57 protein-coding genes and 2 tRNA genes (1 of these 59 running past the window's edge) are annotated in these 56531 nt (G+C 57.3%); 21 read left to right on the plus strand and 38 right to left on the minus strand.

Annotated elements, in window-relative coordinates; genetic code table 11:
* Positions 1-186, plus strand: a 186-nt coding sequence (locus ACR0BT_RS17930) for a hypothetical protein (RefSeq protein WP_480763758.1), incomplete at its 5' end; no start/stop codon positions are given.
* 100 nt (positions 187-286) lie between these two features.
* On the opposite strand, the gene msrQ is transcribed toward ACR0BT_RS17930, so the two are convergent.
* The 3 genes from msrQ to ACR0BT_RS17945 all read right to left on the minus strand — a co-directional run bounded on the left by msrQ (position 287) and on the right by ACR0BT_RS17945 (position 2476).
* On the minus strand, positions 287-901 hold the full coding sequence (msrQ, locus tag ACR0BT_RS17935; RefSeq protein WP_170398528.1) for a protein-methionine-sulfoxide reductase heme-binding subunit MsrQ: 615 nt from the start codon (positions 899-901) through the stop codon (positions 287-289).
* A gap of 4 nt (positions 902-905) precedes the next feature.
* Positions 906-1805, minus strand: coding sequence for a protein-methionine-sulfoxide reductase catalytic subunit MsrP (msrP, locus tag ACR0BT_RS17940; RefSeq protein WP_480763759.1), 900 nt, complete (start codon positions 1803-1805; stop codon positions 906-908).
* A gap of 131 nt (positions 1806-1936) precedes the next feature.
* The gene (locus ACR0BT_RS17945; protein WP_480763760.1) at positions 1937-2476 is read right to left on the minus strand and encodes a winged helix-turn-helix transcriptional regulator; all 540 of its coding nucleotides are present in this window, start codon (positions 2474-2476) and stop codon (positions 1937-1939) included.
* Positions 2477-2516: 40 nt separating this feature from the next.
* Between ACR0BT_RS17945 and ACR0BT_RS17950 the strand changes: the two genes are divergently transcribed.
* Positions 2517-2894 (plus strand): VOC family protein, encoded by a 378-nt coding sequence (locus ACR0BT_RS17950; protein WP_480763761.1) that lies wholly within the window; start codon positions 2517-2519, stop codon positions 2892-2894.
* Positions 2895-2966: 72 nt separating this feature from the next.
* Here ACR0BT_RS17950 and clpB read toward each other — a convergent pair whose 3' ends face one another.
* Both clpB and ACR0BT_RS17960 read right to left on the minus strand, forming a co-directional pair.
* Positions 2967-5585: an ATP-dependent chaperone ClpB gene (clpB, locus tag ACR0BT_RS17955; RefSeq protein ID WP_170733878.1), complete on the minus strand. Its 2619-nt coding sequence runs from the start codon at positions 5583-5585 to the stop codon at positions 2967-2969.
* Between the two features lie 127 nt (positions 5586-5712).
* Positions 5713-6033 (minus strand): hypothetical protein, encoded by a 321-nt coding sequence (locus ACR0BT_RS17960; RefSeq protein WP_170636920.1) that lies wholly within the window; start codon positions 6031-6033, stop codon positions 5713-5715.
* Positions 6034-6174: 141 nt separating this feature from the next.
* On the opposite strand from ACR0BT_RS17960, the gene pyrF reads away from it, so the two are divergent.
* Positions 6175-6879, plus strand: coding sequence for an orotidine-5'-phosphate decarboxylase (pyrF, locus tag ACR0BT_RS17965; RefSeq protein WP_170636919.1), 705 nt, complete (start codon positions 6175-6177; stop codon positions 6877-6879).
* Between the two features lie 307 nt (positions 6880-7186).
* On the opposite strand, the gene ACR0BT_RS17970 is transcribed toward pyrF, so the two are convergent.
* Entirely contained in the window at positions 7187-7585 is a 399-nt protein-coding gene (locus tag ACR0BT_RS17970; RefSeq protein WP_170636918.1) for an NUDIX hydrolase, read from the minus strand.
* 91 nt (positions 7586-7676) lie between these two features.
* Between ACR0BT_RS17970 and ACR0BT_RS17975 the strand changes: the two genes are divergently transcribed.
* A complete protein-coding gene (locus tag ACR0BT_RS17975; protein ID WP_170819142.1) occupies positions 7677-8930 on the plus strand; it encodes a DNA polymerase IV in 1254 nt (417 codons plus the stop codon).
* Positions 8931-8932: 2 nt separating this feature from the next.
* Here ACR0BT_RS17975 and ACR0BT_RS17980 read toward each other — a convergent pair whose 3' ends face one another.
* Positions 8933-9805, minus strand: a complete 873-nt coding sequence (locus ACR0BT_RS17980; protein WP_480763763.1) for an N-formylglutamate amidohydrolase — start codon at positions 9803-9805, stop codon at positions 8933-8935.
* Positions 9806-9954: 149 nt separating this feature from the next.
* On the opposite strand from ACR0BT_RS17980, the gene ACR0BT_RS17985 reads away from it, so the two are divergent.
* The 8 genes from ACR0BT_RS17985 (at position 9955) to ACR0BT_RS18020 (ending at position 14258) form a co-directional block, all read left to right on the plus strand.
* Positions 9955-10029: transfer RNA gene (locus tag ACR0BT_RS17985), tRNA-Val, on the plus strand.
* Between the two features lie 92 nt (positions 10030-10121).
* The gene (gene ykgO / locus ACR0BT_RS17990) at positions 10122-10247 is read left to right on the plus strand and encodes a type B 50S ribosomal protein L36 (protein WP_005648635.1); all 126 of its coding nucleotides are present in this window, start codon (positions 10122-10124) and stop codon (positions 10245-10247) included.
* A gap of 185 nt (positions 10248-10432) precedes the next feature.
* Positions 10433-10819 (plus strand): hypothetical protein, encoded by a 387-nt coding sequence (locus ACR0BT_RS17995; protein ID WP_170398504.1) that lies wholly within the window; start codon positions 10433-10435, stop codon positions 10817-10819.
* A complete protein-coding gene (locus ACR0BT_RS18000; protein WP_480563069.1) occupies positions 10809-11330 on the plus strand; it encodes a hypothetical protein in 522 nt (173 codons plus the stop codon). Before ACR0BT_RS17995 ends, ACR0BT_RS18000 begins: the two co-directional genes overlap by 11 nt.
* Before the next feature lie 20 nt (positions 11331-11350).
* Positions 11351-11914: a hypothetical protein gene (locus ACR0BT_RS18005; RefSeq protein ID WP_170398500.1), complete on the plus strand. Its 564-nt coding sequence runs from the start codon at positions 11351-11353 to the stop codon at positions 11912-11914.
* Between the two features lie 141 nt (positions 11915-12055).
* Positions 12056-13072 carry a Fe(3+) ABC transporter substrate-binding protein gene (locus ACR0BT_RS18010; protein WP_170398498.1) on the plus strand — a complete coding sequence of 339 codons (1017 nt, stop codon included), beginning with the start codon at positions 12056-12058 and terminating at the stop codon, positions 13070-13072.
* A 116-nt stretch (positions 13073-13188) separates the two neighbouring features.
* Positions 13189-13743, plus strand: a complete 555-nt coding sequence (locus ACR0BT_RS18015; RefSeq protein ID WP_170513838.1) for a helix-turn-helix domain-containing protein — start codon at positions 13189-13191, stop codon at positions 13741-13743.
* Positions 13740-14258, plus strand: coding sequence for a GNAT family N-acetyltransferase (locus ACR0BT_RS18020; RefSeq protein ID WP_170425708.1), 519 nt, complete (start codon positions 13740-13742; stop codon positions 14256-14258). The genes ACR0BT_RS18015 and ACR0BT_RS18020 overlap by 4 nt, the downstream gene beginning before the upstream one ends.
* Before the next feature lie 153 nt (positions 14259-14411).
* Here the strand turns inward: ACR0BT_RS18020 and ACR0BT_RS18025 are convergent, their stop codons facing one another.
* From ACR0BT_RS18025 to ACR0BT_RS18060, 8 genes are all read right to left on the minus strand, one after another.
* Positions 14412-15656, minus strand: coding sequence for a molybdopterin molybdotransferase MoeA (locus ACR0BT_RS18025; protein WP_480763764.1), 1245 nt, complete (start codon positions 15654-15656; stop codon positions 14412-14414).
* Positions 15649-16134 carry a plastocyanin/azurin family copper-binding protein gene (locus ACR0BT_RS18030; RefSeq protein WP_170636912.1) on the minus strand — a complete coding sequence of 162 codons (486 nt, stop codon included), beginning with the start codon at positions 16132-16134 and terminating at the stop codon, positions 15649-15651. Before ACR0BT_RS18030 ends, ACR0BT_RS18025 begins: the two co-directional genes overlap by 8 nt.
* 14 nt (positions 16135-16148) lie before the next feature.
* Positions 16149-18353 (minus strand): HEAT repeat domain-containing protein, encoded by a 2205-nt coding sequence (locus tag ACR0BT_RS18035; RefSeq protein ID WP_480763765.1) that lies wholly within the window; start codon positions 18351-18353, stop codon positions 16149-16151.
* A 144-nt stretch (positions 18354-18497) separates the two neighbouring features.
* A complete protein-coding gene (locus tag ACR0BT_RS18040; RefSeq protein ID WP_480763766.1) occupies positions 18498-21179 on the minus strand; it encodes an arsenate reductase (azurin) large subunit in 2682 nt (893 codons plus the stop codon).
* Positions 21180-21192: 13 nt separating this feature from the next.
* Positions 21193-21762 (minus strand): arsenate reductase (azurin) small subunit, encoded by a 570-nt coding sequence (locus ACR0BT_RS18045; protein ID WP_170425700.1) that lies wholly within the window; start codon positions 21760-21762, stop codon positions 21193-21195.
* Positions 21763-21767: 5 nt separating this feature from the next.
* A complete protein-coding gene (locus ACR0BT_RS18050; protein WP_480763767.1) occupies positions 21768-22952 on the minus strand; it encodes a cytochrome-c peroxidase in 1185 nt (394 codons plus the stop codon).
* A gap of 11 nt (positions 22953-22963) precedes the next feature.
* On the minus strand, positions 22964-24067 hold the full coding sequence (locus ACR0BT_RS18055) for a cytochrome-c peroxidase (RefSeq protein ID WP_170425699.1): 1104 nt from the start codon (positions 24065-24067) through the stop codon (positions 22964-22966).
* Between the two features lie 162 nt (positions 24068-24229).
* Positions 24230-24484, minus strand: a complete 255-nt coding sequence (locus ACR0BT_RS18060; RefSeq protein WP_170425697.1) for a BolA family protein — start codon at positions 24482-24484, stop codon at positions 24230-24232.
* 107 nt (positions 24485-24591) lie between these two features.
* On the opposite strand from ACR0BT_RS18060, the gene ACR0BT_RS18065 reads away from it, so the two are divergent.
* A complete protein-coding gene (locus ACR0BT_RS18065; protein ID WP_170398478.1) occupies positions 24592-25215 on the plus strand; it encodes a DnaJ domain-containing protein in 624 nt (207 codons plus the stop codon).
* Between the two features lie 33 nt (positions 25216-25248).
* Here the strand turns inward: ACR0BT_RS18065 and dld are convergent, their stop codons facing one another.
* The 3 genes from dld to ACR0BT_RS18080 form a co-directional block, all read right to left on the minus strand.
* On the minus strand, positions 25249-26931 hold the full coding sequence (gene dld / locus ACR0BT_RS18070; RefSeq protein ID WP_480563077.1) for a D-lactate dehydrogenase: 1683 nt from the start codon (positions 26929-26931) through the stop codon (positions 25249-25251).
* A gap of 14 nt (positions 26932-26945) precedes the next feature.
* The gene (locus ACR0BT_RS18075) at positions 26946-29012 is read right to left on the minus strand and encodes a TRAP transporter large permease subunit (RefSeq protein WP_480763768.1); all 2067 of its coding nucleotides are present in this window, start codon (positions 29010-29012) and stop codon (positions 26946-26948) included.
* 128 nt (positions 29013-29140) lie between these two features.
* On the minus strand, positions 29141-30193 hold the full coding sequence (locus ACR0BT_RS18080; RefSeq protein ID WP_170513809.1) for a TRAP transporter substrate-binding protein: 1053 nt from the start codon (positions 30191-30193) through the stop codon (positions 29141-29143).
* Between the two features lie 330 nt (positions 30194-30523).
* Between ACR0BT_RS18080 and ACR0BT_RS18085 the strand changes: the two genes are divergently transcribed.
* Positions 30524-31297: a FadR/GntR family transcriptional regulator gene (locus ACR0BT_RS18085; RefSeq protein WP_223117410.1), complete on the plus strand. Its 774-nt coding sequence runs from the start codon at positions 30524-30526 to the stop codon at positions 31295-31297.
* A gap of 56 nt (positions 31298-31353) precedes the next feature.
* Here the strand turns inward: ACR0BT_RS18085 and ACR0BT_RS18090 are convergent, their stop codons facing one another.
* The 10 genes from ACR0BT_RS18090 to ACR0BT_RS18135 all read right to left on the minus strand — a co-directional run bounded on the left by ACR0BT_RS18090 (position 31354) and on the right by ACR0BT_RS18135 (position 38064).
* On the minus strand, positions 31354-32115 hold the full coding sequence (locus tag ACR0BT_RS18090; RefSeq protein ID WP_170513804.1) for a hypothetical protein: 762 nt from the start codon (positions 32113-32115) through the stop codon (positions 31354-31356).
* A gap of 144 nt (positions 32116-32259) precedes the next feature.
* Positions 32260-32853 (minus strand): GNAT family N-acetyltransferase, encoded by a 594-nt coding sequence (locus ACR0BT_RS18095; RefSeq protein ID WP_170648417.1) that lies wholly within the window; start codon positions 32851-32853, stop codon positions 32260-32262.
* Positions 32846-33244 carry a ketosteroid isomerase-related protein gene (locus tag ACR0BT_RS18100; protein WP_170398462.1) on the minus strand — a complete coding sequence of 133 codons (399 nt, stop codon included), beginning with the start codon at positions 33242-33244 and terminating at the stop codon, positions 32846-32848. The genes ACR0BT_RS18095 and ACR0BT_RS18100 overlap by 8 nt, the downstream gene beginning before the upstream one ends.
* A gap of 2 nt (positions 33245-33246) precedes the next feature.
* Complete coding sequence (locus ACR0BT_RS18105; protein ID WP_170398460.1) at positions 33247-33699, minus strand: arsenate-mycothiol transferase ArsC; 453 nt, start codon at positions 33697-33699, stop codon at positions 33247-33249.
* Positions 33700-33702: 3 nt separating this feature from the next.
* On the minus strand, positions 33703-34182 hold the full coding sequence (locus ACR0BT_RS18110) for a UPF0262 family protein (protein WP_170398457.1): 480 nt from the start codon (positions 34180-34182) through the stop codon (positions 33703-33705).
* A 98-nt stretch (positions 34183-34280) separates the two neighbouring features.
* Positions 34281-35582 (minus strand): histidinol dehydrogenase, encoded by a 1302-nt coding sequence (hisD, locus tag ACR0BT_RS18115; protein WP_480763770.1) that lies wholly within the window; start codon positions 35580-35582, stop codon positions 34281-34283.
* A gap of 60 nt (positions 35583-35642) precedes the next feature.
* On the minus strand, positions 35643-36164 hold the full coding sequence (locus ACR0BT_RS18120; protein WP_170613241.1) for a GNAT family N-acetyltransferase: 522 nt from the start codon (positions 36162-36164) through the stop codon (positions 35643-35645).
* Positions 36161-36637, minus strand: coding sequence for a DUF2948 family protein (locus ACR0BT_RS18125; protein ID WP_170408222.1), 477 nt, complete (start codon positions 36635-36637; stop codon positions 36161-36163). The genes ACR0BT_RS18120 and ACR0BT_RS18125 overlap by 4 nt, the downstream gene beginning before the upstream one ends.
* Positions 36634-37902: a UDP-N-acetylglucosamine 1-carboxyvinyltransferase gene (gene murA / locus ACR0BT_RS18130; protein WP_480588246.1), complete on the minus strand. Its 1269-nt coding sequence runs from the start codon at positions 37900-37902 to the stop codon at positions 36634-36636. Before murA ends, ACR0BT_RS18125 begins: the two co-directional genes overlap by 4 nt.
* A gap of 6 nt (positions 37903-37908) precedes the next feature.
* On the minus strand, positions 37909-38064 hold the full coding sequence (locus ACR0BT_RS18135; protein WP_480763771.1) for a hypothetical protein: 156 nt from the start codon (positions 38062-38064) through the stop codon (positions 37909-37911).
* An 83-nt stretch (positions 38065-38147) separates the two neighbouring features.
* Here ACR0BT_RS18135 and ACR0BT_RS18140 point away from each other — a divergent pair.
* The 6 genes from ACR0BT_RS18140 to ACR0BT_RS18165 all read left to right on the plus strand — a co-directional run bounded on the left by ACR0BT_RS18140 (position 38148) and on the right by ACR0BT_RS18165 (position 43520).
* A tRNA-Thr gene (locus tag ACR0BT_RS18140) sits at positions 38148-38222 on the plus strand.
* 79 nt (positions 38223-38301) lie between these two features.
* A complete protein-coding gene (locus ACR0BT_RS18145) occupies positions 38302-38913 on the plus strand; it encodes a DUF6538 domain-containing protein (protein ID WP_170625443.1) in 612 nt (203 codons plus the stop codon).
* Positions 38914-39727: 814 nt separating this feature from the next.
* Positions 39728-41224, plus strand: a complete 1497-nt coding sequence (locus ACR0BT_RS18150; protein ID WP_170625442.1) for an alkaline phosphatase family protein — start codon at positions 39728-39730, stop codon at positions 41222-41224.
* Positions 41217-41444: a hypothetical protein gene (locus ACR0BT_RS18155; RefSeq protein ID WP_170398438.1), complete on the plus strand. Its 228-nt coding sequence runs from the start codon at positions 41217-41219 to the stop codon at positions 41442-41444. The genes ACR0BT_RS18150 and ACR0BT_RS18155 overlap by 8 nt, the downstream gene beginning before the upstream one ends.
* Complete coding sequence (locus ACR0BT_RS18160) at positions 41413-42861, plus strand: class I SAM-dependent methyltransferase (RefSeq protein ID WP_480763772.1); 1449 nt, start codon at positions 41413-41415, stop codon at positions 42859-42861. The genes ACR0BT_RS18155 and ACR0BT_RS18160 overlap by 32 nt, the downstream gene beginning before the upstream one ends.
* 44 nt (positions 42862-42905) lie before the next feature.
* Positions 42906-43520 (plus strand): YidC/Oxa1 family membrane protein insertase, encoded by a 615-nt coding sequence (locus ACR0BT_RS18165; RefSeq protein WP_170398434.1) that lies wholly within the window; start codon positions 42906-42908, stop codon positions 43518-43520.
* A 621-nt stretch (positions 43521-44141) separates the two neighbouring features.
* On the opposite strand, the gene ACR0BT_RS18170 is transcribed toward ACR0BT_RS18165, so the two are convergent.
* From ACR0BT_RS18170 to ACR0BT_RS18195, 6 genes are all read right to left on the minus strand, one after another.
* Positions 44142-45959 (minus strand): BCCT family transporter, encoded by a 1818-nt coding sequence (locus tag ACR0BT_RS18170; protein WP_480615910.1) that lies wholly within the window; start codon positions 45957-45959, stop codon positions 44142-44144.
* A gap of 77 nt (positions 45960-46036) precedes the next feature.
* Complete coding sequence (locus ACR0BT_RS18175) at positions 46037-47047, minus strand: Ldh family oxidoreductase (RefSeq protein WP_170566737.1); 1011 nt, start codon at positions 47045-47047, stop codon at positions 46037-46039.
* Positions 47048-47060: 13 nt separating this feature from the next.
* On the minus strand, positions 47061-47690 hold the full coding sequence (locus ACR0BT_RS18180) for a DUF3726 domain-containing protein (RefSeq protein ID WP_480763773.1): 630 nt from the start codon (positions 47688-47690) through the stop codon (positions 47061-47063).
* Positions 47687-49369, minus strand: coding sequence for a hypothetical protein (locus ACR0BT_RS18185; protein WP_480763823.1), 1683 nt, complete (start codon positions 49367-49369; stop codon positions 47687-47689). The genes ACR0BT_RS18180 and ACR0BT_RS18185 overlap by 4 nt, the downstream gene beginning before the upstream one ends.
* Positions 49369-50346: a membrane dipeptidase gene (locus tag ACR0BT_RS18190; RefSeq protein WP_170566732.1), complete on the minus strand. Its 978-nt coding sequence runs from the start codon at positions 50344-50346 to the stop codon at positions 49369-49371. Before ACR0BT_RS18190 ends, ACR0BT_RS18185 begins: the two co-directional genes overlap by 1 nt.
* Positions 50346-51788 (minus strand): aldehyde dehydrogenase family protein, encoded by a 1443-nt coding sequence (locus ACR0BT_RS18195; protein WP_170398417.1) that lies wholly within the window; start codon positions 51786-51788, stop codon positions 50346-50348. Before ACR0BT_RS18195 ends, ACR0BT_RS18190 begins: the two co-directional genes overlap by 1 nt.
* A gap of 99 nt (positions 51789-51887) precedes the next feature.
* On the opposite strand from ACR0BT_RS18195, the gene ACR0BT_RS18200 reads away from it, so the two are divergent.
* Positions 51888-52760, plus strand: a complete 873-nt coding sequence (locus ACR0BT_RS18200; RefSeq protein ID WP_170398414.1) for a LysR family transcriptional regulator — start codon at positions 51888-51890, stop codon at positions 52758-52760.
* A gap of 28 nt (positions 52761-52788) precedes the next feature.
* On the opposite strand, the gene ACR0BT_RS18205 is transcribed toward ACR0BT_RS18200, so the two are convergent.
* The 4 genes in view from ACR0BT_RS18205 to ACR0BT_RS18220 are tightly spaced (each overlapping or abutting the next) and all read right to left on the minus strand, a layout consistent with a single transcriptional unit that may run on beyond the window.
* Positions 52789-53034 (minus strand): MoaD/ThiS family protein, encoded by a 246-nt coding sequence (locus tag ACR0BT_RS18205; protein WP_170637066.1) that lies wholly within the window; start codon positions 53032-53034, stop codon positions 52789-52791.
* Positions 53027-55282, minus strand: a complete 2256-nt coding sequence (locus tag ACR0BT_RS18210) for a xanthine dehydrogenase family protein molybdopterin-binding subunit (RefSeq protein WP_170613229.1) — start codon at positions 55280-55282, stop codon at positions 53027-53029. The genes ACR0BT_RS18205 and ACR0BT_RS18210 overlap by 8 nt, the downstream gene beginning before the upstream one ends.
* A complete protein-coding gene (locus tag ACR0BT_RS18215) occupies positions 55282-55761 on the minus strand; it encodes a (2Fe-2S)-binding protein (protein ID WP_480763774.1) in 480 nt (159 codons plus the stop codon). Before ACR0BT_RS18215 ends, ACR0BT_RS18210 begins: the two co-directional genes overlap by 1 nt.
* Positions 55758-56531, minus strand: the 3' portion of a protein-coding gene (locus ACR0BT_RS18220) for an FAD binding domain-containing protein (protein ID WP_480763775.1). It continues 93 nt past the right edge of the window; 774 of the gene's 867 nt are visible here — the last part of the coding sequence; its start codon lies off the right edge, out of view; the stop codon is at positions 55758-55760. Before ACR0BT_RS18220 ends, ACR0BT_RS18215 begins: the two co-directional genes overlap by 4 nt.

Consider the following 56531-nt stretch of genomic DNA (forward strand, 5'->3'; position numbering starts at 1 on the left):
AAAAACCTCAGATGCCCCCAGTCTCTCCCGAGCGTCTCCGCAGCTTCCACCGCGTCCCAGCACCTCAGCAGCGCCGGTGAAGGGCGTTCTAAGTATATCGCCCAAAAGCCGCAAGTGGAAAAATCAAAAAAACGCAAAAAAACGCAAAAACAGTATTTTATCATACAAAAACAAACGGTTACGTAGAATATCCAGCCATTCAACCCGGATGTCGCGGACACAGACCATCGCAAATCAGCGCCATGGATATGTTATTCACACTGTTACCCACAGACTCGCCTGCGAGTCAGGCTGAATCGGCTTGCCTAAACCGGATCAGGAATGATGTGACCGGCAAGCGCAAGGCCAGAAGACCCAGGATAATCGCCAGGTAGACCAATGGCTCGATCTGAAACCCCTTCGCCAGCATCACATAATGAAGCGCGCCCAGAATTGCTGCCGGGTAGACCAGACGATGCAATTTGCGCCAACGAGGCCCCAAACGGCGAACCGCCCAGTTGTTGGACGTGATTGCAAGCGGCAGTAACAATACAAAAGCAGCCATGCCCACCGTGATATAGGGCCGCTTGATAATGTCCGCCCAGATTTGGCTGGGAATCTGAACATCCAGAACCAGCCAGATCAACAGGTGCAATGCGACATAGGAAAATGTCAGTACACCTATCGCGCGGCGGAACTTCATCAGATTTAGGCCAGCGAAGCGACGCAAGGGCGAAATCGCGAGACCCAAAATCAGAAGCTGCAGCGCCAGTTCGCCAAACTCGTGCTCGAGCGCCTCGATCGGCTCGACCCCGAGACCCCCGGTCATGCCCTGATAAAACAACCAGGGCGCAGGCAGCGCGCCCAGCAGATAAACAGCCCAATTGGGAAGCCGTCGCAAGAGGTCGTTGAGCCGCCGCATCATCTCAGTAGTTCTTCGCCAGATCCATGCCTTCGTAAAGGCTGGCGACCTCATCTTCATATCCGTTGAACATCAGCGTCGGGATTCGCTTGGCAAACAGACCTCCGCCGATTTGACGTTCCGAGGCCTGCGACCATCGGGGGTGATCCACATTGGGGTTCACATTGCTGTAGAACCCATATTCCCTAGGACCTGCCATGTTCCAACTTGTCGGAGGCTGGGTATCCGTCAAGGTAATCCGCACGATCGATTTGATCGATTTGAAGCCGTATTTCCACGGTACCACCAATCGCAAAGGCGCGCCGTTCTGGTTCGGGATGTCGCTGCCGTAGATCCCAGTAGCCATAATGGTCAGCGGATGCATCGCCTCATCCAAACGCAGCCCTTCGCGATATGGCCAGTCTAGTACCGGATACGCCACACCCGGCATCTCATCGGGACGATAGGCGGTCTCAAACGCCACGTATTTCGCGCCGTCCTGAACGCCAGCCATGCCGAGTAGATCTGCCAGTTCAAACCCGTTCCAAGGTATCACCATCGACCAGGCCTCAACACAGCGGAACCGATAGATTCGCTCCTCAACAGTCATTTCAGACATGATGTCTTTGAAATCATATTCACCAGGGCGGTCGACCAGACCGTCGATGGTTACACTCCAGGGCTCGGTTACCAGTGTGTGTGCATATTTCGCCGGATCATCCTTGCGTGTCCCGAACTCATAATAATTGTTGTAGGAAGTAATCTCTTCCCAGGTATTCGGTTCAAGCGCCTCGGCCGCCGCTGGCCGCGCCAGGCTCGCCAGCCCGACACCCGCCAAACCGGCCATGACCTGTCGCCGGTTCAGAAACGCCGCCCTTGGGGTGACGTCCGCATGCGTCAGTTTGTTGGTCCAGCGATGCGCCATTTGGTTCTCCGTTATCCATTAACCTCGTAACTGAGGTAAGGTCTGATAGCACAGAGCCAAGGAAACAGGCGTCACGATTGAGCGAACAGATTGTAACGAAAATTAGGTACGCTTGGGCGCGAGGATAACGGTCACCCGATGTTCAAGCCGACAACACGGTTTATTTCGCACCCAAGATTGACCGCCTGATAGGTCGGAAAAGGCAGCCGGGCCGAAATTTCGATATCGCGCCGAACCCAATCCTGCGCCTCTAACTGCTTGAGCGAGGACGACAATGCGCGATCAGTGATCACCCGAAGATCCGACCTGAGCCCTGAAAAGCGCCGCGGTTGGCGGGTCAACGCCAGAATAGGGACCGTCCAGCTACGACGCAGTAGCTTCAATTCGGTATCATGCGGCACCAAGGCCACGATTTCTGCCGCTACAGCCGCCGCCTGAACCCCGGCTTTGGTCAAACGGAATTCAGGGCGCAAAGGATGGCCGTGGCCCGGGTTCCGTTCAAGCAAGCCAAGGCTGACCAGATGTTCAAGACTTGCGGTAAATGCCGTCCGGCTTGCCCCGGTCGCAGCGAGCAATGGGGCCTGCCTGCCCGGAACCCCTTGGTGCAGCTGCGCAAGAATGTTCAGTGACCAGGCCCGGGAGGTAAGCTTGACAAGTAGTTTTATGTCCATAAAATATAGTTACTTTATTTTAGGACAAAAGGAAAGTTCCATGCCCCTCGTTTCCTTAGAAAACACCATCACTCTTGCCATTTCGGTCAAAGATCGCCACGCCAGCGCGCGCTGGTATAATGACAAGCTCGGGTTTGAGTTGATCCATCATATTGATGAGGCGGGTTGGAGCGAGATGCTCACCAAAACCGAAGGCGTGACCCTTGGTTTGGGCGAGCAGGCAGAACCAGCGCCCGGAAACTCCGTTCCGGTCTTTGGTGTTGCTGATATCGCAAGCGCACGCGATGCTTTGGAAGGGGCTGGAGTTCGGTTTGACGGCGAAACCGAGACGATTGAGGGGATGGTCAGCACTGCCACATTTTACGACCCGGACGGCAACGCAATGATGCTGGCGCAGGATCTGACCGGGCAGGTCTGAACGCTCTTAGTCGCAATACAAGCCACCAAAAAAAGACCCGCCTGGATGGCGGGTCTCTTCATTACCTGAGATTTAATGCACGACTGCATCATCCGGGCGCGGACGCTCGGACGTTCCCAGCCGGTCGCCGATGATCAAACCATCGGTTCCGGCGGTCACCGGAACGGTCTCACCATCCTTTATCTCACCGGCCAGCAGTGCCTCGGCCAGCGGGTTCTGCAAGGCACGTTGGATCACGCGTTTCAGCGGGCGGGCACCGAAGACCGGATCATAGCCTTCATTGGCCAGCCATTCCTTCGCGCCATCATCCAGTGCCAGCTCGATCTTGCGGGCGGCCAGACGTTTCTGCAGACGTGCCATCTGGATATCGACGATGCCATCCATATCGGCCCGTTTGAGCCGGTCAAAGATGATGGTTTCGTCCAGACGGTTCAGGAATTCAGGCCGGAAATGAGCCCGGACCGCGTCCATGACATCCCGCCGCGCTTGCGCACTGTCAGCCCCTTCGGGCAACTGGCTGAGTGCCTGAGACCCAAGGTTCGACGTCAGGATGATCAGCGTCTGCTTGAAGTCGACGGTACGACCCTGACCATCGGTCAGGACGCCATCGTCTAGGACCTGCAGCAGCACGTTGAACACATCCGGGTGTGCCTTTTCGACCTCGTCAAACAGCACGACCTGATAGGGTCTGCGCCGCACGGCTTCGGTCAGCACACCACCTTCGTCATAGCCGACATAGCCCGGAGGGGCACCGATCAGACGGGCGACCGCGTGTTTCTCCATGAACTCGGACATGTCGATGCGCACCATCGCGTTGTCGTCGTCGAACAGGAAGTTCGCCACGGCCTTGGTCAGCTCGGTCTTGCCCACGCCGGTCGGGCCGAGGAACAGGAACGAGCCCAATGGGCGGTTCTCGTCATTCAGACCGGCACGCGCACGGCGCACGGCGTTGGCAACAGCAGTGACCGCCGCATCCTGACCGATCACGCGGGAATGCAGATCGTCTTCCATCCGCAGCAGTTTCTCGCGCTCGCCTTCCAGCATTTTCGAGGTCGGGATACCGGTCCAGCGTTCGACCACCGAAGCGATCTGTTCCGGGCGCACCGTTTCCTCGGCCATCATGGCGTTGCTTTCGGCGTTTTCAGCCTCGGTCAGCTTTTTCTCAAGCTCGGGGATGACGCCATAGGACAGCTCACCCGCCTTGGCGAGGTTGCCCTCACGCTTGGCGATCTCCAGATCAGCGCGCGCTTTGTCGAGTTGTTCCTTCAGATCACGCGCGCCAGCTAGCTTGTCGCGTTCTGCCTGCCACTGAGCAGTCATCTCGGCGGATTTCTCCTGCAGATCAGCCAGATCCTTTTGCAAGGTTTCCAGACGATCTTTTGATGCCGCATCATCCTCAAGCTTCAGCGCCTCTTCCTCGATCTGCATCTGCAAGATCTGACGATCCAGTTGATCGAGTTCCTCGGGCTTGGAATCCACCTCCATCCGCAAACGCGAAGCCGCTTCATCGACAAGGTCGATGGCTTTGTCGGGCAGGAAGCGGTCGGTGATGTAGCGATGCGACAGGGTCGCCGCCGACACGAGCGCCGAGTCCGAGATGCGCACACCGTGGTGCAGCTCGTACTTTTCCTTGATACCGCGAAGGATGCTGATCGTGTCCTCAACTGTCGGCTCAGTGACCATCACCGGCTGGAACCGTCGTGCAAGGGCCGCGTCTTTCTCGACGTATTTGCGGTATTCATCCAGCGTCGTCGCGCCGATACAATGCAACTCACCCCGGGCAAGCGCAGGCTTGATCAGGTTGGCGGCATCCATCGCACCGTCGGATTTACCGGCACCTACCAGCGTGTGCATCTCGTCGATGAACAGTATGATCTCACCGGCGGCTTCGGTCACTTCGGTCAGAACAGCCTTCAGTCGTTCTTCGAACTCACCGCGATATTTAGCACCGGCGATCAGCGCACCCATGTCGAGCGCGAGAAGCTTCTTGTCCTTCAATGATTCCGGCACATCACCATTGACGATGCGCAGGGCCATGCCCTCGGCAATCGCGGTCTTACCGACGCCGGGTTCACCAATCAGTACCGGATTGTTCTTGGTGCGGCGCGACAGAACCTGCATCGAACGGCGGATTTCCTCATCCCGCCCGATGATCGGGTCGATCTTGCCTTCGGCTGCAGCCTCGGTCAGGTCGCGCGCATATTTCTTAAGCGCGTCGTAGCCTTCTTCCGCCGATGCGGTGTCAGCAGTGCGGCCTTTGCGGATATCGTTGATCGCTTCGTTCAGTTTCTGGGCCGATACAGCACCGGCCTCCAAAGCCTCTTTGGCTTTGGATTTCACCATACACAGCGCCATCAGAACGCGTTCGACCGGCACAAAGCTGTCGCCCGCCTTGGTGGCGAGCTTCTCTGCCTCGTCCAAAACCTTGGCGGTCTGGCCGTCCATATAGATCTGGCTCGCGTCGCCGCTGACCTTCGGGATTTTGCCCATGGCCGCGTCCAACGCCTCAACCACGCGGTTCGGTGCGCCGCCAGCGCGTGTGATCAGGTTGCTGGCCAGCCCCTGATCATCGTCCATCAGTGCTTTCAAGATATGTGTGGGCTCCAGCCTTTGGTGCCCCTCGCGCAGCGCAATGGTCTGCGCGGCTTGCACGAAACCCCGTGCCCGCTCAGTGAACTTGTTCAAGTCCATAGCATTCTCCTTTTCTTAAGCGCCCCGTATTGATGCGCCCGCTTGGCGGCACGCGTCGGTCTGGGCCTCACATTCAATTTGGGAAATGTCTTTTCCCATTCAAGGGGCTAGAGCATATAAATCGGCGTCATCCGCGCGGAATAGAATAGACGGAATAACCGCCAGTTTCTCCCATCAATTCAGCGTTATACATTTCGACCAAAGATTGCTCGGCACTGCTGCCTGTGGGGCATGAAACCAGATCTGCTGTATGATCGAGGAAGTTGCCGGTATAGGCTGTTTCCCCGGTCAATTGACACCAGTCGTCTTCCGATCGGTACCCACGCACTAACAGAAGATTGTCATTGGTTGGAGCCGGCGCGACACCGGTTTCGGGCGGATCGCTTTGAGGCGCGTCTTCGCATGCGGCCAACATCAGTGCCACGCCAAGTACTATTACCTTTTTCATCATTTCTATCCCTGTTCTGAACGTCGGCACTTTAGCACATTGCGCAAAATAGTGAGTGAACTGCGTCACCTCGGGCTTCACACATGGACAGATCGCCCTGAACCCGTTAGGACGCAAACGTTTGCCAAAAAGGAGCGCCCCATGTCCGATGACCGCCTTATCGTAGCCCTCGACGTCCCAAACGCCCTGCAGGGTCTAGCCATGGCCGAGCGGCTGGGCGACTCGGTTTCGTTCTATAAGATCGGGCTGGGTATGTTGACTGGCGGCGGTCTGGCATTGGCCAACGAGTTGAAACAGGATCACGGAAAGCGCATTTTCTTGGACATGAAGCTGTTCGATATCGGCAACACTGTAGAAAATGCAGTGCGTGGGTTGGCTCAGTTCGATCTGGACTTCTTGACGGTGCATGGTGATCCGCATGTCGTACGCGCCGCAAAGGAGGGCGCTGCAGGCAAGGACATGAAAATTCTGGCGGTAACCGTCCTAACATCACTGAACAGGGACGATCTGGATGCAAGCCTTCTGAAAGCGGGTGACGTGCAGGACCTCGTTGTAGAACGCGCGGCCAAGGCTTTCGAGGCCGGAGCTGATGGCGTAATCGCCAGCCCTCAGGAAGCCGCGCTAATCCGCGCCCTGCCCCAATCCGAAAGTCGTTTGATTGTAACCCCTGGGGTACGCCCTGCTGGTGCAGCTTTGGGCGACCAAAAGCGGGTCGCAACCCCGGCCAGTGCAATCGGCGATGGGGCCGATCATATCGTCGTGGGCCGCCCGATTTATCAGGCGGATGACCCCAAAGCCGCCGCACAAGCAGTTTTGAGCGAGTTAAATTCATTGACTCACCATTAGGCGAAAAGCCAAAAATTGCGGAAGGAACGGTGCTCAAGCAATTGACGTTAGGTCAATTTTTTGCGCCGCCGCGCCAAATCGTCCCTGTGCCCGAAAACACACATGAAAAACATGAGTTTTATGGCGTTCGGCTTGTGGCTATCGAAAAACGCCATTTTCGGCGATTCTACACACAAGACACTCCCCAACGGGCCATCTCTTCCTGAGGCTCGTTACCTCCCCCCGCAGGCGCGGGGGGTTTTCTTTCGAAGTCCCGTTCAAAGCTGCGCCGTTAAGTCCCGTTCAAAGCTGCGCCGTTAAGTCCCGTTCAAAGCTGCGCCGTTTCCGACAAATAATCCCGAAGGCGATCTGCAAAATTTGGAATGGCCAACGGATTCGACAGATAATCCCGCGGACAAATCAGCCTCCACCCCTGCCCTTCGTCTCCAAAACGGATCAGGCCAACATCTTCCGGCGGGCGCAGGGCGACGTAGAACCAGCTTTGACCATATTGCCGTGACCAGACAAGATCGGTTGCGCACAGGCGCAGTCCAACCTCTTCATCTGTTTCACGCAACGCGCATTCGATCGGTGTTTCGCCTGGCTCTTTCCCGCCGCCTGGAAAATCGAGATGACCTGGAAACGGAATATCTGATCGATCATCTCTTAGAATGACCAGCAGCTTGTGCCCCAGAAACAACGCTATTTTTGCCCCGGAGAAGTCCATCGGTCCTCTTTTTATCCTTATCCATTCGCGATACCTTTTAACCTATCGAATGTCTTGACCAATCCGCCGCTGGCCGGAAAGAAACTACATCATGCCCGCCATCTGTCGCGACTGCCTGAAGGAAACTAAGCAAGGGCCGCGCTGCCCAACTTGCAGCAGCCCGAGGGTCAAATCGCACCCAGAGCTGTTTGACCTGACGATCGCGCATATGGATTGCGATGCTTTTTATGCTTCGGTCGAAAAGCGCGACAATCCCGAACTTGTCGACAAGCCTGTGATCATTGGCGGCGGCAAGCGCGGGGTGGTTTCGACTGCCTGTTACGTGGCCCGCGTTCGCGGGGTACGTTCAGCCATGCCAATGTTCAAGGCGCTTCAACTATGCCCCGAAGCGGTGGTGATCAAACCGCGTATGTCGGTCTATGCCAGCGTCTCGCGCGAGATACGCACCATGATGGACGAGTTGACACCTGATGTTGAACCGCTGTCGCTGGATGAGGCGTTCATGGACCTATCCGGCACCGAGCGGCTGCATGGTGCACCGCCAGCGGTCATGCTTGCGCGTCTGGTCAAGAGGATGAAAGATGAGCTGGGCCTGACGGGATCGATTGGCTTGAGCCATAACAAGTTTTTGGCCAAGGTGGCCTCGGATCTCGACAAGCCTCGGGGTTTTTCAGTGATCGGCAAGGCCGAGACGGCTGATTTCCTGCATGACCGGCCGGTGCGATTAATCTGGGGAATTGGTCCGGCGGCGCAGGAATCTCTGGATCGCGCAGGGATTCGCACATTTGCTGATCTTCTGCGCTGGGATCAGGAGGCGCTGACAGCGCGGTTCGGATCAATGGGCTACCGTCTGTGGCATCTGGCGCGAGGGCAGGACAAACGGCGCGTATCGGCCCATGAGCCGATGAAGTCGATCAGTAATGAGACCACTTTTTTCGAGGATACCGCCAGTCTTGAAATTCTGGACGGGCATCTGTGGCGTATGTCTGAAAAGGTAGCTGACCGGGCCAAAGCCAAGGGATTGGCTGGGCGAGTGGTGACGCTGAAGCTGAAACAGGCCAACCACAAGATCATCACCCGGCGCATATCACTACGCGATGCGACTCAGATAGCGGACCGGATTTATCGCACCGCTCGTGGGCTATTTGATCAGGTTGGCGATCAGGGTCCCTATCGCCTTTTGGGATGCGGTCTGTCTGACCTGTGCTCAGAGGATCAGGCCGATATCTCGGGCGACCTTCTGGATCCCGGTGCAGAACGCCGATCACAGGCCGAACGTGCGACGGACGAAATCCGGCGCCGTTTCGGTAGTGATGCAATCGTAAAAGGTCGTGCGCTGCGCTAGGTCTATTCGGCGGCAAGTGACATTGGATCGGACCCGATACTGGTGATCTGCGCGGTGACCTGCCGCAACACATCACGCAACGCCTCAAAGTTGCCGTTCGGCTGGATCGTTTCCTCGTTCATATAAAGTGAACGATCGATCTCGATTTGAACCGCATGCTGATGGCGGGCAGGTCGACCATAGGTCTGGGTGACGTAGGCCCCTGCAAAAGGCGTGTTGCGCGCCACATTCAGACCCGCGTCGGCAAAAGCGGCCTCGATCTGATCAACGATCACACCGGAAGCGGCCGCACCGAACCGATCGCCCAAAACGATTTCCGGTCGGGCCCGGCGCGAGCCGCCGGCCAGCGCCACCGCCTCGTGCGGCATCGAGTGGCAATCAATCAGAATGGCCTGCCCAAACATCTGATGCGATTCCGCCAGCAGAGATTTCAGGCGAGTATGGTATGGACGCCAATAGGTATCGATCCGCAGGCGCGCCTCATCCATAGTCAGCTTGCCGCTGTAGATCGCCCTGCCGTTGGCGACCACGCGTGGAATCACCCCGAGGCCCGAAGTAACCCGCGGATTATGTCCGTGACGACGCGCACCCTGTATCAAAGCGGGGTCCAATTCATCCGAATTGCGATTCAGGTCCAGATAGGCGCGCGGCATGGCCGCGGCGAGCAGCGGTGCACCGAATTCAGCGACTGAAGAAAAAAGCTGATCGACATACGCATCCTCGGAGGACCGAATCATATTGCGGTTCAAAACAGTCCGCTTCAATAAAGACTCGGGATAGGTCCGACCGCTATGGGGCGAGGCAAATACCACGCAGGACGTACGCGTTGCGGGCATATCCAGAATATAGGCTGCATTGGTGGCGGCGTCGGGCATGGGCTCTCCGTTGTTCGCACTCAACATAGACCGTAAAATAGTTCTGCCAAACCCCTTGATCCCCCCAACGACTCCTTTTATAGACCCCGCTACCGGCGCGGGGTTCCGCGCCCCATTTCGTTATGGGGCAGGTCACGCAACGGTTTCATGGGCGGTTAGCTCAGCGGTAGAGCACTTCGTTGACATCGAAGGGGTCACAAGTTCGATCCTTGTACCGCCCACCATGAATTCATTGCTCTGGTCTTTCCGGGGCACCCGATTAACCCAGGCGCTGGCCACGTCTTTGATGAAGGCGCCGCAGATTGGAGACAGACCCATGAAGGTCAAGAACTCGCTCCGCTCGCTCAAGAACCGGCATCGTGATTGCCGGGTTGTGCGTCGCAAAGGCCGCGTCTACGTGATCAACAAGACGCAGCGCAAGTTCAAAGCTCGCCAGGGCTAAGGGCTACACGAACTTAATTCAAAAACCGCGCTTTCGAGCGCGGTTTTTTTATGCCCTGCTTCTAGCGCCCTTTCGTGTCGGCGGAAGTGCCGGAAATCGCTCCGAAAGTCCGGTTCTGAGATTTAGTATTGTTATGAGACGGTCTCGTGCTACGCTTTCCCTGTTTTTTATGACGGGAGGTCGGGTTGGCCAACGATGATCTGGATACGCTATTAGGAACAACCCTGACCGAGATGGTGGCCGATATAGGCCGAAGCGTGGCCCAAGCCGCCGAACAGCTTAGTCTGGATCAGTTGAACGCGCTGAAGAACTATCCTCAGGAACTGCGCGAGATGGGCATTCCGCCAGTCTTTTACCACATGCAGGATGTCGATGTAGAATTGAAGGTCGTCATGGAGATGACCAGTACCACAGAAGAAGGCAAACGCGGGATCATTGGCGCGTTTCTGTGTGGGCCAAAACTGACGCAGACAGATACGCTCGATGCAAGCAGCGCGTCGACCATGCGGATGCGGTTCGCGCCGGGACCGGTGGATGAAGGTGGTTCTGGTGGAGGGGTCGATGGCGACTAAAAAGGACAAGACCCCCAAAAAACAGCCTATAGATGTGCGCATCACCGAACTGCCCGAGGCGTTCACCACACTGCTTCAGTCATTGGAAAACCGCCTGACCGCGCTGGAGGCGCGCGAGGTCGTGTTGCTGGAGACGATCCAGGACCTGCAAGACCAGATCGACGATTTGGAAGAAGGAGGCGGTGGCATGCTGATGGGCGCGGGTTCTCCGGTGGTGAACCCAATGGCCGGAGGCCAGAGCGGAATGGAGGTTGAAGACAAAGATACGCAGATCGTGGATGCGCAGGTTTTTTCGCAGGCCCTGGGCGAACAGATCCTTGCAGGATCCGACGGCAGCGACGATTTCACCATCGACAATGTCCAGGTCGAAGCCTTTGTTGGGCTTGGTCGGGATGGCGACAAAGCCCAGTTCGCTACAAACGCGAAGAAACAGGCGGTCAGCCAGAACGCAGCGAAGGTCTCGTTCTCGGTCAAAAGACGGTCCGCAACGAAGATTATTGATAGAGACTGAATTCACAAAGGAGATTGGAAATGAGTATCGGGCAGGAACTGCTAAACGTCCCTTTCGCGGAAATGGTTCAGAAACTGGCGATTTCCGTGGCAGAGTCGCAAACTGAATTGGATAGACATTCGACTGACATCGCCAAATACATGGCGGATCAGAAAATCCAGCTTCCCGATCTATCCAACCCCGATGGTCCCCCAAAGGAATTCAGCCTCGTGTCGATGGGTTTCCTGCCCGCGTTCTATGCGGTGCAAGAGGCCGAGATCGAGGTAAAGATGGCGATCTCGATGACCAAACAGACCGAGAAATCAGGCAGCGCATCGGTCAAAGGTGGCTGGGGACCCGTGGCGGCGCAGGTCAACGCAAGTTATTCCTCGCGCTATGCCTATAATCAGGAAGGCGCAAGCAGGCTGTCAATCAAACTGGCCCCAGCCGATCCGCCGGTCATGCTGCAGAAATACATGGAAGCGGTAACTCAGGCGATGCTGACCAAAGAACCGGTGCTCAGCGACGATCCGGACCCCGAGCCGGCACCGTCCCCCGTCCCACCGCAACCCGAAAGAAAACAAAGTAGGCGGCGTCAATCCTGAAGGGGCCGTCCGGCAAGGTAAGTTCAGCGACGTTTTGACCAACTAATTTTGTCGGATTTCCTTGCATCCCACCGAGAATCGTTTAATTGACCAAATCAGTCGGGTTAATTCCCGTCGCGATTTTCAATGTTGGGACAAATGATGCTGAAATCCTCTACCTGCTTTGCCGCCACCCTGACGGCCCTGATCGCCACCTCTGCCGCAGCCGAGGGCGAGCTGAACCTGTATTCCTCGCGCCACTACGACACCGACGAACGCCTGTATTCCGACTTCGAAGAGGCCACCGGCATCACCATCAACCGCATCGAAGGCAAGGCCGACGAACTGATCGCACGGATGAAAGCAGAAGGCGCGAATTCGCCCGCTGATGTCCTGCTGACGGTCGACAGCTCGCGCCTGGCCCGCGCCAAGAGCGAAGGCATCCTGCAGCCGGTCGAGAGCGCAATCTTAGAGGAGCGTATTCCGGCAAACCTTCAGGACGAAGACAATCAGTGGTACGGCTTTTCTCAGCGCGCACGGATCATCTTCTTTGACAAGGCTGATGTCGCCAACCCACCCGCAACCTATCTGGATCTGGCAAAACCGGAGTATAAAGGGCAGATCTGCATTCGCTCGTCCGGCAATATCTATAACCAGACACTATTGTCATCGATCATTGCAAATCACGGCGCGGAAGAAGCCAGGAAATGGGCTGAAGGTGTCGCCGCCAACATGGCACGCGAACCTCAGGGCGGTGACACAGACCAGCTGCGCGGCATCGTGTCAGGCGAGTGCGAGATTGCGGTTGCCAACACATACTATATGGCCCGCGCTATGCGCAAAGACGTCAAGGGTCTAAGCGCGGATATCGAGATGATCGGCGTGCAGTTCCCGGCACAGGATGCCGAAGGTGCACATATGAACCTGTCGGGTGCGGGTGTTGCAGCAAACGCGCCGAACAAAGAAAACGCGATTAAGTTCCTTGAGTATCTCGCAAGCGATCAGGCGCAGGTCTACTTCTCGAACGGAAACGATGAATACCCCGCTGTCGAAGGCGTTGCGCTGGCTGAGAACGTGGCCGCTCTGGGGGAGTTCAAAGCAGATGAGGTGAACCTCTCAGAGGCCGCCAAAAACATCCCCGAGGCACAGAAAATCTATAACGAAGTTGGCTGGAAGTAATCCAGTCCGATACCCGAGCAGCAAAAGGGCGCAGATTTCTGCGCCCTTTTTCTATTGTGTTTGAAGTAAAGCAAGGCAATAATCCCATATTCGTAACTGATTCCCATATGTGAGCCATGCTCGATACACTATCAAACCGCCTCGCTAAGCGTCTGAACGAGCTGCGCCAGGGTCATGGCTGGTCGCTTGAGCAGCTGGCAGACCAAAGTGGGATCAGCCGGGCGACACTGTCGCGAATGGAAAACGGTGATGTCAGCCCTACCGCTGAAACGCTTGGCCGTTTATGCGCGGCATACGGCCTGCCCATGTCACGCCTGCTGATGATGGTCGAAGACAGTTTCGATCCCAAAGTACCTTTCGAGAAGCAGCCTGAATGGCATGACCCCGAAAGCGGGTTTACACGCCGTTCGGTTTCACCACCGGCGACTGGCCTCAGTGGGGAAGTAATGGAAGGTCATTTGCCCCCAGGTACTGTCATCACCTACGATACTCCGCCCAAGCCGGGACAGGAGCACCACCTGATCCTACTTGATGGAGGGCTAACGTTGACAGTGGACGGGATTGCCCATGCGCTCAGCGGCGGCGACTGCCTTCGCTATCACCTGTCGGGGCCAACGCAGTTCGAAACCGGACCCAAACGCGGTGCGCGCTATCTGTTGGTGCTGATATGATTACGCGATTGCCACAGGAATATTTCGACGAAGCGCTTGAGGATCTGACCGATATCCTGCACCGCTGTGTCCATACCGGTGCCAGTATCGGGTTCATCCTTCCTTTTTCGCGGGACGATGCCCGCGCCTATTGGCGGGACAGGGTGCAGCCCGAACTCCGCGCGGAGACACTCGATCTGTTTGTCGCATATGGTGACGGACGCATTCTGGGCACGGTGCAATTGATCCCCGCCGCAATGCCAAACCAGCCACATCGCGCGGATGTGGCAAAGCTGCTGGTTCATCCGCAGGCTCGCCGTCGCGGTTTGGGTCGGTCGCTGATGGAGGCACTGCATGAGCGTGCTCGGGAATTGAAACGCACGATGCTGGTGCTGGACACCCGTAGCAGCGATCCTTCACGCTTGCTGTATCAGTCGATGGGTTTTCAGATTGCCGGAGAGATCCCGAACTATTGCCGAAACCCGTTTGAGGATCGGCTGGAGCCGACCACTTACATGTTCAAGGACGTCACCTAGCTGTCCGTCGCGCGCACATTCGCGACAGAGCATTCGGCGATCCCCGAAGGTCCCGACATAGGTCGGCACCAATGGCCTACAGCCGCGCGCCATCGACAGCAAAGGGCGCTCGTTGACCAAAGAATTTGATACCTCAAGCGCATCGGGATCAATCTAGAATCGAAGGAACTCCAGAGCTTCTCCGGCTGGCAGCTTCTCAGTTTCTGCCGGAATAATTACCAGACCATCGGCCTGTGCAAGAAGGGCAACGCGCCCGCTGTAAGACTCGGCCATCAGGCGCAATCGCGGTGCGCCATTCGGTGTACATCCGTCGATGCTTACCGGGCGGTACTCACGCCGCCCCGCGCGGCGTTGAAGAGGTTCTGCCAAAACCGCCTGCTCCGGGGTGCGTTCGTTCCGATGCAGACCGGCACGGCGTTCCATCATCCGCGCACCAATGATCTGCCACGTCACAAAGGCCGAAACCGGATTTCCCGGCAGGCCCACATAAAGCGCATCACCCCGACAACCGAACATGATCGGCTTGCCGGGTTTCATCGCCACTTTCATCACCTCGGTTTCGCCACCGATTTCACTGAACAGGCGCGGCATGTGGTCTTCGTCCCCGACCGAAACACCGCCCGTGGTGATAATCAGGTCCGAGCTATTACAGGCCTCCCTCAAGACCTGCTTCAGCAGCACCGGATCATCTTCGACCGGGCCTCGGTCGGCTAGTTCGATCCAGGGTTTATCCAGCAAAGCCAAAAGCATGTACCGGTTCGAGTTGTAGATCTGTCCGGGGCCAAGCGCTTCACCCGGCTGGCGCAGCTCGCTACCGGTCGAGAAGATCGTGACCTTGAGCTTGCGATAAACCTTCACCTCGCCATAACCAGCCGAGGCCAACGCGGCGGCCTCACGCGCAGTAATTTCACACCCGCGCCGCAGGATCGTGGCACCAGCTTTCAAATCCTCGCCCGCGCGACGGATATGCTGACCGGATTTTGGACGGCGGTTGAACCGGATGCGATCGGACTGAAACTCACAGTCTTCCTGCATTAATACCGCATCGAACTCGGACGGCACCGGCGCTCCTGTGAATATACGCAAGGCACTGCCATCTGGCGCATCGTGTGCGCCGCTATCACCGGCGGCTATGCGCCCGCCAACTAGCAGTTCGAACACAGGCCCCTCGCCCAGATCGGCGCTGCGAACGGCATAGCCGTCCATGGCCGAGTTATCGAAGGCGGGCATGTCTACATTGCTAGCGCAATCCTCGGCCAATATCCGGCCAATGGCCTGCACCAGCGGCAGTGTTTCGATATCCGTGATGGGGTTGGCCACGGACAAACCGCGCCTCAGGGCGTCATCTACGGTCAGGTACATATGAGCATGGTGGTCGCAGGCACATCCATCAGCCATTTTGGGCCTCCATATTCGCAAAGAGCTCTTCGAAACCGACCCGCTCGGCCTCTCCAAGTTTAGGTAGATAGGCCTTGGCTTCTTCGAGATTCGAGCTTGGATCACCAACTACCAGCAGCATGACCATTCCGTGACGCCCATGAACGCGGCAACGGATGCCGTAGACTCCCTCTTTCTCGAAAGTCAGATCCAGTTCGGGTTTGCCCCGAATCTCGAAGACGCGCGCGCCCACGGGTATCATTCGAGGAATGGCAGTGACCGTGTGCCGCCCGGTCGAGCCTTTGAAACGCACAGTCGCCCCAGCGGGAACCTGCAGGAATTTGGGTTCGAACCGAAATGCATGCGCCGGAGTGTCGGCGTTCAGGTCGATGACCTGATGAACTACGGCAACCTCGGGGATCTCCTCGGCCAGTGCGACACTACCAAAAGCCATTGCTCCCGTTAGAATCGCCGCGCCTAGTTTCAGCGAAATCGCCATCTATCCCTCCGGTTTCAGACCGCCCGGTAGGGGTCTCCCAACAGGTCGGCCAAAGCGCTGATCAACACCGGCCACTGGGCGCGGCGATTCTCGTCGCGCAATCCGGCCAACAATTCGCGCCCAATGGACACCAAGGCAGGGGTGCTGTCATTGACATAGGTCACGATCCGTTGCTCAGGATTGGCCAGAAGGAAGGGTACGATGGCCGCACCTGCCTGATCCGGGGCCGTTTCAGACAAAAGCCGCATCGCCGCCTGCCGTACCGGGGCCGAGACATCGTCCAGCAAGCTGCGCGCCACATCGGCCGTCCCGTCCCAGCGGGTCAGAATCTGCATGGCGTCGATACGAAAGGCAGTATCTCCGGTTTTCAGCATTGCCCGCAATTTGCCCCGCAGCGCATCCTGCGGTGGCAGGTCAGCCTGTTGCAGCAGGTTCAGCGCCTGCAGGGACAGATTGGCATCGGTATGCGAAAGCCCCTGTGTGATCAGCTCGATCAAATGCGACTGGTTCAGTTCGGACCCGTTGCGCGCGACCGACAAGCCCAGTGCCACCAGCGCCTGCGCAGCGATCTCGGTCTCGGGGTCCTGCGCGATCTGCGCCAGCATGATCTGCATACCTGTGACGTCGCCCAGCAGGCGGATGGCCGAAATGCGGGTCTCACGCTCCAAGGCTTCGGCATTGTCATCCAACGCCACGCGGCGGCGTTTGGGATGGCGGGTGGCCTTGACCAACAATGCCTGCTCGCGTGGCGTCAGGGGGTGCAGGTCATCATCCTCGGCCTCTTTCTTCATCTCTGCCGCGATAGCGTCATGGCCAAGGATCGCGCCGAGGCTGGAGGTAGGGCCGTTTTCACCACCGTCGGATACATCCAGCCCTGCCTCTTCCAGCGCGGCGATGTCGGTTTGCGGGGCCTCTTCCTCGTGCGCGTCTTCGACCACGCTCATCGGGGCGAGCGCGAAGGACAGCAGCAATTCGCGGCCCTGCTGCTGGTTCACATGCGGGCGGTCGGTGTCAGTAACAATCATCGCCAGCGAGGCCACGGCCTTCAGCCGCACCGACCGGAAGGGCGCGCGGCAGGCGCGTTGCAGCCATTCTGCCGCCTCGCGCAGGGGCGAGGTCGCCAGCGCGTCGACGATGGCCCATTGGATACGCTCGGCCTTGAGGTCGTCCGCCTCGACCGAGAACAGCGCGTTCAGCCGATCTGCCACCAGTTGCGGGGCCAACGCCGCCAGCAGGCCCAGCGCCTGCGCCGAGACCTCAGGCTGTTGTCCGGTTGCGAGGAAATCCAGCACCTGCCAGCGCAGGTCGTCTTGATCAACGATAGGCTGGCTGCGGTCCAGCCGGTCGATCAGCGCCAGTTTCACCTTGGCGCCGGGGTCGCGCATCATGCGGTCCAGCAGTTCGGGTTCGGAAAGGCCGGACTGGTTCAGCGCTGCGATGCGGATATCCTCGACCGCATCTGTCAGGGCCTGTTCGACCAGCGCCGGGTCGTTCGGCATCAGCGCCTCATAAGCGATCAGACGCACGGCCCCGTCCTTGTCGGTGGTGGCTTTGCGCAAGATGGCTTCGGCCTCGGCTCCACCGATCCCGGCCAGCGTGCGCAGAGCGCGGTGACGCAGACGGCGGTTCGAGGATTGGGCGAACACACCCAAGGTCGGCACGGACGGCGTACCGATCTGGCCCAGCGCTTCGCAGGCCATATCCCCCAGTTCCTGCCCGTCTTCGTCCATCAGGGCCATGACAATGGGTTCAATCGCAGCCGCATCGCCCATGCGACCTAACGCTTTGATTGCCGCGATCTGAGTATCCAGCCAGTCGTCCCATTCATCCTGATGCAGCTCGTCCTCGTCCCAAGTGATATCCTCGCCGCGTCCAGTGACGAGGGTGCGCAGGTACGGCGTGGCGTCCTTGGCGTTCAGCTGTGCTAAGGCGGTGACGCAGGCCAGTTTCACCTCACCGCAGGGATCGTGGATCAGGTTTTCCAGCAGTTGCGGCGCGGCCTCCGTTACGCCCAGCGCGCCCAGCGCTTGGGCTGCGTCTTGCCGGACGTCTTCGTCATCATCCAACAGCGCCTCGATCAAGGCCGGGCTGTTACTGGCCCCAATGGCGGCCAGGGCCTGAATGGCGCGCAGGCGGATCACGTCATAATCAGATTTTGCATAGTCGGAGAACAGGCTGGTGGCCTCGTCACGCAGGGCGGTATCGGAATGCATGTTCATATCAGGTCTGCCATGTTTTGCGTTGGGACGGGTTGGGTGAATGTGGAAGACAGGTTTCCCAACCGAAGCCTGCCTTCCAGGTGGTCCCTTCTGCAGTGGGACCGGACCCGAGGGGCGGCATGGCGTCCGCCCCCCGGAAAAGCGTCAGGCGATATCGCGCGGCGCGAAGGACATCGTGCGGAACGAGGTCTTGTAGGGGCTCGGCCCCAGCTTGCGGACCTTGGCGACGCCCATCTTGTAGTTGTAGTTGCCGCTGATCCAGTCGACGATCCGGCCCTCAAGCGCGTTTGCAGGCTGCTGCATGTGCAGGAAGTCCATGTAAACGACGCTTTTCTTTATGGCGGGCGTAACCATGGCCACGGCGGTGATCGCCGCTTTGGTCAGTTCGATATGCCCGTTCTCCATCAGTTTCGAGAACTGGAAGTCGTCGCCTTCCACACCGAGCAGCGTGTGCTTGTTACCCGGAACGCGCTCCGAATAAACCATCACATAGTCGCCGCTTTCGATGCCACGCTCGGCCGCATCGTCGGGGTGAATCTCGACCCAGTTTTCCGGCCAGCGCTGCACGATATAGGGGCGGCGGCGGTCGTCGAAACCGGACTGCCAGCGTTCGTTGATCCGACCGGATGTGGCCCACAACTCGCCTTCGTCCTTGTTGGGTTTCAGCCATTCCCAGTAATCCGAGAACAGGTCCCACGGCGATTTCTGGATGTTGCACTTGCCGGTCTGGCTGTTGAAGTGCGTCAGCTTCTTGTTGAATACATCCGCACCAGCCGCACCAGTATCAGGCAGCGTGCGGGTTGTGTCATGCAGACGCTTGGTTTCAATCAGCGTGACACCGTCGGCATCCAGCATGACCGGGCATTGCACACCATCGGTGCCGAATTCTCGGACCTTCTGGTGCAGACCCTTGCCCTCTTTCTTTGCCAGACGGTAGACCGCGTGGAAGTCCTTGCGCGACCCGCGCGTAAAGCGCACGGCCTCTTCGGCAACCTCGTTCGAGTTCTGCCAGTCGAACCCGTCAAAGCCCATCCGCTGTGCCAGTTGCGCAATGATCCACCAGTCGGGCTTGGCCGCACCGGGCGCATCATAGAACTTCTGATACAGGCGCAGGCGGCGTTCGCCGTTGGCGCGCAGAAAGTCCTCTTCGCCCCAGGTCGCTGCGGGGAACACGATGTCGGCATAGCGGTTGCCGATCGGATCTTGCAGATAGATGTCCTGGTTGATGACCACCATACCGCCGCTGTCGGCGCGGGCCTTCAGCGTGTCGATCATTTCTTGCTTGTCGAAAGACGCAATCTGATGCGGGTTGCGGACGGTCAGTTCCTCGAACTTGTCAGCTAACTGTTGCGAACCACACATCGCCTGAATCCATGTGGTGCCGATCACATGGGCCATACGGGTATGACCTGCAATCAGATACCGGTCCGTATCCATGGCGCGGCGACGGCGACCCGGCAGTTTCTCGGGCGACTTGTTGCGCGGGTATTTCCCGCCCTTCACGCCGCCCCGCTGGTGACCACCGGCCCGGCCAATCACCTGACCCGGACGACCACCACAGCCGCAGATGATGCCCAGAGCCGAGATCGCCTGCGTGTTGCCGGTGTTGTTCGACCAGTAGAACCCTTTCTCGATCATGACCGAGGTCTTGGGCCGGGTGCCATCCGCCTTGGGCTTGGCAAGCCATTCGGCGGCAGTATAGATTTTCTGCACGTCGATCTCGGCCATGGCTGCAGCGGTTTCAGGCGCGAATTCGTCCTGCGACAGCAGCCATTCTTTCCAATCCTCAAAGCCTTTGGTCTGGAACTTGCCCCAGGTCGTGCGCCACTGCCATGGCGTGTTGCGCGTACCCTGACCGAAGCCCGACGAGCTTTCCCACTTGTTGTTGACCCATTTCTTGATCCAGTCGCTGTCTTCCCAGCCATTTTCCACGATGACGCGGGCGATGGCGTTGACGACCAGAAGGTCGGTGCCGGGCAGAACGTCGATATGCAGGCCACCCATCTTTTCAGCATGGGCCACACCGGCAGACCGGCGCGGAATCAGATAGATCTCTTTCTGACCGTTCTGCATCCCCTTCATCATCCACTGGGTATATAGGATAGTCTTGGTCTCATACGGGTCGGTGCCACAGACCAGAAGGGTTTCCGCATCCCGCCAGTCCTCGTACGAGGGACCAAAGTTGTCGAAACCCGCGTCCCGGAAACCGGGGGTCGAGGTCACGTCGGACGGCGTGTCGTGGAAGGTGAAATTTGCGGTGTTGATATGGCGCAGCGCGTATTTCGAGATCGCATAGGTGTTCTCGATATATTGATAGCTGAAAGTCTTCACACCATAGGCATTGGTGCCGTGTTTGGCGATCACGTGGTTGCCCACCTCAGCCGCAACATCCAGCGCCAGATCCCACGGAACCGGCATCAGCGTGCCATAGATTCGCATCAGCGGCGTCTTCAGACGGTCACGAGTGGGCGTCTGCGGGTTGTAGCATTTCTGCGCGATACACCCGCCCCGCAAAGAGCTGTCGCCGTCGGTGTTGACGTATTGCGTGTCCTTGTCGGGGATGATCACAACGTGGTGCGGCTGACCTTTGTGCAGGACGATATTGTGTTGGTTCGGCGCGACCCAGGCACCCAGCGGTGCAACAGGGAAATCCTCGCCAAACGCGTTTTCGTCCGCGGTGGGGCCGCCGGGTTTGGCCGTCACGGGCCAGCGATAGACTTTGTAACCACAAGCCACGATGCAGTAGTCGCAGGCGGTCGAGATGACCTCGGCCCCTTTGGGCGGCAGCGGAACGTTGGTTTCGGGTACGTAATACGGGGTTGCCATGATTCCGCTTCCCTTATGCAATGAGGTTGTCGTAACGGCCGTAGATCAGGCCGAACATTCCAACGGCGTAGATATCGTCACCATCCAGTTCCAAAAGGACCTGTGGCAACGATTGGTAGGCCTGCCCCGAGACGAGGATGCCGTGCCGTGTCACGTCATAGGTGGACAGGTGCAACGGGCACGGGCCCAGCACCTTATGTTCAGGCTTGTAGCTGTCATACATCGACCCGCCCTGATGGGTGCAGGTGAGGTTGAAGGCCACAACATCCTTTTGCGGACCAATGCCGCCGCCGCTTTCCACGCCGGTTTTCACAAGGATCGAGTCCGAATAGTCGCCCTCGTCCGGGTAGTAGAACTCGACCGGCACATCCTGTTCCAGTTCGGACAGTTTGCCGATCAGCTTGCGCGGATAGGTCGATACCAAAGCGGGCACCTGTTCCGCCTGGCCATGGCGGGTGGGCATGGTCACCATCACGGCAAAGGTGGTGGCACCCGAGGCGAACAGGAACTGGCGGCGGTTCACGGTGCAGGCCTTTTTGGCCTCGCCCGAACAGCTGCATCCGGTTGCGTTATGATCTTTCATGACGCTTACTCCTCTGCTGCCGCGGGAAGCGGCTGGTAATCCGGCAGATCAGGTTCTTCGACCAGAATCTCGTCACCGGACAGGGATTTCAGGAACGCCAACAGATCCGCTTTTTCCTGATCATTCAGGCCAAGGGGTTGGATCAGCGGAGATTTATTGGCCGAGAACTCATTCTCGCCGCCGCCCTGGTTGTAGAACTCGACCACATCCACAAGCGTCTCCAACATGCCGTTATGCATGTAGGGTTCGGTATAAAGGGTGTAGCGCAGGCTTGGCGTGCGGAACTTCCCCTTGTCGGCCTTTTCCTTGGTACGGAAATAGAAGCCGGGGTCGTCCTTGGTGTGGCGGTACATTTCTTCGGTCGAGCCTTTGGCGTAAAGCTCATACCGGAAGGTCACTTGCGCCAGACCATCGTCCTGCCAACCGTCATAGGCGGGCACACCGGTGTTGTAGTATTTTTCATCCGACAGCAACGCACCGTTATGGCATTCGGAACATTGCGCCTTGCCGGTAAACAGTTCCAGCCCGCGTTTCTGTTCGTCGGTTAGCGCCGCATCATCCCCGCGCAGATAGTTGTCGAAGGGCGTGTCGGTCTGAACGATGGTCCGTTCAAACGCTGCGATGGCGCGCCATGCGTTGCTGATGCGCGGCCATTGATCGCCGAAGACATCGTTAAAGCGTTCGACATATTCGGGGACAAAGGCCAGACGGGCCTCCATCATGTCGGCCTCGCCGTTGCCGGCGACCGCACCGCCTGCGGCGGATTTGGCCTGGTTCTCAAGGCTTTTCGAGGAACCTGCCCAGAACAGCTTGCCGTAATAGGCCGAGTTCACGATGGTCTGGCTGTTGCGCCAGTGGGTCGTGCCCGGATAGCCGAACGAGATCGGTGCCTCGACGTCCCAGCCGACATCTGGCATGTGACAGGCCGAACAGGGCGTCGACGGATTCCCGCCAAGACGGGCATCAAAGAACAGCATCTTGCCCAGTTCGATCTTGGCGTCGGTTTGCGGGTTGTCCAGCGGGATCGGCGGCTCGCCCAGCGCCACCAGCGGCGAGTCTACATCGGGGTCTGCGCCACCGATGCCGGCCTCAATCTCCATGCTGGTTTCCGCAATCGCCTGTGCACCTAGGACGGCAAACAGGGCAGCGGTGGCGATTGTGCCTGAAAGGTAAGACTTTAGGTCTTTCATGGGTCCACTCCTCAGTTTGTCGCGTCTTGCCAGTTTTCGATCGGCGCATAATCCGTATCGATGTCCTCGGCGACGAAGTCGGGGCCGGTCAGCGGCTCACCAGACAGCGCCTTAAGGAAGGCCACCAGCTGTGCTTGTTCGGTCTCGTTGAGGCCAAGTGGCTTGATGCGCGGATCCTTGTTTTCATCTTCGCCACCACCGGCGTTGTAGAAGGCCACCACATCCTCGAGCGTCGCAATCGAGCCGTTATGCATATATGGCGCGGTATAGGTCAGCTCACGCAGCGTGGGGGTCATGAACGTGCCGAATGTATCGGCGGTGTGAGTGCGGATATACGCACCGGGGTCGGCGCGCAGGTTCATGTAATTCTCGACGCCGAGGAACTTCATCATGGTCACAAAGGTGATGTGACGTTCCGGGGTCGCCCAGATATCGGGGTTGTCGCCCACGCCGATATTGTGCGGCAGATCATCCGTGAACCGCTCGCCCGAGTGGCAGGAATTGCAGCCGCTGGCATTGAACAGCTCATAGCCCGCCTTGGCGTCTTCCGACATCTCGCCGGTATCGAACGGCGCGCCGCGCGAAATCAACGTTTTCAGATATTCCGGGATGGCGTTACGGACCCCGCCGTTCGACGGCTCGCCAAATCCGGCGGCTTCGAACATCTCGACATAAACCGGATCTTGCTTGATGCGTTCCTGCATCAAACGCATATCCATGTTCATCGAGTATGTCTCGGTGATGCTTTCGCGGGTCGCGTCGTTGAGGTTGGTGCCAATGCGCCCGTCATGGAACCACGCGGCGCGCTTGGCGCTGTTAATCAACGTCGGCACGTTGCGGAAATGCAGGCTGCCGGCATAGGCATCCGATAGGGCCTGCCCGTCGGTAAAGCCGTTTTCCGGCTGGTGGCAGCTGGCGCAGGACAGTTCGGTGTCGCCAGACAGGCGCGGGTCAAAAAACAAACGTTTGCCAAGTGCCGCCTTGGCTTGGTCGAACTCAATGGCTTCTACCGGGCCCGGCTGTTCCGCCTGGGCATGGTGAACCGGGAACGCAACACCCACCGACAGCAATGAAACTGTCGACAGTGCCGAGAACCACGTTCTGGCTTTGGTCATCATTTAAAAAGCCCTCATTATCCGCAAATCTGATCGCTCCGGTTAACCGGAGATCGACGAGGCGAATATTAGAGGGTCATGTATCGCGATGCCTTGATCGAGATTAAATCCGCAGAGAATTGGCGACGTAATCGTCGCTTATCTGAACCAAGGCCGCGACTGTCAGATGTCGATATCCAGAGCAAGCGCATGGATACGGGGGACTATATCCCCCAATGCCGTATGTACTGCGCGATGGCGGGCAACGCGGGATTGCCCCTCGAAAGCCGCAGAACGAATAAGGACGTTGAAATGACTCTCACCGCCCTCCTGATATCCAGCGTGACCACGATGGCTCTCGCTGTCGTCAACCACCTCCAGCTCACGCGGGTTAAATGCTGCCTGCAATCGTTCACGGATTTCGTCGGTCACGCTCATTTTTATGCTCAACGGCAAATAAATTGCCGTCCCCCTCTTCTACTTTCGGCTGCTTAGATTAAACTGCTGCCTCCGAGTCGAAAAGATGCCTTCGTGAGGTTGTGCAGATGGTAAAGTCAGATCCCTTCGGATTCGATATGTCCGTGTCGAGCGCTAAGAAAAAGAAGCCGCGCGGCCGTCGGGGTATGTCAGGTGCGTCCGAAACTTCGGTGCGAATCTGTGATCATGAGGGCTGTGAAGAACCCGGTAAGTTTCGCGCGCCCAAAGCTCCGGACGTGCTGGATGATTTTTTCTGGTTCTGCCAGCAACATGTGCGCGAATATAACCAGAAATGGAATTTCTTCGACGGCACCACCGAGGCCGAACTAAACGCGCAGCGTTCGAAGGACAAAGTGTGGGAGCGTGAGACCAAACCGATGGGCGATCCCGAGGCCCGTGCCTGGGCACGTCTGGGGATCGAGGACCCGCATCAGGTTCTAGGCGAAAACGCCACCAAAAACCCCGGCCGCGCCAATTCCGGCGGTCGACGCCTGCCACCGACCGAGCGCCGCGCGATTGAGATCCTCGAAGCGCAAGATAGCTGGTCGAAGGCAGAGATTCGCAAAGCCTACAAGAAGCTGATCAAGGTGCTGCACCCGGATATGAACGGTGGTGACCGATCTCAGGAAGAGCAGTTGCAAGAGGTCGTCTGGGCCTGGGATCAGATCAAGGACAGCCGCAGCTTCAAGTAGTATCCAACGGATACGGGTCAGCGGCGTTCCGTCTCACGAATAGTGCTTGTTGCGGGACATCTTTCCGATTCCCGGGTTCATACTGTTCGTGGGATCGATCGACTTGTAGAAAGCTGCCAGATCGGGTTTGGCTGCATAGAGATGGCCAACATTATGTTCGGCCGGGTATTCAGCGCCGCGTTTGTCCAGCAACTTTAGCATTGCGGCCTTCAACGCGTTCGGGTCTGCGTCTTTCTTGACGATGTAATCCTGATGCAGAACATGACACATGAAGTGGCCATAGTAGAGTTTGCCGACCAGTTGATCCGCGATCTCAGCTGGCAAGTCTTCGAACCAGTTGACGTCATTGCGGCGCAGCGCGATATCTAGGGCGATGATATCTTCCACTTCGGCTGCATGAACCTTCATATAACGAATGGCTGCACCTGCGGCAGCAAAACGATGTAGCCCAGCGATTTTTGCCTCACGCAGGTCGCATTCAAAGAAATCCAGCTTGTCTTCGGCAGTCATGTCATTGAGTAGATCGCGCGCTTCATCGATACCGCCATCGCGCATTTTGAGTATCAGGTGATGCGGATACCGATCCCGATAGGCCCGCATCCGGCGCGGCAGGATATCGGGCCAAAGTCGCATCGCGAACTGCATGAAACGATCGGTAAAATTGCCGAGAACCGGAATGCCTTCCAAACGCGCGTCCACCGCGCCCTTCAGCGCAAAGAAAGTGGGCAAACGGTCGGTTCCCAACTTGTCAATCATCACCATGGTGTCTTTGCCATAGCGGTCAGAGATATCGAATACCTCCTCATGCATGTATTCAGCGCTGACCGGCAGGGTTTTGAAGTCGGACAGGATGCGACGGCGCAATTCCGTGAATGCCTCGGTGTCGTGCGCCCCGACGTAGAAAGTACGTTCTGCTTCGTTCTTGGCATATGTATCCAGCCGAACCGCAAAAACCGCCAGTTTACCCGCGCAGCCCGCTGCTTCGTATAGACGCGACTTATCAGCGTTAAAGCGTGCTGGCGTTTCAGCATCCACATTACGCACCCGACGGGCGTAATCGGTGTCAGAGGCTTTGCGATTGTCGGTGTCGATATCAGTTGCTGAGAAATCACCGTTCTGCAGCCGGGTCAGGATTTCTTCGGGTGTATCACCCAATTGCATGCCTAGATGATTGACCAACTCAAGCTCGCCGTCCTGAGTGATCCGCGCGTACAGTGACAGCTCGGTATAGGAGGGGCCGCGCTCGACCAGCGAACCGCCCGAGTTGTTGCACACCCCGCCAACGACTGAGGCACCGATGCACGAAGATCCGATCACCGAATGCGGCTGGCGGCCAATCGGGTCCAGCAGCTTTTCCAGCGCAAACAGTGTGCTGCCCGGAAAGCTGATGACCTGCTTGCCATCATTGATCAGATGCAGATCGTCCATCCGCCGCGTGTTGATCAACACTACATCACGATCGTAGCTACCCTTGGGCGTAGACCCTTCGGTCAGGCCGGTATTGGCGGCTTGCATGATGACAATTTTGTCAGCGGCAACACAGGCCTGCAGCACCTGCCATTGTTCCAGCAGCGTAGCGGGCTGAACCACCGCGAGCGCGTCCCCTTCACCCGATCTGAACCCCCGGCGAAAGCGGCGGGTGCTGCGCGACGAAGTCAAAACGCGCCGCCGCCCACAAATGGCCTGAAGACGCTTGATCAGATCGGCATCGTTCATCCCGCTACCCTCCGTTAATACGCGACCGAGGGCAACCACGTGGCCAGTTGTGGCCACAAGAAGACAAAGAACAGGCCGGTCAGCTGCAGTATCACGAATGGGATAATCCCTTTGTAGATGTCAGTCAGCTTGATCTCGGGCGGGCAGACCCCTTTCAGATAGAAAAGCGCAAATCCAACCGGAGGTGTCAGGAAAGAGGTCTGCAACGTCACCGCCACAAGGATTACGAACCACACCAGCGCAGGTTCATCGATGACACCGAAGCCGTCGATATCCAGACCCAGCCCGTTCACGATGGGGCGCATCAAGGGCAGAACGATGAGCGTGATCTCGATCCAGTCCAGCACGAAGCCCAGCAGGAAGACGATGAACAGGATCATGAAGACAGTGCCATTTGGGCCGAGCCCGGTACCGTGGATCATATCTTCGATCAGCGCGTCGCCGCCCAGTTCGCGCAAGACATAGGAGAACACCGTCGCACCAAGGAAGATCGCGAAGATATAGGCGGTGGTGTTGAACGTTGCTTTCAGCACATTCACCAGCTTGGCCAGCGTCAGCTTGCGATATCCCAGCGCCAGCAGAGTGGCTCCCAACGCGCCCACGCCCGAGGCTTCGGTCGGTGTGGTCAAACCCGCGAAGATCGAGCCCAGCACGGCGAGGATCAGGGCCAGCGTCGGCAAGACTGCAATCAGCACGTCCTTGACTGCGTTCCAGTCAGGACGGGTTGCGCCTTCGGGTACTGGGGCCACGTCGCGTTTGATCAGGGCGATGACAAAAATATAGGTCAGGTAGAGCGCGCCAATGATCACGCCGGGGAACACTGCAGCCATAAATAGGTCGCCGACCGATAGCGCCATCTGGTCCGCCATGATGACAAGCATGATCGACGGCGGGATGAGGATGCCCAGCGTGCCCGAAGCGCTGACCACACCGGCGGCCAATGAGGGGCTGTATTTCTGCTCCATCATCGACGGCAGCGAAAGCACGCCCAACAGAACCACAGACGCCCCAATGATCCCGGTCGAGGCGGCCAGAATGATGCCGATCATCGTTACCGTGATCGCCAGCCCGCCACGCACCGTGCCGAACAGGCGCTGCATCGAGGACATCAAACGCTCGGCCACACCGGATTCGTCCAACATCAGGCCCATGAAGATGAACATTGGCAGCGCCACCAGAACCGCGTTTGACATGGTGGCATAGACACGGTTCACCACCGCGCCCAGCGTCAGATAGTCCAGACCGGTCAGCGTTTCCTCAAGCCTGGTCCAGTTCATCAGGCCGTTGTCGAACAGATAGGCCAGACCGCAATAGGCAACGCCAACCCCGGCCAGTGTCCACGCCACCGGGAACCCGGTGAAAAGCAGCGCGATGAAGGTCAGGAACATGGCGATGACCAGTTTTTCCTCGGTTGTTTCAACGAGGAAGGTCAGCGCGGTCGCCACCAGAGCAAAGCACACCAGCGCCCAGACGATCAGACGCAGGCCCTTGCCCTGCCGTTCCTCGTCGAGATTGACGAACAGGGCGTGCACATCGTGGATCAGCCGTGCCGCCGCAGCCAATGCCAGCAATACAAAACTGGCCGGGATCACACCTTTCAAAGCCCAACGCGCGGGCAGGCCGGTGGGGCTGTCCGAGGATTCGTTGACCCTCCAGCTTTCGTAGAAATAGTCATACCCCTGATCGATCATCAGATAGATGAACGGCACGAGCAGGGTGAAAATTCCGATGATCTCGATAATCCGCCGCGCACGCTGGCTGAGTTGCATATGCAGCAAGTCCACTCGCACATGGCTGTCGGTGACCAGCGCATACGAGATGCCGACCATCGTCACCAACCCGTAGAAATGCCACTGGATCTCGTCTAGTTTGGGATAGTTCTGGTTCAGTAGATAGCGCATCGCCACCTGTGAAACGATGGCCCCAACCAGCAACAGGTTGGCCCACATGACCACATGACCTACCGCTTTGACGCCGTTGTCGATCGCTACTGCCAGCTTTTGACGATCGGGCTCACCATGCTCAAGGATACTCTCATAGACTTCAATTGGGTCGTCCTGATGACGCTGTGTCTCGGCCATGGTCTCCTCCTCAAGAGTTTGGCAGTGGGGACGTGAATGCGCCCGGGTCGTTGGGGAAAATAAAGAAAATCAGAAGGGTCCGAGGGCGGCGGAAGGAAGCCGCCCCCGGATAATCGCAAGTGGCAAATTTACTTGCGGGGGAGGAATGCGTTCTCTTTCCAGACCGCATAACCGTCACGGAATTCGTTCATGTCGGCCAGAACCTTGGCAAAGAATTCGTCGTTGGCGGCCTGTTCTGCGGCAACCTCTTCCCAGGTCGCGCGGAAGGTTGACAGCATCTCGTCGTTCCACTGCTTGATCTGAACACCATTGTTTTCAACGTTGTCCAGCAGCGCAGCGTGTTGGATCGCCTCACCTTCGGCAAAGCTGTCAGCCATCGAAGCCTTACAGGCATTTTCGATGATCGCTTTGTGCTGATCGCTGGCTTCGTTCCAGACGTCCTTGTTGATCATCAGTTCAAACACCGTCGCTTGCTGGTGCCAGCCGGGGAAATAGTTGTACTTGACCAACTTGTGGAAACCGAGGCGTGCGTCGATGGCAGGCATCGAGAATTCGGTCGCGTCGATCGCGCCTTTTTCCAGCGCCGGGAAGATTTCACCTCCGGGCAGGAGCGAGGTGGCCACACCCAGCTTCTGCATCACTTCGCCACCCAGACCGAAAAAGCGCATTTTCAGGCCGTTCAGGTCTTCGGGGCTGTTGATCTCATTCGCAAACCAGCCCGAGGTTTCGGGGGCGATGATTGCGCAGGGAATGACATGGACGTTGAAGCCTGCCTGATCATACATCTCCTGATACAGGTTCATGCCGTTGCCATAGTACAGCCACGCCATGTATTCGCCCGCCTCGGGGCCAAACGGAACGGCCGAGAACAACGGTGCAGCCGGGATCTTACCCGCCCAGTAGCCGGCGGTGGTATAGCCCGAATTGATCTTGCCTGAAGACACCGCATCCAGAATTTCAAACGGCGGGACCAGCTTGCCCGGTTCGTAAACCTTCATCTTCAGCGTGCCGCCGGACATCAGGTCCAGCTGTTCGGCCACGCGCGGGATCGGCGAGCCGAGGCCCGGTAGAGCGGTTGAAAACGCGATTGGGGTTTTTAGCAGCATCTTATCCGCCGCGTGGGCAACCGGGGCTGCCAGCAGCGAGGCCGCAACGGCAAGCGATGTCAGGGTGGTCTTCATGGGTTCTCCTCCAAGGTAAAGATCAGCCGGTGGTCTGGCTGTCACTCTCGCCGCGAGCACGGCTTAAGTGGTAAATATTGTTTACCTTGTTATTCAGTCAACAATTTAATTTACCAATTTGGCTACGCCGTGGTGATGTGGCTCATAACCAAGATTGACCTTTCATAACCCGGAGTTTTCGAATAATTTTGTGACACTCAATAAAAACAAACGCTTATATGCGCGGCGAGCATCCGTATTTTTGGGTAGTTTTTCTTGCAATGCCGAAAGCTAGTGGTAAATATTATAAACAACCTCGACGATCTTTAATCTAACTACCGGACAGGAATTATGAGCACGAACAGCCTCTTTGATCCCGTTGGTCACGAATCAATTGCCGATGCGGTCGTCGCACAAATCGAGACAATGATTGTTGATGGAATCCTGAAAGAGGGTCGCAAAATCCCGTCTGAACGGGAGCTTGCGGAAGCCCTAGGCGTTTCACGCCCCAAGCTGCGCGAAGCACTCCAAATCCTCGAAAATCGCGGCTTGGTGACCGTGCGACATGGCGAGGGCACCTTTATCGCCCCACTGACCGGTCGTGCCATGTCGCCCGCCCTTCTGTCTCTCTATGCCCGGCACGGCAGTGCTTTCTACGATTATCTTGAATACCGGCGCGAGCAAGAGGCCTTTGCCAGCCGCCTCGCCGCACAGCGCGCCACACAGTCCGACAAGGAACGGATCGCAGAAATCATCGATGAAATGCAGCGAGCCTGGGAGAATGACGATCAGGATGCCAGTGAAGAGGCTGATTTTCGACTGCACGCCGCCGTTGTCGATGCGAGCCAAAACACGACCCTTATCCACATGATGGCATCCATCTATGACCTCACGCGCCAAGGCGTGTTCTACAACCGCCGCTTCCTGCGCTCGATGGACGGCACGGGTGAAGCGTTGCTTGAGCAGCACAAGGCAATCGCGCAGGCCATCATCGACGGCGACCCGGACCGCGCAGAAACCGCCGCACGCACGCATATGGATTTCGTCGAGGATTCATTTCGCGTAGGACAAGAACAACAAGCTCGCGAGATCCGCGCAGCAAAACGGCGGCAGTTTTCGGATTGAGGTCAAAAACAGAGGCGTATTTTTTTGTTCTACGGAAAAGTCTCCCGCACGACGTACTAAGTCTTGGCTTTGCCTTTCTCGACCGGTTCTCGCCTCAGGCACTTTTCCAAGTCTACTTCCAATGCACTGAGGTTTATGTCTCCAGCTCGCAGAGCGTCCACCTCATTGGCTCCTTGCCTCGTCAAACCAAGGTTTTTGAGCAACGTGTTCCAATCCGGTACGTCCCGCTTCAATCCCGCGCGCAGCAAAACCTCAATTTTTCGAATGTACCAAAGGGTCAGAGAAGACACACGAATGTCGGGTGGAGTGTCCACAGGTACATGGGCGGCAATCGCAGCGCTTGCGCACGCCATTGACTCGGATGCCACGTAGAAAGCCTGCGCCGCGCTGTTAGGGTTTACGTATTTAACGCCTTCATTGATCAAAGCTCCACCGGCCAAGACCAAGGCCAGGTCTTTCCCTGAGATCGAGGCCGCACTTCCAAGCGCGGCACCGCCTGCTACAGTGATCAGTGCCGCCGCTGTCAGGTCCCGATTGCGCGCTGCTTCGTCGCCCAGCCTTTTGTAGGCATCTGAAAGTTGCAGCGCATAATACGACGTACGAATAGGACCGCGTTCAAGCAACAGGCTTGTGGACTGAAATGTTTTTGGTGCCGTTTCAAACGCACCCCCGATCCCTACAGCGTGCTGGATAACGTCTCCCGATGTATTCGACAGCACGGTTTGCTCGGCATTAAAGGCCCTGTTCTCGTAGGCACAACCGGTGATCAAAGTCAGCGGCACCAAGGCCGGAATCAGGCGATTGAAAACGGACTTCATCAAATTTCCCCATGAAAACGCGCAATTGAATAAGTGAAACTATACAATCACAGGGTGTTTCAGGCAAATTCGGCCGCACATGTCATCGCCAACTCACAATGCCACAACCCGTTTCAAACACCCGGCGCGACGCGCATGGATGGCTTATAAATCCCGAATCCAGAATTGAAGCGGCTTTTGGGTTTCGCAATCGTCGCCTCGATCCTTCCACGAGAATTGCGCCACGACGCCAGGAAGCGGCGCATAACCCCGCGCGCGCCAGAAGGCATCCAACGGGCGGTAATGATCTGGTCGCATGGGGTGGTCGTCAGGGCGTACTACACTGCAGAAGGCGCTTTTGGTGAATCCCATCGCATGGGCGTGGGCTTCGCGCAGATCAAAGAACGTATGGCCTGCGCCCTGTCCGCGATACTCCGGCAGCAGAACCGATTCTGCGCAATAGAAGATGTCGCCCAGCGACAGGCCCGAGCCTTCGAACGCGGCCGCGAAATCGTCGGCGTGATCCGTCAAGGGCGCACCCGTCGAAGCACCTACCAAAGTATCACCGTCGAACGCTCCGACAACGATGGCCCTGGCGCTATCGACGTAAGACTGCAGGTATTTCCGCTCATACTTCAGATCGCCATCATAGAGATATGGCCAGGCGTGAAATACGTCGATCCGCAGACGCGCGACTTCATCCAACGCGTCGACCAATGTCGATCCGGTCATTGCGCGGACCTGCGAAATCTCAGCCATTCGAGACCTGTTTGGTCCAGTCCGCAAGGTTGTAGAACGTGGTCACGCGGGTGATCTTCCCGTCGTTAAGGTCAAAAAACGAACCCGCAGGCAAGCGGTAGGTCTGCCCATACGCTTCTGGCAGACCTTCATCAGTTTCCAGATAGGTTCCGTTGACGATGAACTCAGCCGCAGCACGGGTACCGCCTTCGGCCTCGAAGATCACGATATCCGTCAGGTTCTCGCGGTAACAGCGGTTCATATGCGCGCAGAAGGCGGCAAATTTCTCTTTGCCGACGCGAATCTGACCTTCGTTGACATGATGGGCCACGTCATCCGACAGGCAGGCCAGCATGCCATCTACATCACCGGCATTGAAGGCATCAAAATAAGTTTTCACGGTCGGGTTCATGGTCACTCCGTCGGTTCGCCCCAGCGGTCTTTCAGATGCGCGATGATCTGATCGCGGGTTTGTCGATAATGACGTAGCTTGTCCTCACGGGTTTCACCTAGTCCGGTAGGGTCCATAATTGGCCAATAATCGACATCCAGGTGAAAAAACCGCGTCAGTTCCAGCGCCTTTCGCTGACTGGCGGGTGACAGGGCCACGATCAGATCAAATGAACTGAGGTCATCGCCCCATTGCTCCATTTCGTCAAAAGAACGCGAGCGGTGACGGGACAGCTCAACGCCAATCTCCTGACAGGCTGCGATGCAGAACCCATCGATCTCAAGATCGTTATGCACGCCAGCAGATTGCACATAGGTGCCGGTGCCGTAAAACTTCTTCATGATGCCTTCGGCCATGGGTGACCGAACCGAATTGTGGTCGCAACAGAACAGAATGGACTGCGGCAGAGGCGTCACCCGTTAGCCTCCAAAATGAAGGACGCAGATGAGCGTAAAGAGGCGGCGGGCAGTATCAGTATCAACCTCAGCTTTGCCTTCCAGCCTTTCCTGTAACACGCGGCTGCCTTCGTTGTGGATGCCGCGCCGAGCCATATCGATCGTTTCGATCTGGCTGGGCGGCAGTGTTTTCACCGCATCGAAATAGCTCTCGCAGATCTGAAAATAGTCTTTTACGACCTGCCGGAATGGACCAAGCGACAGATGAAACTCAGCCGCCTTCTCGCTGGCTTCGGTGGCGATATCGAAAACCAGTCGCTTATCACGGATTGATAGCTGCACATGGTAGGGCCCGTCGGGGATCATCCGATCGTCGCGTGCTGGCAGCGTGAACGAGTTATCTTCAAGCAAATCATATATGGCGACCTTCCGCTCCTGCTCGATCTCCGGTGTCGGCGGGGGCAGATTTCGGTCGTCCAGTTCGATATGCGAAATACGGGTCATCTTAACGGTCACAATCCTTGCGTCTGCACAGACCTATAACAACGATTTTCATTGAGCAACGTACAGAAGCGCCATGCGCGCCAAGTCATTGCGTCACTTCAGCCATTCAGCCGGATAAGGCGCACCGAAACGGACAGGCCATGCGCTTCGAGGCTTTCGGATTGCGCAAGCGTTTCAGCCGCCGGGCCGATGGCGCGCAAAGCTTCGGGTGTCATCTGGCTGAGCGTTGTGCGTTTGAGAAAATCCATCACGCTAAGGCCAGACGAAAAGCGCGCCGAACGCGCTGTGGGCAGCACGTGATTGGGGCCGCCGACATAATCGCCAATGGCTTCGGGCGTGTACTGGCCAAGGAAAATGGCACCGGCATGGATCGTTTGCTGGCTTAACGCCACCGGGTCGGCCACGCAGAGTTCCAGATGTTCGGGCGCGATGCGGTTGGACAACGCGGCAGCCTCGTCCAGATCGCGCGCAGTGATTACGGCACCAAAGTCGCGCCAGCTGGCCTGGGCGATGGCGCGGCGTTGCAGGGTCTCAAGACGTTTTTCCACCGCTTGCGTCACGGCTTGACCAAATTCTGCGTCATCCGTGATCAAAATGGATTGGGCGCTTTCGTCATGCTCGGCCTGGCTGAGCAGGTCCAGCGCGATCCAGTCGGGGTCGTTGTCCTTGTCTGCAATGACCAGAATTTCCGAGGGGCCCGCGATCATGTCGATGCCGACTTTGCCGAATACACGGCGTTTCGCGGCGGCCACGAAGGCGTTGCCCGGGCCGGTGATCTTGTCCACCGGCGCAATCGTATCGGTGCCATAGGCCAAAGCGGCAATCGCCTGCGCACCGCCGATGCGGTAAATCTCATCCACACCAGATAATTGCGCTGCCAACAGGACCAACGGGTTTGCCTGACCCTCAGGTGTGGGGACGACAATGGCCAACCGGTCTACGCCCGCCACCTTCGCAGGTATTGCGTTCATAAGAACCGACGACGGGTATGAAGCCAATCCGCCCGGCACATAAAGCCCCGCGGCCGACACCGCCGACCAGCGCCAGCCGAGTGTTGCGCCTGCCTCATCGGTCCACTGATGATCCTCGGGCATCTGCTTTTCGTGATATGCACGAATGCGTTCTGCAGCCAGTTCCAACGCGGCGCGGTCCTGGGGCGTGACCTGCGCGACGGCCTCGGCGATCTCATTGGATGAAAAGGCCATGGTCTCGGGCGTCAGCTCCAGCCGGTCGAATTTCGCGGTAAGTTCGATCACCGAAGCATCACCACGGGTCCGCACATCATCGATGATCTGCGCCACAACCGCATCCACGTCGGGGCTGTCCTCGCGCTTGGCGGACAACAGCGCCTGAAATGCAGGTTCGAAATCGGCGGAGGTCGTATCGAGGAAAGCGGGCATGTGAGAGACTCCGGAAGCGTTTCAACGGGTCTTATCGCCCGGGCCGGGTGGCCTCAACCCTTAGGCCACTGGTTGCAGCGATTTGCGCATCGGGAATTGGGGGATGCCGTGCCATTCCGTCGGGTCGCCGACATCATGCCAGCCGTGCGCCAGATAGAACGAATGTGCCGTTTTGGTCGCGTGCAGATGCGCCTCAGAGGCGCCACGTGCTTGCAGTTCCTCTTCCAACCGGTGCAGCAGCGCTGCTCCGAGCCCGCGCCCTGCGTGATCGGGATCGACATAGAGCAGAGATATCTCACCCTCGCCACTTATACCGCCCACGGCAGTAACCACTCCCACTTGCGTAGCGACCCAAAGGATTGCTCCACTATCGATCCAGTTTCGGACCGAAGCCGGATCCTTATTGGCAGACCAGCGGGAAAGGTTTTCGGGATTATCCAGATGATCCGCCCGACAGAGGTCACGGATCGATCGGATCAGAACACGGCTGATGTCGAATACATCAAACACGGTTGCCCGCCGCACCGCGATGCCGCGTGGCGGATTCGGGAAGGCCTGAGCGATGCCACGTTTATTCTTCACTCGGGGTGATGGGGCGCTTGTCCAGAAGGCGCCTTGTAGGGACGCGTCACATCCTTGAGCGTTGCATCGATGGCCTCAACCGACAGGCGGATCGCGCCGTCGCCTGCCAAGGTCAACAGGATTTGCCCCGCACCATCCTCGCTTGGCTCGAATTCGACCGAGAGCAGAGACAGGATCATGTCCTTGTCGCTGCGGTCGATGCCCTGACTGGCTACCGACAGAACCGAGCCGAACATCAAAACGGCCTGCACCCGCTCGTAGGCGCGACCGCGCCGGGCAGCGGCATCCTTGTCTTCCCAGCGAAAGCGATTGAGCAGCAGCGCAAAGCGGCGCTGGCCGGGTTGCCATGTCATCTCGGTCACCGGGAAAACCGCATCCTGCGTCAGGGTCGCAATCACCTGCAGGTCATCGGCATCCTCGGCTCCAAGGTTCAGCGGTGCCTCGCGGCCATCTTTGAAACTTGCGTCTGTCATTGACCCTTAATCCGTTCGATCTTTGCGCCCACGCCTTCCAGCTTGCGCACCACATGTTCATATCCGCGGTCCAAATGATAGACCCGGCTGACAACCGTCTCACCTTCCGCCGCCATTCCGGCAAGGATCAGCGAGACCGAGGCCCTCAGGTCTGTCGCCATCACCGGAGCACCTTTCAATCGTTCGACCCCGGTTACGGTGGCTGTGCCGCCATGTACCTCGATATTCGCGCCCATGCGCACCAGTTCGGGCGCATGCATAAAGCGATTCTCGAAAATACGCTCTTCAAGCACGGACACACCTTCGGCAGTGCACATCAGGGCCATCATCTGAGCCTGCAGATCGGTCGGGAAGCCGGGGAAGGGTTCGGTGACCACATCGACCGAGGTCACACGCCCGTTCTTACGAGAAACTTTTAGCCCCTTGTCGGTTTCGGAAACACTGATCCCCGCCGCATCCAGCTTGGCAGCGAAGGATTCGACCAGCGACATGCGCCCGCCCAGCAGCTCAACCTCGCCTCCGCAGATCGCCGGGGCCAGCATATAAGTGCCCAGCTCAATCCGGTCGGTCACCACCTGATGGGTCGCGCCGTGCAGACGATCGACACCCTGAATTTCGATGGTCGAGGTCCCCTCACCCGAAATCTGAGCGCCCATCTTGCGCAAGCATTCGACCAGATCGACAATCTCGGGCTCGCGCGCGGCGTTTTTCAGCACCGTGGTGCCCTTGGCCAGCGTGGCGGCCATGACGATGTTCTCGGTCGCGCCAACCGAGGCAAAGCGCATCTCATGCACAGCGCCTTTCAGCCCGCCCGACGCCTTCGCGTGCAGATAGCCATCTCTAAGCTCGATCTCGGCGCCCAGCGCCTCAAGCCCTTCGACATGCAAATCCATCGGGCGCGCGCCAATGGCACATCCACCAGGTAGCGACACCACGGCCTGCCCCAGCCGCGCCAGCATCGGCCCCAACACCAGGTTCGAAGCGCGCATTTTTCGCACGATGTCATAATCCGCCGTGTGGCTGTTCAGGTCATGGCTGGACATCGCAATGACCTGACCATCCTGCAGCGAAGACACCTCGGCCCCCAGCGACCGCAGCAGCGCCGTCATGGTCTTGATGTCACTCAAACGCGGCGCATTGGTCAACGTCAGCGGTTCTTCGCTGAGCAAGGTCGCGGGCATCAGCGTCAGACATGCATTCTTGGCCCCCGCAATGGGAATCTGCCCGTTCAGCGGGCCATTGCCCGTTACCAGAATCGAATCCATTTGCTCTTATCCCTCGTCCTTGCCGGCTTTGTCCCCGGAGGTGGCTCGCGCCTTGGCCTGAGCCTTTCGTCGCGCCACATTCGCTTTTAGCGCCGCCTTTAGACGGTCTTCGCGCGTTTCCTCGGACTTGCCGTGTTTTTTAGGTGAATTTTTGTCTGCCATTGCCTTTCTCTACAGGAGTAGAAAAAAACCGTCCAGACACCCTTGCGCCGCGTTTCGTTTGAGTCTAATCACCCGCCCACAGCGCTGCTGTAGCTCAGAGGTAGAGCACTCCCTTGGTAAGGGAGAGGTCGAGAGTTCAATTCTCTCCAGCAGCACCATGATTTCCTTATTTTCATCAGAAACTTACGATAAAACAGCGGCTTGCGCTTGCAGTCTCCTACATAGGAGTTCTACACAGTGACGCTTATCATGCCTACACCAGGCAAAGACAAAAACAGCGGAATATACTACATCAGGGTGCGAGTTCCGGCGGACCTTAAGGGAATCTTCGACCGTGCCGAGGTGTCAAAGTCACTCCGCACCAGAGACTCTGCAGAGGCCAAAGAGAGATTTGCGGCTGAATACGCCAAAATCCAAAAGCAGTGGGCGTGCCCGCGGTCAAAGCCTGAAACCCTCCCTTTGAAAAAGATCGTTGCTCTTTCTGGTCGCGTGTATTTCCGCCTGATGGAAATGCTAGATAGTGAACCGGGTGAACCTGAGATATGGAACCGTGTACTGCACCTGAGCCAACAAGCGGAAGCTACCGAAGGCGGCATTAAAAAATGGTACGGAGATGTCGCTGACGAGATACTGGCGGAAGAAGGTATTGCTGTAGACGAACCGACGCGTGCGCGATTACAACGTGAAGTCCACAGGTCTTGGATGCAGGCGGCTAGCCAGCAGTTGAAGAGAACGGAAGGCGATTTCACCCCGGACCCTCAGGTCATGCGTTTCCCCGAATGGGAACCCGAAGGCGTATTAAAAAAGGCGGCAGAAGGCCCAGCACTCACCCATCTCACGGAGCGGTGACAGAAAGACCACCTGAGCTACGGGAATGTATGCAACGATTGAGACTTCGCTCATAAGAAAGACACGTTGGCTGCCTATCCGGAGCACGAGGATATCTCTCGAGTAAGGCCTAAGGACATTGCAGATTAGTGTGACTACCTTCGAGACGAAAAAGGATTGAAGCTACCGATGGACGATCAATAAGCGCCCTTTAGGTACCGACGAGGTGCAGTTCTATCTTTGCACTAATGCATGCCGCTGCCGCCTCATGGAACTAAAGCGGTACGTCCACATGGGTGATGACGTGGTGGACGATTATGACGACTTTGAACCAGCTGCGGAATGGCCAGAGCCTGGGCTGAGATCTCCCGTCAAGGTGCCAGACCGGTCTATTTCAATGTGATCCCTACGGGACCTTTTGGTCACCATCGAGACGGGTGGCTCTGACGTGCAATGCTCCTCACGTTAGGCAAAGTGGTACCTCTTTCCCTGCCAGAACTTCAATCTGTCGCAATTTCGTGACTGCCTCCCCGGGCTTCGATCGCCTGTCTGCCATGTGCCTCCTCCGGTTTCCTAAACATAGTGGAGGACCAGTCCAACGGAAGAAAACCAAATCACTAGAGCCCGCGAGCCAGTTCCAATCAGATTGCATCGAAGACCGATCTGCAAAACACGTTAAAAATCTCTCGGAACTGTCTCTAGCTACTTTTCAAAAGCCCTAGTGTGTAGTACCGGTCCCTCTCGAGCTCTCAACCAGCCTTAACCACCCGCAATTGAAGAAAATGGTACTTTTCTCTAAACACTCGTCTGAAGACCGAAAGTTGATTTCTCTGCAATGAATAATCGCAAAAGACTCCTGGGTATTTTCTTAAGCGCATTCATATTAGTTGTAGCGCTATCGATTTTTACGCTGGATACAGTTTTCAGCGCTAGAAATGAATTTCGCCCCGTTGAGTTGGACTACATCAGAACAGCCTTTCTGGCCTGTTCTTCCGCCCTTATTGCAATGGTTGTCGTTGCAAATTTGTTGCCTTCAAAGCTTGCAATAGCGGCCCGAGCTCTGACGGGTGTGCTTTTCGCTGCCGCTGTTTTTTCGATTAATTGGTCGATGGTCGAAGCATTCGTATTGCTTCCGATGATAGCAATGGCTGGCCTTTGCCTCCTTGCGATCTATTTGACTTACATCGTTCTGAGCTTGGGTGTTCGGGGCCGGGCAATAGTTGCTGTAATCGTGGCTGTGATTTTCATCCTTGTCCCTGGGCGGGACATGCTGGATGCGAATGAAGAGGCTGAAAACACAGAGTTTCCAGGCATCGAAGATATCACGTTTGATACAAAACCAAATGTCTATCTTATCTCGTTTGACTCAATTCACCCCAAAAGCCTGACATCTCGCTACATGGGCATTGAAGAGACAGCTTTCCACGAACCAGTTTATACCAGAATGGACAGGTTCGAGAATCTGTTTTCGGTCCGTGTCCCCACAAAATATGCGATGAATCTAATGCTACGGATGGAGGTTGATGAATTTGATCGCGGCAAACGTAAAAGTTTTGAACTCTACACGGGTAAGTACGACGGTCGACTAAACGCAATTTTCCGCAACAATGGTTACGAAATCAACACGGCCTATGCCGGAAAATACTTTGGGACCGAACAGGGCAGCTATGTGGATCGGTATCATATTCCGTCGCGAACAGCGGGCGCGTGCGAATTCAATGATAGCAAGTTTCGACAGGTGTCGTTGTTTGGTCTCTGCCGATTCATCGACAAAAACAAGTCCGATACAAAGGTCGACAAAGCAGCACATGTACTTGATTTCGTGTCTTATCTGTCACGTCAAAAGGAGCCGCAATTCTTGCTCGCTTCGATCTACTCCCCCGGCCACACGGGCAAGGACTTTTTCATCGAGGATGAAGATGCCGACGCCGCATTTGATGACTTCTATATGGAACGCTCTAAGGAAGCACAGCAAACCATGAAACGGCTGCTGGATCAACTTGAACGGGAAGACCCGACAGCGATTCTGTACATTTTTGGAGATCACGGCCCATGGAGGAGCCGCGGAACTTGGGAGACCCGTTTTGCGAAAGACCCAGAGTTCTTTGTACATGATCGTTTTGGGATATTAGGGGGCGTTTTTCCGAAGGGGCGTTGTAAAACCTATGTGGACCTGAGAAATGAGCAGACGTATACGACGAGCGTTCAAGGTGCGGAAGCAATCTTAAAGTGCCTGACCGAGGGTCGCTATCAGGAACTGGATCAAGTCTATAGAATCAACCAAAGCGTTGACGGCGTAAGTGATAAATTCGAGGACTATGTATATGAATAGCCGCAAGAAATTGGCATTGCTCATCATTGCCGCTGCCATTGTGCACCCATCCGTTGCTCTGGCATACGTGGATCCAGGTTCGGGGAGCGTCATTGTAACCACAATTCTCGGGTTCTTCGCAGCGATTGCTTACACGTTCCGCAAGTACTTCTATAAGCTGAAGCGAAAGATATTTGGCACAAAAAGCGATGAAGAAGACAGTCGAGCGCTCGATGACTAAGGCAAATAGTGGCTCCTTTCGTGACCCCAGCAGCCGTGTATATACAATTGACTTACCCGAAAATGGCAGTTCTGCGATTTTTCGAGGCGTCGACAATAAAACGCTTGAGAACTTCAAAAAGCTCCAGACTGAGCCCTTCTACCAACAACTTGAGATCGAAAAGCGCGTTGTAAAAACCAAGCTTTGCGCGCCTGACGATCCTGTTGCAAAGGAAATCCTAGAAGCCGGATGGGCAGGTGTGATGCAGCATGAGCCTGTCTCGATCGTTTCTTACTCTTACGAATGGTCGTTCGCCATGCTAAGACGAGCGGCTCTATTGCATCTGCGTATCTTGACCGACGCGCTGGAAGCTGGGTGGACCATTAAGGACTCAACACCTTTTAACATCCAGTTTGAAGGTACGGCACCAGTCTTTATTGACATCCCATCGTTTGTGCCTTGGCAGGAAGGCGAACCCTGGTTGGCATACCGACAGTTTTGTTGCTGTTTTCTGACGCCGTTGATGATGCGTAGTCATCTGGGCATCAATCACCTTCCATTATTACGGTCCTACTTGGACGGTATACCTCCGGTTGAGGCTGCGAACTTTTTCAGAGGTTTCTCCCGTTTCAAGCGCGGTGTCGCTAGCCACATCTTGCTACCTGCTCGCGTAGAAAAGCGGATTGAGGCGCGTGAACGCGATGCCGTTCCCGCTCAGGACCGAAGTCAGCGCAAAGTCAGTCGAAAATACGTACTGGCACTTGTTGAAAGTGTAACGCGACTGGTCAAGTCGCTCTCTGTGAACATCGAGCACACGGACTGGTCGGAATACGACAAAACCCACACTTACGATGACGAGGAACTCCAAGCGAAAAAAGGTTTCGTACAAAAGTTCGTACAAGAAAAGAAACCTTATTGCCTAATGGATATCGGCTGCAACACAGGCACTTTTTCAAAAATTGCTGCGGAACATGCAGACTTGGTCATTGCAGCTGATGGCGACCACGATGCGGTCCAGAAACTGTTTATGCATGAATCCAGTCACTCGGTGCACAACAACATCTTGCCGTTAGTGCTGGATTTGTCCAACGTCTCCCCCAATCAGGGATGGGCAGGCAAGGAACGCTCTTCATTCGACAGTCGCGCCAATCCAGATGCAATTCTGGTTCTGGCCCTTGTCCACCACATTCGGATTTCTGCCAATATCCCGATGGCATTATTCCTAGACTGGTTGCGGTCTTTCAATTGCGACATCGTTATTGAGTTCGTTAATCGGCACGACGAGATGGTCGTCAAATTGCTGCAGAACAAAACGGAACAGTATCTGGATTACGACCGCGTGGCCTTCGAGCACGAGCTAAAAGAGCGCTTTAAAGTGCGTACTTCCAAAGACCTCAAAGGCGGTAAGCGCGTGATTTACCATATTGAGCCACAGTGATAGGGGATGTTGTTTATACGGTCCTGTTGCCGGTTATATATCCGATGGACTTGCTGTTCGATTTGATGTGGACTGCAACGAATTCTGCTGGGCTATCGATAATTCTGCTTGCAATGGTGATCTCGATTTTGACCATCCCGCTTAAGAAGTGGGCGAAAAAGTCCGAGGATAAATTTCTCGCGGTCAAGCAGTTGGTCGACATCGATATCGCAAAGCAAGCTGCTGGACTAAAAGGCGAAAAACGATTCGAAGTAGTTGAAAAAGTTTATGAAAAACACGGCTATCATCCAATCAAATCGATCGTCGCCGGAACATCGTTCGTTGTTATGCTTCCATTTCTGATTTCGGCGATCTTTATTTTTGGAGGCTCGGATGAATTGAAAGGCGTTAGCTTTTTGTTAATTAGTGATCTTTCGGAACAAGATCATCTGTTTTTTGGATTAAATTTACTCCCTATCTTAATGTTGCTCCTTGGAATTAGCGAGGCCCTATTGCGCTGGCATAACCAAAAGGATCAATTGATCCGTTACTTAATCGTGTCGGTTGTTCTTTTTGCGTTGGTCTATTCACTTGCATCTGCACTAATACTCTACTGGATTAGCATGAACATTTGTGCCGGGATCATCTTTTTTGCGGCGAGAAGCCAGAATCCTCGTTAGAGGTGAACTTTCGGTTGGCGACAACCTGTGTCTCGCGCCAGATTGCCTCTCCCGTTTTAGGAGACAGCTCCAGTGTCGTCCGGCAGCGAATTCACGGTTACAGGAAGCAGCTATTATTTAGCTGACCAATAAAGTTCGCTGTAGAAACGGTGGCGAAATGATGTTTGGTGCGTATCTGAGAATCTGCAAAGTTTGTAGAGTAACTTTGCTCTGAGCTGAAGGCTGCCCGGTGCATTCACGATATCCTGACTAAATGCGAGGACGCGTAGGTGCAAGTGTTCGGCTATCGAGAAGCTTGCGAAGGATATTCCTTCAACAATTGCCGAAGTTACATTGTAGCTTATGTTAGTCATGATATTGGCCAATACGCCTCCGCAGGACCGCCACACATAGCTGCTCTACGTATGGTTTTATATCATTAAATCAATGTATTGGCACTCCCTCATCCAAATTCAATTCCCTCCGGGCACACCATCTTCATGTCCGACATAAAGCTTCGAATGGTGCACGATCACGTGGCGTCTCTGCCACTGGAATTTTCATTGAATTGAGTTGAAGTTGACGCGCGCAAAAGCGCCTGACGACAGCGGGCGGTTGCATCACAACCGCCCGTGCCTAGGTTTATTCCGCAGGTGCTGTGGTCTGCTTTTGCCTCAGACCATCGCGATAAAGCGCCTTGGCAAGCGCTATACACATCAGGCCCATGACCATCGTAAAGGGTAGCGCACCGATGATCATCGCATTTCGCAAGGCGTCCATCGGATTGTTTTCACCCGCAGCGAGGATCAGAGCGCCAATCACCGCTGTCAGGATAAGGCCCCAGACGATCTTGTGCTTGTTGCCGATGTTCTGATCTCCGCCAGACATGATGGTGTTCATCACCAGAATGCCCGAGTCCGCCGAGGTGACCAGGAAGGTCATGATCAGGACGACGCACATCACGGTGATGCCAGACAACAGCCCACCGGTGATCATCTCTTGCAAGGTGACAAACAGCTTGGCGGTGTTCGACGCCCCGATGATCGCGCCTTCGGCGGTGCCATTCAGTTCTAGATCGATCGCGGTGCCACCCAGAATGGTCATCCACGCAAAGCAGACCAGCGCAGGGGCAAAGACACAACCGATGATGAACTCACGCACAGAGCGTCCCTTGGAAATGCGCGCCAGGAACAGGCCGACGAAAGGCGAAAACGCGATCCACCAGGCCCAGTAGAACGTGGTCCAGCCCGCTTGCCAGCCAAACTGCCGACCCGGATCACCTGCAGCGTAGACCGAAGCCAGAACAGATTCCGGCAGCGAGGCGGCGTCGCCTTCTAGGCCAGATTTGAACCCGTCAAACGATCCCCAAGGATTGGTCGCACCGGCGTAAAGCGCATCGGCAAACGGCGCTGCTTCACTCGGCAGGGCGGCATCAAACGCCGCCGCCGATTGCGGATTGAAAGCACCAAAGCTGAGCGAAATGAAGTGCTGGATGTAATCGACAAATGCAGTTGCGTAAGTCGTCATCGCGAACAGGAACGACCCAAAGACAACAAAGACCAGCAACAGGATCAGCGACAACACCAGGTTCAGGTTAGACAGGTACTTGACGCCACGACCAACACCAGAGACAGCCGAGATGATCGAGAGGCCCATGATCACGATGAGGCCAGCCAGCAGACCAACAGTGCTGGGGGCCGGTGCGTCACCGGTCAGATCCATCATCCATTCCATACCCGAAATGGCGTAAAGGCCGTCGATGAACTGCGAAACCCCGTACCCGATGGTAACTGAAACACCCAAAATGGTTGCCACCACGCCCAGTACATCCACGACGTGGCCCAGGAAGCCGTTCATCAGCTTGCCGAACAGAGGTGTCAGCGCGGTGCGAATAGTCAGGGGCATGTTGCGCGTGTAGGCGTAATACGCCAGCGACAGGCCGGTCACCACATAGATCGCCCAGGCGTGAAACCCGTAATGCAGGAAAGTGTAGCGATATCCCGACTGCAATGCGTCTTCGCTATTGCCGACGACATCGCCCGCGATGACAACCGGGTTCGATCCCCACAGCCCTAAAGGCTCAGCGGTAGCGAACACCATGAGACCGACGCCCAAGCCCGCGCCAAACATCATCGAAAACCATGAGAAATCCGAGAATTCTGGTTTTTCGCCCTCTGGGCCCATAAGCCGCTTACCGGTTTGCGGCAGCGCCGCCACGACAAACAGGAAAAAGACAAAAAAGCCGACAATAATGATATAGAAGGCGTTGAAATCTTCTAGCAGACGCGAGTTCAGGCTTCCAAGAACTCCGTTTGCATTTGCGGGCCAGACAAGCGCCCAGATAACCAGCGCGACCATGATTGACTTGCTCAGCAAGGCAATCTCAACACTGTGCCCTTCATAAAACCCGCCCGAAGATCGCTTGATCTCCAGATCGGTAAAAGGTTCCTTCATAGACATGTGTTTCCTCCCTATTCGCACGTGTCCTGATTTCCAGAAAGATCTTCATGAGCGTCCCGGAGCTTCGCCATCGAGCCCTACGTCAGCAGAGCTTCTATTTTGTCGAGGGTCGCTACACTGACAGCCACACCATCGTTCTTGGCCACCAAACGCTTTGCCTGGCGGCCGTCACCGGGCAAATGTGCGCCGTTCTGAGATCGGATCGCTTCGACAAGATCGACAATTCTGGAAGAAAATGCGTCATCCGCAGTCGCAGAAGCGTCAATTGCAATAAAGAACTGGCCTGTTTTCGGAGGCCCACCGGCGGTTCCCGAAAAAGGTGAGGCGTGTATCCCAAGCGTGGCACCGGTCAGCGCTGCAGCCAAAACCTCGGTCATCAGGGCAACGCCAACCCCCTTGTACCCACCCGATGGGGCCATGGAACCCTTAAGCCCAACATTCGGGTCGGTCGTAGGGTTGCCATCTGCGTCCAACGCCCAGCCAACCGGGATTGGTTTGCCTTCGCGTGCGTGTTTCATGACCTCGCTTTTTGCGATGGTGCTGGCACTTTGATCGATCAGTAATGCGGGTTGGCCATCGTTTCCGGGGACTGCGATTGAGAACGGATTGGTCCCGACCACGGGCTTGGCACCCCCGGACGGCGCGATGGAGGCGGGCGCGTTGGTGAACCCAAGTCCCACAAAACCAGCCTGCGCCAGCCGGTAGGTGTGATACCCCAGAACGCCGCAGTTATAGCTGTTGCGGATCGCTAGCACCGCAACGCCCTGCGTGCGCGCCGCAGCGATCAATGCCTCGAACCCCGCGTCGATCGCCGTGTGGGCGAACCCGGTCGCGGCGTCGACCGTCACTACGCCGGGGCGCGGCTGGGACAGCTGAGGGGTGGCCTGCCCATCTACCTTGCCGCACTGAACATGTTCGCAATAGATCGGGATATAGGCCAGACCATGGCTCGCTACCCCGTCCGCCTCGGTTGCGGCGGTTGCAATTGCCAATGGACGCGCGTTTTCTTCGCTGGTGCCCGCGGACACCAACGCACGGAAAGAAAGATCCTCGATTTCAGCAAGGCTAAGGGTACGGGTTTCGATCATGTCGGTCTCTCATTCAGTCATTGTCGGAAAGGCCCGCACCGGCACCCAACAGCCGGGATTCTTCGGTGGCGGGCGCATAGGTGCGGTGGGCAAATCGGTTAAGGGTGTCCCAACTGTCCGGGTCCGGGGTTGCGCGGGTCACGTGCGGTCGAGGGGTGGAGAGTTGGCCGCCCAGCGCGATCTGGACGTGATCAGAAAGCGCGGGCCATTCCTGCCCGGCTTCCAAATGACCGCCATCCGTTGCGGCCGAGAACAGGTCGGACGTAAGCGAGATCACGCTACCCTGAGCGCGCGCCGCAGAAGCTACGAAGGGCAGCAGATAGACAGGCACCGCAAGGTTTTGGATACGTATGGGACCTGCGTGCAGCAGGTCAGACCGATCAGAAAGCAACGCGCCCGTAATGATCGGACAAAGCACGCCTTGCCCCGCCCATGCCGACTGCATCTCAACCGGGCGGTGATTCTTGAGTGAGGCTGCCAGACCTTGCTCCAACAATTGCGCAAGGGAATTCGTGCCATCAATCCCGTGTGCGCATAGCCAACGTGTGGCTTTGCCGACCTCTTCCGCCAGTCCCCAGGGGTATCCGGCTCCGCGCGCGGCGCGTTTGGCCGTGGCTTCGACCTCATTCAGCGATACGTTCACGGTCCAAGCTCCGGATAGACCCACAGATCGGCAGTCTTGCTGCTTAACTCTTCGGGATAAGGCGCGCCAGCATACATGCAGATACGTACCCAGCGGTCTGAACGAGGATCGAAATGCGTGGCGCCAAAGAACGAGAGTTTGGCACGCAGCATGTCGATCGGCAGAACATCCGCGCTGATCGTGTTGTCGCGAATTTCGCCGTAAGGCGCGACGCGGCTCATTTGCGCGCGACGGATCGTGTGGCGGTGTTCAGGGTGTTCAAGTAGGAACTCGGCGATGGGTGCACCATCCGCCCATTCCGAAAGCGCGCTTTCGGCCAGAGCCGCGTCGCGCGCCGGGGCTAGCGGCTGTTCGTAGTCTGCAATCGGTTCGTCAAACCGCTCACCCAGCCGGGGCTCGAGCTTTTCCTCGGACACATACCAGGCGCGCGCGCAGTGTTCGGGCGCGTTCCAGTCCAGATCCATTGCCCAGCCAAAGCTGGCGCGGATCAGGTCGCGCACCGCGCCAACGGTCATCGTGCCATCAATCACATGCGCCGCAACGTTGCTGTCCGCCATACAGCTGGTCAGCCCATCGACCAGTTCTCCGTAGGGTTCAAGGATCAGCGAGGCCAACAACTCCTGCCCTTCTTCGCTGAGCGCAGCCTGAGACCACTGTATCAAGCGGTCCCAGGGCTGATTGCCCGTCAGATCGGTCTTGTCGAGATGGTCCGATATTGCGCACAAGTCAGCATTCAGCGCCGCGAGCTTTTCGATCTGGATTGGATGCTCGGACTTCCACCACGAGATCGACAATCTGCTACGGGCGAAGATGTTGCGAAACTTGGCCGCTTCTGCCTCTGTTGCGGTCTCAATGGACCGAACCCGCGAGATCGCCTCTTCCCGGACCATGATCCAGTTGTTGAACAGGATCGGGTGATTGACGATGAAAGGCGCCATACCTAGCCCGGTCGAATTGCCTATACCCAGCCAACGCGCGATTTCCGGGTTCAACTCTGCGGTCTGGTCGCCACCCTTGGTGCGGGCCATATGTTGCACCAGATCGCGCACGAAGGTCCGCGTCAGGTAGACCGAAAGCATCTCGGCCTGAAATGGCGCGCTGACTTCGTCTCGGTCTGCAATCCTCTCACGATCTGCCGCGCCGAACTTGCCCGAGCCATACACGGCGGTTGTCCGCATCAGGTAACCGACCTTGTAAATCTGTTCGAGGTCGGGCTGCTGACCGGTGGCAAGACGATCCACGACATGTGCCCACAGACGCACCGAGCGGTTGGCCCGTGACAAGGACAGCTCGCTTTCGCTTACACGCCCGGCCTCTTGCAGAGGTACGTTTTGCGAAAGCCGCTCAATGTCTTCCGGGTCAGGAATTCCGTCAAACAACGCAAAGGTCGCGTCCCATGCCTCGGCGATCACACGATCCGAGCGTTGCTCGGGTGGCAGATCATGGGCAAACGCCACCAACGAATAAGCGCGTTCCGGACCTTGTGCAGTGTAGACCGCGTGACCGACGCCCTTTTCATCAATCTGGAAGACTGGGCGGGTGAACGTCCAGTTTTCGGCAGCCATCCGACGGGTCAATTGCCGCATGAAACTAAGACGGCATTGATGCAACGATCCTAGACGGGACAGGCGCATCACAGTGGCCGGGTCGCGGCGTGCGATATGCGGGCTTTGGTCCATCATATGCCTTGTGGCCTAAAATTATCGGCAAAGAAGCGGTACCAGTTGCCGCCCATGATCCCCGCGACCTCGTCGGAGTTCATGCCAGTGGCGCGCAAGCCGGACTCGATGTTGCCGAAGTCGCGATTGTCCCGAAACCAGCCCGGCATGGGCGGGAAACCGGGGGCCGAGGCCGAACCCTCGCCATAGTCGATCTGTTTTGTCCAGCGCCCCACGCGCATCCATTCAACCACACTGTCGGGCTGATCTTGACACAGGTCGGTGCCAATCCCCAGATGCTGGGCACCGTATTTCTCAGCCGTTCGGGCGATCATCTCACAGAAACTCTCCAACGTGCAGTCGGACTTGTCCTTGAGGTGATGAGGATAGACCGAAAAGCCCAGCATCCCACCATTTTCCGTCACCGCCCGGATCACCGCATCGCGCTTGTTGCGTAAAGCGGGTGACCATTCGTGCGGATTGGCATGGGTGATGGCAATGGGGCGCTCGGACAATTCCGCCGCTTCGATGGTCGACCGATCCGCCGAATGGCTCATATCGACAACAAGGCCCACGCGGTTCATCTCTTTGATCACCTGCTTGCCCATGCGGGTGATGCCGGTGTCTTCGGCCTCGTAACAGCCGGTCGCCAGCAGCGACTGGTTGTTATAGGTCAGCTGCATGAAGCGGGCGCCCAGATCATGCAGAACCTCAACCAGACCGATATCGTCTTCGATCGGGGATGGGTTCTGAAACCCGAAGAACACAGCCGTCCGCCCCGTTTCGCGCGCGATGTCGATGTCGCTGGCCCAACGGCCTTTCATGATCAGGTCCGGGTATTGCTCGAACCAGCGATTCCACTTTTCAAAGTTCAGAACGGTTTCGCGGAAATTCTCATGATAAGCGATGGTGACGTGGATCGCATCCACGCCGCCTTCGCGCAGTTGGCGGAAAATCTTCTCCGACCAGTTGGCATATTGCAGCGCGTCGATACGCATCAGACGGGGCCTGCGCTGATATAGGCGGTCTTGACGGTGGTATAGAACTCTGCCGCTGCTTTGCCTTGTTCGCGCGGCCCGTACGAGCTGTCGCCGCGACCGCCAAAGGGTACGTGATAATCGGTGCCTGCCGTAGGCAGATTCACAGTCACCACACCAGTTCGCGCATTGCGTCGGAAATGGGTGGCACGGGCCAGCGATTTAGTCACGATGCCCGAGGTCAGGCCGAAATTGGTGTCGTTCACCACACTCAGCGCCTCGTCATAGCTGCCAACCTTGATGACGCTGGTCAGCGGCGCGAACATTTCCTCGCGGTTTATGCGCATGTCGTTGGTGGTGTTCAGGAACACGCCCGGCGACATGTAGAAGCCCTCATGCGGCATCTCTAGGCGCTGTCCACCGCAGGCCAGTTCGGCCCCTTCAGATTTACCCAGATCGACATAGGCGAGGTTCTCGCCTAGTTGCTGCTGGCTTACGACGGGGCCCATCTGAACACCTTCTTCCAGCGCGTGGCCAACTTTCATCGCCTGCGCGCCTGCGACGAGTTTCTCGACAAAAGCATCATGGATGCCTGCATGCACCACCAGCCGCGACGAGGCGGTGCATTTCTGACCGGTGCCGCCAAACGCGCCGCCCAATGCCAGCGAAACCGCCAGATCCAAATCCGCGTCGTCCATCACGGCCAGCGCGTTCTTGGACCCCATCTCCATCTGAACTTTGGTCAGGTTCTGGATCGCCGCCGCCGCGATGCCCTTGCCAACTGGAACCGAGCCGGTGAAAGAAATCGCGTTGACTTTAGGACTTTCGACCAAACGCTGCCCGATACTGCGGCCTGAGCCCATAACGAGGCTGAACAGACCTTTGGGAATGTCCTGCCGTTCGATGATTTCGGTCAGTGCCACGGCCGAGGCCGGGGTGATGTTCGCCGGTTTCCACACCACAGCGTTGCCATAGCACAGCGCGGGCGCAATCTTCCACGAAGCGGTCGCGGTGGGAAAGTTCCACGGGCTGATAATGGCGACAACACCCACCGCTTCGCGGCGCACGTCAATCTCGATGTCGGGGCGAACGGAGTCGGCGTTTTCCCCAATCTGACGAAGACATTCAGCGGCGTAGTAGGTAAAGAACTGACCCGCTCGATAGACCTCGCCCTTACCTTCGGCCAGCGGTTTGCCCTCTTCCCGGCTGAGCAACGTGCCCAGTTCCTCGGCGCGGGTCATCAGCTCGTTACCGATGGCGTTCAGAACTGCCTGCTTACGTTCCAGCCCATAGGCAGCCCATTCAGCTTGCGCGACACGTGCCTGATCCAGCGTCGCTTCAAGTTGGTCGCTGCTGGCTTGCGCGAACATACCAACCAGGTCAGTCAGATCAGAAGGGTTGCGGTTTTCGATTTCGCTTTCGCCTGCCAGCCATTCGCCAGCGATGAGGTTCAATTTGGTCACAATGCGCCCCAGAGTCAGAATTCGTTTGTCACAGGATGGATTTTCCGATGCACATCAGTCAAACTCAAATAACTTAAACAAACTTCAAGGAACCTGAAGTTGGCAATCAAGATTGAGATGCTGCGTTGCTTTTGCACGGTGGCCCAGACCGGAAACCTGTCCGAGGCCGCCGACCGCCTTGGTCGAACGCAATCAGCCGTCTCGATGACATTGAAGCAGCTCGAAGACCATCTGGGCAAAAAGCTGTTCGAAGGCGAGCGCAAGAACCAGCTTTCCCCGCTGGGTGAGCAGGTACTCGATCTGGGCTTGCGGCAAGTGCGCCAATTCGATCAGACCGTCCAGAATATCGAGGCCGCCGCGCTGGCTGAACAGGGATTGATCCGGATCGTATCCGTCCCGTCGGTTGGCGCGTTGATCTTTCCACCACTATTGCACCACATGAGCAGCGAATCCCCCGGGGTGAAGATCGAGCTGCGCGACACCGACACGCAGCAGGTGTTGGATGCCATCGCTCAGGATCAGGCAGATATCGGAATCGCATCCGGGTATCACGCCCTGAACGGCATCCAAACCATTCCACTATTTCAGGACTCCTTTGGATTGGTCGCGGCCTCGGATCATCCTCTGATCACACGCGCAGAACCGCTGAATATCCCCGACATCGCCAGCGCACCCTTTGTCCGAAACACGTTGTGCGATCTGATTCAAACGCCGGCTTTCCATACGGCAATCAAAAACGCCGAGATCACAATTCACAACACGCATTCATTGATCACGCTGGTGCGATCGGGCGAGTGGATCACAGTGCTTCCTCAAACCGTTGCCGAATTCTTGCCGGAGGCGGTGTCTTACCGCCCGATCACGGACCTTCACGACAAAAGGCAAGTGTATCTCTATGTCCGCGAGCGTTCGCGCTTCCAATATCTGACCGAGCAGTGTTGCGCGTTCATCCTGTCCCGTGATTTCGCGTGACGGCGGGGCCCAACTAGACCTTTCGCCTTCAACCGCCCCTGAGACGCTGCATCAGATAAACCTCGGCACCTTCCGGAATCGGCTCGGACAGTCCGGTCGCGATGATGCGCCCGTCCAACGCCACCGAGACCCCCGCATCGATCGGTGCCTGCAGCCGGGGATGTATACGCACCAGTTCCTGCAGCAATTCGCCCGTGGTGGCGGCCTCAACCTCGATCACCTCGCGACCCCCGGTCAAAGACCGGAGGCTAGACCAGAGGTGGACCTCAACCATTGTCCTTGAGCGCGGCAAGAATGCGCGGCGGGGACATTGGCAGTTGCTTCAGGCGTACACCGGCCGCGTTGGAGACCGCGTTGGCGATGGCGGCCAAGGGCGGCACGATGCCGGTCTCTCCCACACCACGCACACCGAACGGGTGGCCGGGGTTGGGCACTTCGACAATCACCGTGTCGATCATCGGCAGATCGCTGGCGACCGGGATGCGGTAATCGAGGAAAATCGAGTTCTGCAAGCGGCCATCCTCACCATAGATATATTCCTCGTTCAGCGCCCAGCCGATGCCCTGCGCAGCTCCGCCCTGATACTGGCCTTCGACATAGGTCGGGTGGATCGCCTTGCCCGCGTCCTGAATGACCGTGTAGCGGGTGATGCTGGTCTTGCCGGTTTCCGGGTCGACCTCGGCATCCACGATATGGGTGCCAAAGGATACACCCGCGCCTTCCGGCGTAGCCTCGAAATGGCCCGAGATCGGGCCGCCGGTCGCGCCCATATGGGCGGTGATATCGGCCAGCGGGCGCGGATCGAAGTCACCGGCATTGGGGCCTGAGGGCACGGCACAACCGTTCTCCCATTTCACCGCATCAACCGGAATTCCCCAACTGGCCGCTGCGCGGGCACATAGCTGCTCGACCGCATGGCGCGCCGCCTTGATTGTCGCCAGACCCGAGGCATAGGTCACGCGACTGCCATGGCTTACGTCATTGTAACCCAGCGTTGCCGTATCGGCGACGGTCACGCGGATATTCTCGTAGGGGATACCCAGAACTTCAGCTGCCATCAGAGCCATCGACGCACGTGATCCGCCGATGTCCGGTGTACCGACCATGACTTGGGCCGAGCCGTCCTCGGACAGCGCTAGAGATACCGAGGTCTCACCACCATGGTTGAACCAGAACCCACAGGAAATCCCGCGCCCTTGCCCCGGCTTCAACGGGGCCGAGTAATGCGGATGCGCCTTGGCGGCCTCAAGCGTTTCGACAAGACCTATACGCTCATAGGTCGGGCCATAGCTGGCTTTGGTGCCTTCATGCGCGGCGTTTCTTAGGCGCACATCCACCGGGTCGAGGCCGAGTTGATTGCACAGCTCATCCAACACAGATTCGACCGCAAACGCACCCATCGGGGCGCCCGGCGCGCGATAGGCGGCCTGTTTCGGGCGGTTGGCCATCACGTCATAGCCGACCTGACGTACATTGGTCAGGTTGTAGGGCGCAAAGGCACACATGGCAGTCATGTCGCCCGGCGCACCCGGGAAGGCACCGCCCTGCAGGCGGAAGATGCCCTGGGCTGCTGTGATGGTGCCGTCCTTCTTCATACCGATCTTGATATCCATCGACGCCGATGAGGTCGGGCCGGTCGCACGGAACACCTCGGACCGGGTCATCACGATCTTTACGGGGCGGTTGGCCTTGCGGCTGAGCGCCAACGCAACCGGTTCGATGAACACAGTGGTCTTACCACCAAAGCCGCCGCCGATCTCAGACGCGGTCACACGCAGTTGTGAGGTTTCGATGCCCAGCAACGCCGCGCAGGTTTTCTGTGCGATCCAATGGCCCTGGGTGGTGCACCAAAGCTCACCTTTGCCGTCAGTACCCAGAGACCCCATGCAGGCATGAGGTTCAATGTAACCCTGATGGGTTGCCTCGGTAACGAAGCTGTCCTCAATTACCAGATCCGCCTCGGCAAATCCGGCTTCGACATCTCCGTGGCCGCTTTCGTGATAGCGCACTACGTTGGGGTGCATCCCCTCGGGCACCGAGTAGTCCGCCGCGCCTTCGCGGATGACAGGCGCGTCCGGTGCCATCGCCTTGTCCACATCTGTGACGTGGGGCAAAACTTCATATTCAACCTCGATCAGCTTCAGCGCATCGCGCGCCGCCAAGGCTGATGTCGCTGCAACTGCTGCAATCGCGTGGCCGTCATACAGAGCCTTTTCGCCCGCCATGACATTTTCCAGCACGTTCCAGAATTCGCCTTCCAGCCCCGGCTTGAAGGGGACATCGGCGAAATCGGCGCGGGTAACAACGGCTTTGACATCTTTGTGGGCCTCGGCCTTTGAAGCATCAATCTTGACGATCCGCGCATGGGCATGGGGTGAACGCAGGATAGCGCCATGCAACATGCCGGGGGCTGAGATATCCGCACCGAACTTGGCGCGGCCCGTCACCTTGTCCAGACCGTCAGGGCGGTCAGGGCGGGTGCCGACAAACGTGAAGTCAGATTTGCGATCGTCCAGTGCCATTACGAAGCCTCCCGCATCTCAGCCGCCGTATCCATCACGGCGCGAATGATTTTGTCATAGCCGGTGCAGCGGCAGAGATTGCCTGCCAGCCAGTACCGGGTTTCCTCTTCGGTGGGATTGGGGTTCTTTTCCAGCAGCGACTTGGCCGCCACCAGAATGCCCGGGGTACAGATGCCGCATTGCAGGGCGGCAAACTCGATCATCTTCTTTTGCAGCGGATGCAGGACGTCGCCGTCCGCGATCCCTTCAACCGTTTCGATCTGCTTGCCTACAGCCTCGACGCCCAACATCAGGCACGAGCACACCAGACGGCCATCGACGCTGACCGAGCATGCGCCGCAATCGCCGGTGCCACAGCCCTCTTTCGCGCCGGTCAGGTTCAGCTTGTCGCGCAGACAGTCCAGCAGGGTTTCGCGCGGGTCGCAGAGATATTCAACCGCGTCCCCGTTCACGGTGGTGGATACGTGGAACTTGCTCATGCTTGTTCTCCCTTCGCGCGGTCATAGGCGATTTTCGCGGCGCGCTTGGCCAGAACGCCAGCCACTTCGGTGCGGAACACGATGGTGCCGCGTTTGTCATCGATGGGGTTGCAGGCAGCCGAGGCCGCTGCAGCGAGCGCGTCCAGCGCCGCGTCATCCAGCGTGCTTCCAATCAGCGCTTTGGCGCAGTCTTCAACCAGCAAGACGGTCGGTGCGACAGCCCCCAGCGAAACGCGCGCCTCGGTGATGGTATCGCCATCCAGACGTAAGTTTACGCCAACACCCACGACCGCGATGTCCATCTCGGTCCGCGGGATAAAGCGCAGATAGGCGTCACCGGCGTTGTCGCCACGCGCTGGAATGTTGACCGCCGAGATCAGTTCGCCTTTGGCCAGTGATGTCCTTCCCGGGCCGGTCGGAATGTCCTCAACCGCAACCTCGCGGGCGCCGTCCGGGCCCGTCACAATGACCGTAATGCCCGCTGCAACCATCGCGGGCACCGAATCCGCTGCCGGAGAACCATTGCACAGGTTACCCGTCAGCGTGGCGCGGCCCTGCACCTGAGTCGAGCCGATCAGGTCCATCGCCTCGACCACGCCGGGCCAATCGCGGCCCAGCTCGGGATGCTCGCTCATCTCGGCACCGGTGGCAGCGACGCCCAGCGTCCAGCTGCCATCGGCATTGCGAGTGATGTCGCTGACGCCGTCGATCTTCTTGATGTCGATCAGCGTATCGGGCGTCACCAGTTCCGAGCGCAGTTGCACCAGCAC

The sequence above is a fragment of the Ruegeria sp. CJ6 genome, assembly GCF_056536665.1.

Bases quoted from the DNA above. Each gene is read 5' to 3' on its own strand.
- msrQ (WP_170398528.1), bottom strand. From the start codon at position 901: ATGCGGCGGCTCAACGACCTCTTGCGACGGCTTCCCAATTGGGCTGTT.
- msrP (WP_480763759.1), bottom strand. From the start codon at position 1,805: ATGGCGCATCGCTGGACCAACAAACTGACGCATGCGGACGTCACCCCA.
- ACR0BT_RS17945 (WP_480763760.1), bottom strand. From the start codon at position 2,476: ATGGACATAAAACTACTTGTCAAGCTTACCTCCCGGGCCTGGTCACTG.
- ACR0BT_RS17950 (WP_480763761.1), top strand. From the start codon at position 2,517: ATGCCCCTCGTTTCCTTAGAAAACACCATCACTCTTGCCATTTCGGTC.
- clpB (WP_170733878.1), bottom strand. From the start codon at position 5,585: ATGGACTTGAACAAGTTCACTGAGCGGGCACGGGGTTTCGTGCAAGCC.
- ACR0BT_RS17960 (WP_170636920.1), bottom strand. From the start codon at position 6,033: ATGAAAAAGGTAATAGTACTTGGCGTGGCACTGATGTTGGCCGCATGC.
- pyrF (WP_170636919.1), top strand. From the start codon at position 6,175: ATGTCCGATGACCGCCTTATCGTAGCCCTCGACGTCCCAAACGCCCTG.
- ACR0BT_RS17970 (WP_170636918.1), bottom strand. From the start codon at position 7,585: ATGGACTTCTCCGGGGCAAAAATAGCGTTGTTTCTGGGGCACAAGCTG.
- ACR0BT_RS17975 (WP_170819142.1), top strand. From the start codon at position 7,677: ATGCCCGCCATCTGTCGCGACTGCCTGAAGGAAACTAAGCAAGGGCCG.
- ACR0BT_RS17980 (WP_480763763.1), bottom strand. From the start codon at position 9,805: ATGCCCGACGCCGCCACCAATGCAGCCTATATTCTGGATATGCCCGCA.
- ykgO (WP_005648635.1), top strand. From the start codon at position 10,122: ATGAAGGTCAAGAACTCGCTCCGCTCGCTCAAGAACCGGCATCGTGAT.
- ACR0BT_RS18000 (WP_480563069.1), top strand. From the start codon at position 10,809: ATGGCGACTAAAAAGGACAAGACCCCCAAAAAACAGCCTATAGATGTG.
- ACR0BT_RS18005 (WP_170398500.1), top strand. From the start codon at position 11,351: ATGAGTATCGGGCAGGAACTGCTAAACGTCCCTTTCGCGGAAATGGTT.
- ACR0BT_RS18010 (WP_170398498.1), top strand. From the start codon at position 12,056: ATGCTGAAATCCTCTACCTGCTTTGCCGCCACCCTGACGGCCCTGATC.
- ACR0BT_RS18015 (WP_170513838.1), top strand. From the start codon at position 13,189: ATGCTCGATACACTATCAAACCGCCTCGCTAAGCGTCTGAACGAGCTG.
- ACR0BT_RS18020 (WP_170425708.1), top strand. From the start codon at position 13,740: ATGATTACGCGATTGCCACAGGAATATTTCGACGAAGCGCTTGAGGAT.
- ACR0BT_RS18025 (WP_480763764.1), bottom strand. From the start codon at position 15,656: ATGGCTGATGGATGTGCCTGCGACCACCATGCTCATATGTACCTGACC.
- ACR0BT_RS18030 (WP_170636912.1), bottom strand. From the start codon at position 16,134: ATGGCGATTTCGCTGAAACTAGGCGCGGCGATTCTAACGGGAGCAATG.
- ACR0BT_RS18035 (WP_480763765.1), bottom strand. From the start codon at position 18,353: ATGAACATGCATTCCGATACCGCCCTGCGTGACGAGGCCACCAGCCTG.
- ACR0BT_RS18040 (WP_480763766.1), bottom strand. From the start codon at position 21,179: ATGGCAACCCCGTATTACGTACCCGAAACCAACGTTCCGCTGCCGCCC.
- ACR0BT_RS18045 (WP_170425700.1), bottom strand. From the start codon at position 21,762: ATGAAAGATCATAACGCAACCGGATGCAGCTGTTCGGGCGAGGCCAAA.
- ACR0BT_RS18050 (WP_480763767.1), bottom strand. From the start codon at position 22,952: ATGAAAGACCTAAAGTCTTACCTTTCAGGCACAATCGCCACCGCTGCC.
- ACR0BT_RS18055 (WP_170425699.1), bottom strand. From the start codon at position 24,067: ATGACCAAAGCCAGAACGTGGTTCTCGGCACTGTCGACAGTTTCATTG.
- ACR0BT_RS18060 (WP_170425697.1), bottom strand. From the start codon at position 24,484: ATGAGCGTGACCGACGAAATCCGTGAACGATTGCAGGCAGCATTTAAC.
- ACR0BT_RS18065 (WP_170398478.1), top strand. From the start codon at position 24,592: ATGGTAAAGTCAGATCCCTTCGGATTCGATATGTCCGTGTCGAGCGCT.
- dld (WP_480563077.1), bottom strand. From the start codon at position 26,931: ATGAACGATGCCGATCTGATCAAGCGTCTTCAGGCCATTTGTGGGCGG.
- ACR0BT_RS18075 (WP_480763768.1), bottom strand. From the start codon at position 29,012: ATGGCCGAGACACAGCGTCATCAGGACGACCCAATTGAAGTCTATGAG.
- ACR0BT_RS18080 (WP_170513809.1), bottom strand. From the start codon at position 30,193: ATGAAGACCACCCTGACATCGCTTGCCGTTGCGGCCTCGCTGCTGGCA.
- ACR0BT_RS18085 (WP_223117410.1), top strand. From the start codon at position 30,524: ATGAGCACGAACAGCCTCTTTGATCCCGTTGGTCACGAATCAATTGCC.
- ACR0BT_RS18090 (WP_170513804.1), bottom strand. From the start codon at position 32,115: ATGAAGTCCGTTTTCAATCGCCTGATTCCGGCCTTGGTGCCGCTGACT.
- ACR0BT_RS18095 (WP_170648417.1), bottom strand. From the start codon at position 32,853: ATGGCTGAGATTTCGCAGGTCCGCGCAATGACCGGATCGACATTGGTC.
- ACR0BT_RS18100 (WP_170398462.1), bottom strand. From the start codon at position 33,244: ATGAACCCGACCGTGAAAACTTATTTTGATGCCTTCAATGCCGGTGAT.
- ACR0BT_RS18110 (WP_170398457.1), bottom strand. From the start codon at position 34,182: ATGACCCGTATTTCGCATATCGAACTGGACGACCGAAATCTGCCCCCG.
- hisD (WP_480763770.1), bottom strand. From the start codon at position 35,582: ATGCCCGCTTTCCTCGATACGACCTCCGCCGATTTCGAACCTGCATTT.
- ACR0BT_RS18125 (WP_170408222.1), bottom strand. From the start codon at position 36,637: ATGACAGACGCAAGTTTCAAAGATGGCCGCGAGGCACCGCTGAACCTT.
- murA (WP_480588246.1), bottom strand. From the start codon at position 37,902: ATGGATTCGATTCTGGTAACGGGCAATGGCCCGCTGAACGGGCAGATT.
- ACR0BT_RS18135 (WP_480763771.1), bottom strand. From the start codon at position 38,064: ATGGCAGACAAAAATTCACCTAAAAAACACGGCAAGTCCGAGGAAACG.
- ACR0BT_RS18150 (WP_170625442.1), top strand. From the start codon at position 39,728: ATGAATAATCGCAAAAGACTCCTGGGTATTTTCTTAAGCGCATTCATA.
- ACR0BT_RS18155 (WP_170398438.1), top strand. From the start codon at position 41,217: ATGAATAGCCGCAAGAAATTGGCATTGCTCATCATTGCCGCTGCCATT.
- ACR0BT_RS18160 (WP_480763772.1), top strand. From the start codon at position 41,413: ATGAAGAAGACAGTCGAGCGCTCGATGACTAAGGCAAATAGTGGCTCC.
- ACR0BT_RS18165 (WP_170398434.1), top strand. From the start codon at position 42,906: ATGGACTTGCTGTTCGATTTGATGTGGACTGCAACGAATTCTGCTGGG.
- ACR0BT_RS18170 (WP_480615910.1), bottom strand. From the start codon at position 45,959: ATGTCTATGAAGGAACCTTTTACCGATCTGGAGATCAAGCGATCTTCG.
- ACR0BT_RS18175 (WP_170566737.1), bottom strand. From the start codon at position 47,047: ATGATCGAAACCCGTACCCTTAGCCTTGCTGAAATCGAGGATCTTTCT.
- ACR0BT_RS18185 (WP_480763823.1), bottom strand. From the start codon at position 49,369: ATGGACCAAAGCCCGCATATCGCACGCCGCGACCCGGCCACTGTGATG.
- ACR0BT_RS18190 (WP_170566732.1), bottom strand. From the start codon at position 50,346: ATGCGTATCGACGCGCTGCAATATGCCAACTGGTCGGAGAAGATTTTC.
- ACR0BT_RS18205 (WP_170637066.1), bottom strand. From the start codon at position 53,034: ATGGTTGAGGTCCACCTCTGGTCTAGCCTCCGGTCTTTGACCGGGGGT.
- ACR0BT_RS18210 (WP_170613229.1), bottom strand. From the start codon at position 55,282: ATGGCACTGGACGATCGCAAATCTGACTTCACGTTTGTCGGCACCCGC.
- ACR0BT_RS18215 (WP_480763774.1), bottom strand. From the start codon at position 55,761: ATGAGCAAGTTCCACGTATCCACCACCGTGAACGGGGACGCGGTTGAA.